This is a genomic window from Xanthomonas sp. 3058 (assembly GCF_014199765.1).
Taxonomy (GTDB): domain Bacteria; phylum Pseudomonadota; class Gammaproteobacteria; order Xanthomonadales; family Xanthomonadaceae; genus Xanthomonas; species Xanthomonas campestris_B.
The window spans coordinates 57,672-114,317 of sequence record NZ_JACHOF010000013.1; the positions used below are offsets into that span (position 1 = coordinate 57,672).

Here is a 56,646-nt window from a genome sequence, read left to right on the forward strand (position 1 = left end):
CACTTCGCGCAACTTGTCGGCACGCACGCGCGCCATCGCCTGCTCGTTGGCCGCTTCGTCGTGATTGATCGGAATCTGCGCGGCCATGCCGCCCATCGCATGTGCACCACGCCGATGGCAGGTCTTGATCAGCAGCTCCGAATACGCCTTCAAGAACGGCTGGGTCATGGTGACCTGGCCGCGTTCGGGAAGAACGCGGTCGCGGTGCGCACGGAAGGTTTTCAGATACGAAAAGATGTAGTCCCAGCGCCCGCAATTGAGCCCCACGATACGGTCACGCAGCGCGTGCAGGATCTCGTCCATCTCGAACACCGCCGGCAGCGTTTCGATCAGCACGGTGACCTTGATCTGGCCATGCGGCAAACCGAGCATCGCCTCGATATGCGCCAGCGCGGTCTCCCACAGCGCGGCCTCTTCCATGCTCTGCAGCTTGGGCAGGTACAGATACGGGCCGCGGTCCCTGGCCAACAGCGCGCGTCCGTTGTGGAAGGCGAACAGCGCCGCGTCAAACAGCCCACCGGCCAGCGGCTGGCCATCGATGCGCACGTGCTTCTCATCCAGATGCCAACCGCGCGGGCGCACGATCAACACGGCGCGCTCGTCTTCGGGGCGCAGCGCGTAGTGCTTGCCGTTGGGCGCATCGAATGTCAGATCGCCGCGCACGGCGGCGGCCAGGGTGCGCTGACCGGCCAGCAGATTGCGCCAGGTCGGCGCGGTGGAATCCTCGAAGTCGGCCATGAACACCTTGGCGCCGGAGTTCAGCGCGTTGATGACCATCTTCGGATCGGTGGGGCCGGTGATCTCGACGCGACGGTCCTGCAGCGCCGACGGCAGCGCGGCCACGCGCCAGTCGCCCTCGCGGATGGCGCGGGTGTCGGGGCGGAAGTCCGGCAACTGGCCGGCATCGAAGTCGGCCTGACGGATTTGCCGCTGCGCCAGGCAGCGTTGGCGGCCGGGTTCGATCGCACGGTGCAGCGACACCAGTAAGGCCAGCGCTGCCGCCGGCAGCAGTTCTGCCTGGCCAGACACCTGGGTGGTCAGCGCCAGCCCGGGGGTGGCGTGTTCGTTGGAGCGGGGAGCCAAAGCGGTGGCAGACATGGTGGAAGTCCTAGTGCGTCCGGAACCCCACCGTGCGCCGACGGCAGTTATTTGACAAAACAGTTTTATCAATGCAGTAAATAAGCTGGACTTATATTTATCCGGATTTAACCGCAGCCATGGCGCCAACCCCTCGATTTTCCTACAAATCCGACCGTCTCAAGCCGCTGCGTGCGTTTTGCCAGACCGTCCGATTGGGCTCGGTCTCACGGGCAGCTGAGGCGCTGTACGTCAGCCAGCCGGCGGTGACCCTGCAGTTGCAGGCGCTGGAACGCGACCTCGGCGTCGCCTTGTTCGAGCGCTCCGGGCGGCGGCTGGCACCCAGCCGCGAGGGCCAGCTGCTGTACGACATGGCGCTGCCGCTGGTGGAAAGCCTGGACGGGTTGGAGGCGAGCTTCCGCGAGAAGATCCGCGGGCTGGATGCCGGTGAACTCACTATCGCCGCCAACAGTTCCACCATCCTGTACCTGCTGCCGCGCATCGTGGAAAACTTCCGCGCACGTCACCCGGAGGTGCGCCTGACCCTGCACAACGCGATCAGCGCCGATGGCACCGACCTGCTGCGCGAGGACGCGGTGGATCTGGCGATCGGCTCGATGCTGGACGTCCCGGCCGACCTCAACTACGCGCCGGTGTATCGTTTCGAGCAATTGCTGATCACCCCACCCGATCACCCACTGGCCAGCAAAGCCAGCGTCTCGCTGCAAGACCTGTCACCGTATCCGTTGATCCTGCCGCCGCGCCGGCAGGTGACCTATCGCCTGGTCGATCTCATCTTTCAGCAAGCGCGGGTGCCCTACACCGTGGCGCTGGAGGTGGGCGGCTGGGAAGTGATCAAGCAATACGTGGCGATGGGCATGGGTATCTCCATCGTCACCGCGATCTGCGTCACCGATGCCGACCGCGACAAGCTCGCCACGCGCTCACTCAAGGATTATTTCCCGACCCGCAGCTATGGCGTGGTGGTGCGCAAGGGCAAGTATCTGTCGCCACAGGCACGCGCGTTTATCGAACTGATCCAACCGGACCTGTTTACACCCCGTGGTTATGACGAGGGCGGGGATTCGGAGCGGTAAACGTGCGTGTGACCATTGAGCGAACGCTTGGAGACAAGCACGTTCAACACCTGCAAATTGCGGTTTTCTTTTCACTGCGGTTGCTCAGAAAATTGCAGATCCGCCCTTGGTCACCTTCTCCCGCATACGACAGAAGGACACGCTTGCGTGCAGGAATAAAGCGTTGCCTGCGCGCAGGATGCAAATCGCTTGCGCGGCGGTAACAGATCATCCGAATGCCTGCTTCCCTCTCCCTCCTAAGGAGAGAAGCGCCAGAAGGGAGCGCCTGCGACCGTCAAACACAGCTTCGAAGCGATCGACCGCAGCGGCAACACGCGTACCGGCGTTTCGCGCATCTTCTTCGGGCTGGCGCAGGCCGATAGCAGCGATGCACACCAGGAGATGCAGCAAAGAGTGCGCGCACAAGTTCACCGCGCATCGGCACAAGACCCATCTTGTTCCCAAGCTGTTCGTCCGCGTCAAAATCCTCCATGACAAGCACGACTACACTGCGCAGCGTCATCATTCCCCGTCGCCCTCCCACGTCTCGGTCGTCCCTGCCATGGCTTCTTCCCGCCTTCCCCCTTATGCCGATTCGCCGCAATTTCGTGGCGGACGGTTTCGCAATGTGCAGCCGTTACCGACCGTCAGGCTGAGCCTGCGCGAGCGGATCGGCTTGCTATGGGCGTTCGCCTTCAACAAGCCCAGCGGCACGGTGCCATCCACGCCGTTGCCGGTGCAGCCGCTGACGCGCGCGCAGTTGCTCGCCGCACCGGACCGCAGCCTGTACCGGCTGGGCCATTCCACCGTGTTGATGAAGCTGGCCGGCGGGCTGTGGCTGACCGACCCGGTCTTCTCCAAGCGCGCCTCGCCGGTACCGTTTTTCGGGCCCAAGCGCTTTCATGCGCCGCCGATTGCGCTGGACGATCTGCCAGCGCTGGCCGGGGTGATCCTCTCGCACAACCATTACGACCATCTCGATCGCGCCACCATCCTGGCGGTGGCCGATCGCGTTGGCGTGTTTGTCGCACCGCTGGGTGTGGGCGACCTGCTGGTGCGCTGGGGCGTGGACCCGGCCAAGGTGCGGCAGCTCGATTGGTGGGACACGATCACGCTCGATGGCCTGCAGCTGACCGCCACCCCGTCGCAACATTTCTCCGGGCGCGGACTGTTCGACAGCGGGCAGACCCTGTGGTGTTCCTGGGTGATCCAGGACGGCGACCTGCGCCTGTTTTTCAGTGGCGACGGCGGGTATGGCCCGCACTTCAAGACCATCGGCGAGCAGCTCGGCCCGTTCGATGTAGCGCTGATCGAAAACGGCGCGTACGACCATAAATGGCCGCACGTGCACATGCAGCCGGAGCAGAGCCTGCAGGCGTTTCTGGATATCGGCGGCCAGACGCTGCTGCCGATCCACAACGGCACGTTCGATCTGGCGATGCATGCATGGCAGGAGCCACTGGACCGGATCGTGGCGCTGGCCGATAGCGCCGACATTGCACTGGTCACGCCACGCATGGGCGAGCGCGTTGATGTGAATGCACCCGGCAATCGCCTGCATTGGTGGCGGCAGGATGAAACCGCGATCGCTTCGGATGCACCGGTGGCAATGCGGTAAGCGTTGCATGGTGGGGCTGGCACGTACCTGTGGTGTGTGTGCCAGTGTCTCTCCGTCGGCAACGCGCACTGTCGATCGATGCAGGATCCTTGCGCTACCGCGCAGGGGCGCAACTGACTAACGCGTGGCAATGTTGCACGGTTTTGGAGTCGGCGCAGGACGCCATCGTGGGTGACGCGGCATCACGCATTTACCAGCACCTTCATGGGCTCAGTGGCTGTTGGATGTCTTTTCCGCTTGGTGCGGTTTGCCCAATGGCGTAGCGCGATCGCCTTGACGCGCATGCTGACGCGGAAGCCAACAGCGTCCATTACAGGCGCTGCCACTGCAGCCCTTCGCCATGCCGGTAATACACCGCAACCGCCTTGCCATAGACGGCCGAGGCATCGACCAATCCGAAGTAACGTCCATCCAGGCTGTTGCCACGGTGGTCGCCCAGCATCAGCAACTTGCCTGGCGGTACCGTCAGCCCTGCGATATTGGGACCGCCGCCATTGCCGAGATTCAATTGCGCCAGATGCGCACCGAAACGTTCGGCACTGCGACCTTCCCGTGCAAGCGGCACGTCGTTGATCTGCAGATGCCCGTCGGTCAAGTTGACCCGGTCGCCCGCCACTGCCACCACACGCTTGATCAAACGCGTGCCATCGCGCGGCGAATCGAACACCACCACCTCACCACGCTGCGGTCGATCGCCATCAACGACGATGCGGTTGCTCAGCGGCAGATGCCAGCCGTAGGCATGCATGTCCACCACCACACGGTCGCCCGGCTCCAAGGGTGGGCTGCATCGAGCCGCTCGGCACCTGGTAGTGGTTGGCGAACGAGGAACGCGCGGCCGTCATCAGCACCAGTAACACCAACAACGGCAGCAATTCCTTGCGTGACCAGTGTGCAGCGCGTTGCAGACGGGAGGCGGTGGGATTGGGTTGCTTCATGGGGCACCTGTTGGTCTGAATTGATGGCCGGCGATGGCCTATCGAAGATGCGCTTGCGCCCCGGGCGGGCGGAAGTGACGAAAGGCATGGCACGGCCCACGTTGCTGTTGTCTGGTTGTTACTTTGGTTGTTGCCTGGTTGTTGCCCTGGTTTTGGCATTGGCTGTTGTTGTGCTCTGGCTATCGCTTCCGAGGCCCCATACCGAACAGCAAAAGCAAGCAAGAGCACAGCGACAGCATGACTTGCTGAACCCCATACACAAAAAAAAACGGGATGGCGCATGGCCATCCCGTCTTGATTGCTAACTCCAATGGCTACACGTGCATGCGCCAACGACGCGCACGCATCGCTCCGTCACTCACTCCGTCAAACCACGATTCTCCAGCAGCGCCTTGACGCTGGGATCCTTGCCGCGGAAATCCCGGTACAACGTGGCCAAGTCCACCGTATTGCCACGCGAAAGGATCTTGGCGCGGAAGATATCGCCGTTCTTGCGGTTCAAGCCGCCGTTCTCCTTGAACCATTCGAACGCGTCGTCGTCGAGCACTTCCGACCAGAAATAGGCGTAATACCCGGCAGAATAGCCACCGCCCCAGATGTGGTCGAAATAACTGCTGCGATAGCGCGGCGGCACTTCGGCCAGGTCCACCTTGAAGCGCTTCAACGCGTCGGCTTCGAACTTGCTCACGTCCTGCAACGGCGCGTCGGCCGGCTGGGTATGCCAGGCCAGGTCGAGCAGCGCCGCCGACAGGTATTCGGTGGTGGCGTAACCGCTGTTGAAGGTCTTGGCCTTCTTGATCTTCTCGACCAGTTCGGCCGGCATCGGCGCACCGGTCTGGTAGTGCTTGGCGTAGTTGGCGAAGACCTTGGGGTCGGAGGCCCAGTGCTCGTTGAACTGCGAGGGGAACTCGACGAAATCGCGCGAGGTGCTGGTGCCAGCGATCGAGGGGTATTTCACCTTGGAGAACATGCCGTGCAGCGCGTGGCCGAACTCATGGAACAAGGTGGTGACGTCATCGAAACTCAGCAACGCCGGCTGGCCGGCGGCCGGCTTGGTGAAGTTGCAGACGTTGTAGACCACCGGCTTGGCACCGGTGAGGCCGTCCTGCTCGACGAATACGTCCATCCAGGCGCCGCCGGACTTGCTGTCGCGCTTGAAGTAGTCGGTATAGAACAGCGCCATCGAGGTGCCGTCCGCATCGAACACTTCATACACCTTCATGTCGGCGTGATAGGTGGGGATATCGGTGCGCTGCTTGAAAGTGATGCCGTACAGCTGCGTGGCCGCATAGAAAACGCCGTTCTGCAGCACGTTATCCAGTTCGAAATACGGCTTGATCTGGGATTCGTCCAGGTCGTACTTGGCCTTGCGCACCTGCTCGGCATAGAAGTCCCAATCGGAGGCGGCGAGTTTGAAACCACCCTTCTGCGCATCGATGACCTTCTGTATCTCGCCCACTTCGCGGCGCGCCTTGGCGGTGGCCGCCGGCACGGTATCGGTCAGCAGCTTGAGCGCGGCCGCCGGGGTCTTGGCCATCTGGTCGCCCAGGCTGTAGGCGGCGTAATTGTCGAAGCCGAGCAACTTGGCCTTTTGCGCACGCAGCTGGGCCAGGCGCTGGATGGTCTGGCGGGTGTCGTTGGCGTCGCCCTTTTCTGCACGCGTTTCCGAGGCCTTGAGCACGTCGGCGCGCAGCTGGCGGTCCTTCAGCGAGGCCAGCACCGGTTGCTGGGTGGTGTTCTGCAGCGCCAGCAGATACTTGCCATCGAGCTTGCGCGCCTTGGCCGCATCGGCGGCGGCGGCGATGTCGCCCTCGCTCAGGCCATCGAGTCTGGCCTTGTCGTCCACCACCACCGCACCAGCGGCCGAGGCGGCGACCAGACGGGTGTGGAACTGGGTAGAGAGCGTGGTCTCTTCGATGTTGAGCTTGCGCAGGCCGGCCTTGTCGGCATCGGACAGCTGCGCACCGGCGCGCACCAGTTCTTCGTAGTCGCGTTCGAGCACGCGCTTCTGCTCCGGCTCCAGGCTCAGCGTGTCGCGCTGGTCGTAGAGGGTTTTGACGCGTGCGAAGAGTTTCGGGTCGAGATTGATCTCGTCCTGGTGTGCGGCCAGCTTGGGCGCGATCTCTTCCTGGATCTTCTGGCGGGCATCGCTGGTATCGGCCTGCACCAACCCGAAGAAGATGCGCGACACGCGCGTGAGCGTTTCGCCGCTGCGCTCCATCGCGTCGATGGTGTTGTCGAAGCTGGCCGGCTCGGGGTTGTCGGCGATCTTGCGAATGTCGGCCAGGTGCAGGCGCATGCCTTCTTCGAAGGCCGGCAGGTAGTCGGCATCCTTGATCTTGTCGAACGGCGGCGCCTGGAACGGCAGCGTGCTGGCGGTCAGCAGCGGGTTCGGCGCGGCATCGGCGGCCGGGGCGGTGGCGGTCTTTTCGGGCACGGTGGTGGACTCCTTACCGGACGGCTCTTTTCCAGAACAAGCAGCCAGCGCCAGGGTGATGGCTGCGGCTAGAACGACGGTACGCGACATGGCGTGTGATTCCTGAGTGGGCGGGCGAAGCATCCGGCAACGCTAGCGGGTTTGGCGGCCGCTGGCATGTGCCGTTGGATTGGGTGCTGGGGCGGTGTTGGCGATGGGGAGGGTTGGTTGCGGCTGCTGCGCCCTCATCTGCCCTTCGGGCATCTTCTCCCGCACGCGGGAGTAAGGACGTGCTTGCGTGCGGGAGTGAGGAGTCGCCTGCGCGCAAGGCGACGTGCTTGCGCGAAGGACGACGGACTCACCCGGATTAGCTTGCCTTCTCCTCTGCTTGGAGAAGGTGCCCGACGGGCGGATGAGGGCGGCTCCGACCACACGCGAGGTCAGATCGCCCGTCAGAGCGTCTCGTCCTTGAAAATCGACACATGCGCAGTGCCGTCGGCGCCGATCCAGCCGCGATACATGCCTTCGGTGTTGAACGGGAACGCGATGTTGCCTTGCGCATCAAGCGCGATGGCCCCGCCGTCGCCGCCGGCCTTGGGGATTTCCTGGTCGATCACCGTCTCGGCCGCCTGCTGCAACGATTGGCCGGCGTATTTCATGCGCGCGCAGATGTCGTAGGCCGCCACCGCACGGATATAAAACTCGCCCCAGCCGGTGCCGGACACTGCGCACTGGCCGTTGGCATAAGTGCCGGCGCCGATGATCGGGGCATCGCCGACGCGGCCGTAGCGTTTGTTGGTCATGCCGCCGGTGGAGGTGCCCGCGGCGAGATGCCCATCGCGGTCCAGCGCCAACGCGCCGACGGTGCCGAAGTGCTTGGCGGTTTCCAGGTCGAGTGCGGCCTGCGCCTGGCGGTCGCCAGCTTCGGCCTTGAGCGCTTTCTGTAGCTGCTGCCAGCGCTTGTCGGTGCGGAAATAGCTCGGGTCGACCAAGGTGATGCCCTGCGCACGCGCGAACTGTTCGGCGCCGTCGCCGACCAGCATCACGTGCTTGGAGCGGTCCATGACGCTGCGCGCCAGCAGGATCGGGTTCTTGACCGTATGCACGCCGGCGATCGCACCGGCCTTGCCGCTGGCGCCATCCATGATGGCCGCATCCAGTTCGTTCTTGCCGTCATGGGTGAACACCGCACCGCGCCCGGCGTTGAACTGCGGGGCATCCTCCAGCACGGTGATGGTGGCGGCCACCGCATCCACCGCGCTGCCGCCGCGCGTCAACACCGCATGGCCGGCACGCAGCGCGCGTTGCATCGCTTCGCGTGCCTGCGCTTGTTCGTCAGGGGAGAGGCTGGATTTTTCCACGCCTGCGCCGCCGTGGATCACCAGCATCGGGGTGGCGGCCAGTGCCGGGCCGGCACATAGCAGCAAGGAAAGGCACAACGCACGGGCGGATGAAGTAATCATGGTGTTTCCTCAGACTTTCATGGCAGCAAATGGCGACATTCGCACTGCGGGAGGTGCCACTGGCAAGACAGTCTCGTCTTATGCACGCTTCCCTGATCTATCGAATACACCCTGGGTAAGGCAGCACTGCGACACGGTGTCGGCTTGAATGAAGCATTAGCTGCGTTACTCATAACCGCGCCCAGCCCATAGAAATAGAGCGAACGCCTGCCAAGGATTGCCTGGCTTGGGTCCAGGCAGCTCGCCGAAAGATGAGGTAGTCGCCCACGCGCATGCTGCCTCAAGAAAGTCGGCGATTGACTGATTCGCCCATTCCCCCTGAAACCCATCGAGAGTAACCGCAAGAGAATCTGCTGAACGACGATCAGCAGCTAGGAGCTCAGCAAAGCCCACGAACGATGCCTCATCCTGCACGGCTTCTAGAACTTCGAACAGTCTGTCTCCCATTGCGCGTTGAACCCTCGGCCTTTTGTCTGGGTAGATAGCGCCCTTGAGTCACGAAGGAAGAACTACCTCATGCAAGAGCCCTAACTTGCCCGCTGCTCTCGTGTCTGGTCCAGCATCTGTGGGCAAGGCACATCGGCACCCTGCACGCTATGGCACCTACAACGTATCGCGATGCTTGCCGCGCCACGGCCGGTACCAGGTGCGGATGGCAGCGATATCGGCGGCCATGTCGGTGCCGGTCCAGAACGGCTCGCCGATGCCCACGGTCTTGCTGGGGTAGTCGAAATACACCGGCAGGATCGGCACCTTGGCGTCGGAGGCGATCTTCCAGAAACCGGCCTTCCAGTGCTCCACGCGCTTGCGGGTGCCTTCGGGGGTGATCACGTACCACATCTGCTCGGAGTTGCGGATCAGCCGCACCGCCTGGCCGATGGTGCCCTGCGGCGAGCTGCGGTCCAGCGGGATGGCGCCGAGTTTGCGCAGCAGCGGGCCCAGCGGCCACCAGAACAGTTGCGCCTTGCCCAGCACGCGCACATCGAAGCCCAGCGCGAACTTGGCCGCAAAGCCGACAAAGCCGTCCCAGTTGGACGAATGCGGGGCGACGATCATCACCAGCTTGGGCTCGTCGGGTAGGCGCCCGAGCAGGCGCCAGCCGGTCAGGCGCAGTGCCGTGCGCCCCAGCCAGCGGCCGAAGCGGCCGTGTGCGCGAGGCATTCTGGGTGGAGAGGGCTGCAGCAGGATGTTGGCCTGTGTTACCGGTGGCAACGACGGGTCGGTGTGACTCACGCTTACTCCCAGTGGGACGCAGAGCGTCCACGCTTGATATGGCTGCGCTCACGCTTGGCATCCAGCCGCCGCAGCTTGGCACCATGACTCGGTTTGGTGGCGACCCGGCGCTTGGGCACCGACAGGCACGCACTGATGATCTCGACCAGCCGCTCGCGCGCATCGTCGCGGTTGCGGTCCTGGGTGCGGAAGCGCTGCGCGTCGATCACCAGCACGCCCTCGGCGGTCATGCGGCGATCGCGCCGCGACAGCAGACGCGCGCGCAGGGGTTCGGGGAGCGAGGGCGACCCGGCCACGTCGAAACGCAGTTCCACCGCAGTGGAGACCTTGTTGACGTTTTGCCCGCCCGCGCCGCTGGCGCGCACGAAGCGTTCGACGAGTTCGCTGGGCGGAATCGTCAGGCTGGGGGTGATCTGGATCGGGTCGCTGGCCATGTGCGCCGATTGTATCGGCACCGGCAGGGACGCGCGCGCGAACGCCGGCTTCCCGTATGCTGCGGCCGGTTCCCAGATTGCAGGATGCTCCGATGACACCCCTCCGTTCCGTTGCCGCCGCCCGCGCCTTCGCGCGCCGTCTGATCGTGCTGGCCGCGCTGGCGATTGCCTCGCCCGCCGCGTTTGCGCAGGCGCCCAGCGATGCCGACATCAACCGTCTGCTGGCCGCTTCACGTGCACAGACCATGCTGGACACCATGCTGCCGCAGATCGAAGCGATGCAGCAGCAGCAGTTCGCCCAGCTCACCGCGCAGCGCCAGCTCGATCCCAGCCAGCAGGCGCAGCTGCAACGCATCCAGGAGCGTACCCGCCAGACCGTACGCAAGGCGCTGTCGTGGTCGGAGTTGCGGCCGATGTATGTGGACATCTACAAGCGCTCCTTCTCGCGCGAGGACGTGCTGGCGATGGCCGAGTTCTACGAGAGCTCGGCCGGCCAGAGCCTGCTGGACAAGACCCCGGCACTGACCCAGAACCTGATGGGCGCGATCCAGCAGAAGATGCTGCCGCTGTTTGCCGATCTGCAGAAGGATCTGGAAAAGATCGTCAATGAGCCTGCTGCGGGGCAGAAGCCCTGAGCGGCGGGGATTGGAGAATCGAGATTGGGGATCGGGAACCGCGTGATCGCTGCGATGGGTGCGGGTGCGGGGTTGGATTGCGTTGTTGGTGACGGCGGTGCGTTACCTTTCCGGTGACGGAAGAGAACAGTGCATCCTTCTCCCGCCGGGAGAGCGCCTGTTACAAGCATGCCCCCATCCGCCCTTCGGGCACCTTCCCCCGCAGGCGAGGGAAGGAAGCAGATCGGAAGGCGAGCAGGGAAGGAAGCAACTCGGAAGGCAAGCAGGGAAGGCGGCAACGCGGGGACGGCGAGCATTGAGCGTGGCGCTTGAGCCCCTCTCCCGCCTGCGGGAGAGGGGTTGGGGTGAGGGAACGCCTGCGTAGATTTCTTGCAGGCCGAGTGGACGTCTCGATCTCTGAACCAGGCGCGCCGCATCACGCCGTCTGCATGACTCCCAACCCCGCCATCTCCCACCCGAACAACGCACAGGCCTTGGCGAACTCCACATCCAGCGGCGCAGTGACGCTGATGCGCCTGCCATCGGCCGGATGCGGGAACCCCAGGCGTTCGGCGTGCAGCAGCATGCGGTGAATACCGAGCATGCGGAAGCTGCGGTTGTGGCGGCCGTCGCCATGGCTGGTGTCGCCGATCATGTGATGCGACAGATGCTTCATATGCCGGCGAATCTGCCGGAAGCGCCCGGTCTGCGGCTGGCAACGCAGCAACGCATAGCGCGAGGTGGCAAAGCCGGTGGACGGGATCTCCAGCTCGCCGGTGGCCAGGCGCTGAAAATGCGTCACCGCCGGCTTCTTGACCGGCTTGCCGGGCCCGCCGTCCAGATCGTGGTCGACGATGAAGCGCTCCTCGGCCGGCCAGCCGCGACAGACCGTCAGATAGTCCTTCTCCAATTCGCCGGCCATCAAGGCCTTGCCCAGCGCGCTGGCGGCGTCGCGATCGAAGGCCAGCAGCAGGCAACCGCTGGTGGCGCGGTCGAGCCGGTGGACCAGGAAGATCGGCCGACCCAGCTGCTCGCGCAGGCGGTCGGCCAGAAAGTCGTCCTCTCCCCGCGCCAGCTTGCTGTCGTGGACCATCAGGCCCGCGGGTTTGTCGACGACGGCCAGGGCATCGTCCTGGTAGAGAATCTGCAGATGCTTGGGGGATGTGCTCACCGGCGAATTATCCGCGTCGCCGACAGCGTATGCCACCGCGGCGCTGTGCCGACCAGCCCCGTTGAACGGACCGACAAGCCGTGGCCGAGCCTGCGGATCGCTCACCACAAGCGCTCTCAGTACGGCGTGCCGTCCTTGTGCCGGTACGCCCACTGCCCGTCTTCGGCGGTGACCAGCATCAGATCGTCGTCCGGGTAGGTGATGCAATCGCCGGCGCTGCGGTCGCCCACTTCCAGATACGTCACCGCCGCCTGACTACGGTTGATCAGGCAATGCGCATCGCCGTCTCCGGCGCGGAAACCGGCGCACATGCCCGGCTGCAGCAGTTGCTCGCCTGCGTTGGTCATCAGGCTCGGCGTGCCGCTGACGATGTAGACGAATTCATCCTGCAGCGAATGCCCGTGCCGCAACGCCGAGCGTGCACCCGGCGCAAGCGTGGTCAGGTTGACGCCGACGTTGCGCAGCCCGAACACGGCACCCAGTGTGCGTTTCTAGCGACCATCCATCTGCGCGGCGAACACCGGCGGATAACTGGAATTCTGCGTGCGCGGCGGCACATCGAGCGCGGCAATCGGCGCAGCGGGTGGGGTTGCGTCGAATGCATCGGTTGCGTCATCGGGCATGGCAGTCCCCTACCGCCGTAGCCAGGCGATCAGCAACGCCACCGAACCGGCCGCGCCGCTGATCCAGCTCCAAACCGGCACCGTGCCCAGATACCAGCCATTCGGATGCAGGCCGTACAGCACCGCAGCGACCACCAGCAGGCCGCTACCGGTGATGGCGGTGACCACGCGCGTCTGCAGCTTGCGCAGGCTCACATCCAGCGCGCGCAACTCGGCCGAGCGGATATCGAGTTGATGGCGGCCTTCCACCTGTTGCTTCAACCAGCTGTGCACCAGCCGCGGCATGTCCGGCGCGTGGGTCATGATCTCCGGCAGCCGCTTGCGCAACTCGCCGAGCACGCGGCGCGGGCTGTAACGCTCGCGCAGGATGCGTTCGAGCACCGGTCGCGCCACCGCCCAGATATCCAGCTTGGGGTCGAGCTGGCGGCCCACGCCTTCGATGTTGAGCAAGGTCTTCTGCAACAGGATCAATTGCGGCTGCAAGGTCAGCTCGTAGCGCTGCGCCACGCGGAACAACTTGATCAGCACCTGCGCCAGCGAAATTTCCGACAGCGGCCGGGTGAAGTACGGCTCGCACACCGAGCGCGCGGCGGCTTCCAGTTCGTCGATGCGCACGTTGGACGGCATCCAGCCCGCCTCCACGTGCAGCTCGGCCATGCGGCGGTAATCCTTGTGGAAGATCGCCATGAAGTTCTCGGCCAGGTAGTACTGATCCTCCTGCGAGAGCTGGCCCATGATGCCGAAATCCAGCGCGATGAAGCGCGGATTGAGGCGGCGCTCCGGGTCCGAGTCGACCCAGATGTTGCCGGCGTGCGCGTCGGCATGAAAGAAATTGTCGCGGAACACCTGCGTGTAGAACACGCGCACGCCCTTGGCCGCCAGCGCCTTGCGGTCGATGCCGGCGGCATCGAGCTTGGCGATGTCGTCGGAGGGAATGCCGTACACGCGCTCCAGCGTGAGCGCGCGCTCGGCGGTGTGCGACCAGATCACTTCCGGCACGTACAGATCGTCCGAGCCTTCCCAGAACCGGCGCAGCACGCTGGCATTGGCGCCTTCGCGCTGCAGATCGAGTTCGGCCGACAGCGTGCCTTCGATCTCGGCCACCACTTCGCGCGGGCGGATCTTGTCCGCACGCGGGTGGGTGCGCTCGACCAGGGTGGCCAGCGAATGCAGCAACGCGATGTCGGCATCGATCTGGCGCTCGATGTCCGGGCGCAGCACCTTGACCACCACTTCGCGGCGCACGCCGTTGGCGTCCGGCGGCAACGTGGCCGCATGCACCTGCGCGATCGAGGCCGAGGCCAGCGGCACGGTGTCGAACGCGGCGAACGCCACGCTCACCGGCAGGCCGAGCGCACGCTCCACGATCAGCCGCGCGGCCTCACCGTCGAACGGTTTGACCCGGTCCTGCAGCAAGGTGAGTTCTTCGGCCACGTCGGCGGGGATCAGATCGCGCCGGGTCGACAGGATCTGGCCGAACTTGACGAAGATCGGCCCCAGCTCCTGCAACGCCAGACGCAGCCGCGCACCGCGCGATTGCGCGGCGATCTCGGCGCTGGCACGCGGCACGAACGGCTTGGCCACCCGCAGCCAGCGCTCGGCCGCGCTGCCTTGCAGCAGATCGTCCAACCGATAGCGCAGGATCACCCGCCCGATGCGGCTGGCGCGCAGCAGCGCCTTCATGGCGTGCCTCCGGTGGTGCGCAGGCGGCTCACGCGCGCAGCCATCCGTTCCACGTCGTCGCGCAGCTCGTCCACATCGTCGTGGAAGGCCTCGAGTTCGGCGCGCGGCACCACATCGCGCGATTCTTCGGTGACGAATTCGGCCGCGCTGTGCGCCAGATCCACCGCGCTGCGGCGCGCCTGCTGCAGCGCTGCACGCACCGCATTGGCAAGTTGCACGCCCAGGATCTCGCCGAACACCGCCACGAACGGCAATTGCCAATCCGGATCGAAGCGGCCGGCCAGTTGCTGCAGCTGGCGCGCCAGCTCGGCGTCGCCGGAAACCTTGAGCCGGCCGGCGGGTGCGCCGCTGCGGCGGGCGTTGGCCAGAAACGGCAGCTGGCCGAGCAAACCGGCCAGGCTGCTGCGCACGGCCAGATCCGGCTCCTGGGCCTGGTCCACCGGGCCAACCAGCAGCCGGCGCTCGTGCACGCGAATCTGCAGGGCCAGCGCCGGGGCTTCCAGGGTCAGCGCGATGCGTTGCCCCTCCAGTGGCAGCAGGGCGTCGCGGGTATCCGGGTCCAGCGCCAGCGCGCGGTTGAGCGCAGCTTGCAAAGCCTGGCCGGCGAGCGGCTTGAGTGAGTTGAACAGTGATCCGGGCATATGCACATTCTACCGTCCCTGCATGCCGCTACTGACTGAGCACGAAAGCGCGGGTGCATGTCCGGAGGCCGGCGCGGCGATCCTGGTCATGGCACGGACGCCGTGGCCGCAGGGCGGATCGACGCGCCCGCTTGCTGGATAGCCTGCAGGCCAACGGCGGTGCAGCAGTTACCGACCCGTTGCACCTCCTCCCCGCCGGGCGCTCACTGCGCGCGACACCGCAGGTGCCATGCGAGCACTGCAACCTCCAACCTCAAGCGCGGCGGGCGCGCAGGACCGCGAGCTGCGCGCGCTGTGCGGCGGGTCATCGCCCCTGGGTTGCAGGCTTTCGTCGACCTGCGCGCCACGGCATGCTGACGACCTCATCACACAGGTGGCAGGAGCAGGCAATGCGCAAGATCCGGGTCGGTCTCATCTTCGGCGGCAAGTCGGCCGAACACGAGGTCTCGCTGCAATCGGCACGCAACATCCTGGAGGCGCTCGATCCGCAGCGTTTCGAGCCGGTGCTGATCGGTATCGACAAGCACGGCCAGTGGCACGTCAACGACCCCGACAGCTTCCTGCTGCATGCCGACGATCCGGCGCGGATCGCGCTGCATCGCAGCGGGCGTGGCGTGGTCCTGCTGCCGGGCGCCCACCAGCAACAACTGCGGCCGACACAGCCGGACCAGGCGCTGGCGCAGATCGATGTGGTGTTTCCGATCGTGCACGGAACCCTGGGCGAAGACGGCTCGTTGCAAGGGCTGCTGCGCCTGGCCAATCTGCCGTTCGTCGGCTCCGGCGTGCTCGGCTCGGCAGTGGCGATGGACAAGGACCTGACCAAACGCGTGCTGCGCGATGCCGGCCTTGCGGTGGCGCCGTTCGCCTGCTTCAACCGCCACACCGCCGTACACGCCGATGTCGATGCGTTGATCGCGCAGTTCGGTTTGCCGCTGTTCGTCAAACCGGCCAACCAGGGTTCGTCGGTTGGCGTCAGCCAGGTGCGCAGCGCGGAGGCGTTTGCCGGCGCGCTGGCATTGGCGCTGGCATACGACCACAAGGTGCTGGTGGAGGCGGCGATTGCCGGACGCGAGATCGAATGTGCGGTCCTGGGCAATGCGACGCCGCAGGCCAGCGTCTGCGGCGAGGTGGTGGTGCACGATGCGTTTTATTCCTATGAAACCAAATACATCCGCGAACACGGCGCCGATCTGGTGATACCGGCCGACATCGATACGCAGACGCAGCAGCGCATCCAGCAAATCGCGGTGCAGGCCTACCAGGCGCTTGAGTGCGCCGGCATGGCGCGTGTGGATGTGTTTCTGTGCGCCGATGGCCGCATCGTCATCAACGAGGTCAACACCTTGCCGGGTTTCACCCGGATCAGCATGTATCCCAAACTGTGGCAGGCAAGCGGGCTGGACTATCGGGATTTGATCACGCAGTTGATCGAGCTGGCATTGCAGCGGCACGCCGACGATCAACTGCTGCGCAGCGCAGTGGACACGCCTGCGTGAGTCCGCCGCAGATCCGCGCGGTACAGCCGCATGATCATGCCGCATTGCTTGCACCCAACAATGCGTACGCCACCGCGTTGTCGTTGCTGGATGCCGATGGATTGGCCACGTTGCTCCAGCTGGCATGGTACGCACGCGTTGTCACGCCGGCGGACGGTCTGTTGATCGCGCTGGATCACACTGCCGATTACGCCAAACCGAACTTCGCATGGATGGCACAGCGCTTTGCGCGCTTCGTGTATGTCGATCGCATTGTGGTCGCCGCACACGCACAGGGGCGCAATCTTGCAACGCAGCTCTACGACGAACTCATCCGCAGCGCGCGTGCAGCGGCGCAGCCGCGGCTGGTGTGCGAGGTCAATCTGATTCCAGCCAATCCAGCCTCGCTGGCACTGCACCCTCAGCTGGGATTTGTACCGAGCGGCGATGCCCTGCTGACCAACGGCAAGCACGTGCACTACCTGGAGAAACTGCTGTGAAATCCACACGCAATTGTGGAACACGCCAAGACGCACATGGCCCGCCTCCTTTCGGAAGCGGGCCATGTGGGCGTCAACCAGCAGCGCCGCTGCGATGACTCATCGCAATCAGGCGTTATACCTTGCCGCGGCGGAACATCGAGATCACTGCCAGGATCAGGAACACCACGAACAGGATCCAGGCAATGTTGGTTGCTGCACCGGCAATACCACTGAAGCCCAGCACGGCAGCGATGATGGCGATGACGAAGAAGATGATGGCGTAATGCAGCATGGCAAGGATTCCAGAAGTTGTCGTGCCGAATCGGCGCAGACGTATCCTGAAGAAGTGGCGGTCTTTACCGGGTGATGGCAATGTCGTTGGAAGATGAGGATCGCAGCCGTTGCAGGCCTTCTTCGATGCTGATGTGCGGCACATAGCCGAAGTCACGACGTGCCGGTTCCATGCTGTACCAATGTGGCGTGCATAGCTGTTCGACCAGAAAACGCGTCAACGGCACTTCGCCAGGCAGACGCAACAGTGGCCACATGGTCTCGCACACCGCACCGATCCTGTATGCGGTCTTGAACGACAGCGAACGCGTCACGGCCGGTGCATCCACCGCCGCCAGCAGGCGGTTGAGCAACTCGCGCATCGGCAAGGGCTCGCCATTGGAGATGAAGTAGGCCTTGCCCGCACACGCAGCGTCCCGCGCGAGATGCGCGAACGCATCGAAATGCGCCAGCGCGGCGTTGTCGATGTAGGTGCTGTCCACCAGGTTGCTGCCATCGCCGACCATGCGCAGCCGCCCGGCGCGCGCGCGCGCGGCAAGACGCGGCAACAGGTGATTGTCGCCCGGCCCCCAGATCAGACGCGGACGCAAGGCCACCGTCGCCAGTTGCGCATCGTTGGCCGCCAGCACCGCGCGCTCGGCGATCGCCTTGGTCGCCGCATACGCCGCGCGCAGATCGTCGCCATACGGCACTTCATCGGCGCCCAAACCTTCGACCGGGTTGGTGGCGCGATGGGTCACGCTGGGCGTGGAGGTATAGATCAGGCGCGACACACCGTTGGCCCGGCATGCATCGAGCACGTTCTGCGTGCCCACCACATTGGCCTGGTGATAGCTGTCGTAGCTGCCCCATGCACCGGCCTTGGCAGCGTTGTGGAAGACCGCATCGATACCGGCGAAGGCATGCCGCACCGCTTGCGGGTCGGCCAGGTCGCCACGGATCTGGCCGACCCCCAACGTCTGCAGGACCGGGTAATCGCCGCGCTGGAAACTCACTACCTCGTGCCCGCGCGCGCGCAAACCGCGGCACAACGCCTGGCCGAGAAAGCCACCACCACCGGTCACCAGCACCTTCATTGCATCGCATCCATCGTTTCTGCAGGTCGCACACAATAGCCGGACCGGACCGTCATCGCGATGCGGCGCACCCGGGCGCGCACCTTTGGCATACGCAACCCATTGATCGCAAAGACCTTCATAAATCTTCATCGAGACATCAGGCAGTTCATTCGCCTTGCTGGCGTCATGGCCACACGTTCGATCGTTGGAGTCGCCATGAACCGTCTGCCACTGCTGTTGTCCTTCCTGTTCGCCGTCTCTGCGCTGCATGCTGCGCCGCCCGCTGCCGCGCCAACAACCGCCAACACAACAGCCACCACGCCAGCACCTGCCGCTCCAAAGGCCCCTACGCCACCTGCGCTGGATGACGGCTGGCCAGTCGCCAGCGCTGCCGCCACTGGCTGGAATCCCGCCGTGCTCGCGCAGATGGAACAGGCGCTGGCCACCGATCTGGCACCAGCTACCACCAGCGTACTGATCGTGCACAACGGCGTGCTGGTCTACGAACACTACCTTGGCGATGCCGATCGCCAGACCTTGCACGACACCCGCTCGCTGACGAAAAGCGTCACCGGGCTGCTGGTGGGTGCGGTGATCGAGCGCAACCTGATCCCAAGCACGCAAGCCAAGGTCTACGACTACTTCAGCGACCGCCAGTGGCAACATCCCGATCCAGGCAAGCGCGACATCAGCATCGAAGATCTGCTGACGATGAGCTCGCAGCTGGAATGCAACGACGACAACGCCTTCTCTGCCGGCAACGAGGAGCGCATGTACGTGAGTGCGGACTGGACCCAGTTCGCCCTGGATCTGCCGATCCGTGGCTATGCGCCATGGATGCAGCGGCCCGCGCAAAGTCCGCACGGTCGCGCGTTTTCGTACTGCACCGCAGGCTCCTTCCTGCTCGGTGCGGTGCTGGAGAAAGCCACCGGACAGCGATTGCAGGCATTCGCAGCCCAGGTCCTCGAAAAGCCGCTCGGTATCGAACACGCGCAGTGGAACGTGTCGTCCGAGGGAGTCGGCATGGGCGGCGGCGGCACGCGTTATCGCAGCCGCGATCTGGCCAAACTCGGCCAATTGCTGCTCGCACAGGGCCGTTGGCAGGGGCGCCAGGTGATTGGCGCAGACTGGATCCGCGCAATGACCAGCGTGCATGCGCAGGCACGCGAGGATGCCGATTATGGCTACCAGATCTGGCACTTCCTGTTTCCGGTGCGCGGCGTACAACGCGACACCTGGGCGATGTCCGGCAATGGCGGTAACTACGTATTCGTCGTGCCCGAGGAGCAGTTGGTGGTCGTGCTCACGCGCAGCGCCTACAACACCCGGCAGATGCACCAGCAATCGCATCGGTTGCTGAGCGACTATGTGCTCAAGGCGCTGCCCGAGAGCAACTAATCGTCTCAGCCCCGCTCGGACGTCGCATCTGCCGGCAGCAGATTGCGAGCACGCAGCTGCGCACGCTGGGCAGCAAGCTCCGCATCGATCCGTGCCAGCAACGCTGCAAACTCCGGCAGGCTTCGCAGGGGTTTGAGTAGCGGCGAATGACGTAAATAGCCGGCATTGCGATAGCCCGCCGTTTCGGCGCGTTGCAGCGCGCGCATTGCCGCCTCGGGTGCATCCGCACACAGCAGCAGCACTGCCGCATCGATCGCATCGAACGGGTCGCCGCCACGTTCCACGCTGACCAGCAACTCCTGTGCGTGCGCATGCAGCGTTGCGGTCATCGGTACCGGCTGCGCGTGCAATGCCCACGCAACCGTCTGCGCGAAACTGCCTTGCGGACGCAACTGCAGTGCATGCAGCGCCGCGCTGTGTGCAAGCGAGGTGTCGCCACGCATCCACGCAAGCTCGGCCTGCAATACCCACAGCCCTGCATAGGCAGTGCCGCGACCCAGCGCTTCGTTCAGCGCGGTCTGCGCCTCTGCCGCACGGCCGTGTTCAAACAAGAAGGTGGGCCAGGCCAGATTGGAAAACGCATTGTCCGGATACAGCTGAAAATTGTTCCGATAGCGCGCTTCGGCCGCACTGGCATAGCCGAGCAAGCTCAAATTGCTGGCGATCTGGATCGGCAGAAAGCGTACGCGCGTGGGATCACGCACCGCCAGGTTGGCCGACAACGCCTGCACCAGCTTTCCTTGTCGCTCGTACAGATAAGCGGCCGAGCCGCGCACCGCGTCGGCGTTGGGATCCAACTGCAATGCGCGCTCGTAGGCGGTCAGCGCATCGGCATTGCGGCCCTGACAATCCAGCGCATAAGCGCGCGCGGCATGCGCTGCGGCAAGGCGCGGTTGCGCAGCCACCACGCCATCGGCCAGTTGCAAGGCCTGCAGTGCGAATCCGGTATCGGCGTCGTATTGGCACACGCGCGCACTGTAGGCGCGACTCAGACCGAGCTGTGCCTGCCGATCGTCCGGTGCATCCTGCAAGCGCTGCCGATATAAGCCGATGGCGCGTTCGTTGTCGTCGCGCTGGCCGATGCCGGCGTAGTAATCGGCGCGTTGCAACACGGCCGCTTGTGCTGGTGGCGCCTCACGCGACTGCAGCCACCAGATTGTGCCAACACCAACGCAGGCCAGCAGCGCGCAAGCGGCAAGGATCCAGCCTGCATGACGGCGTACGGCACCTGCGGGCGGCGCTTGCTCCTGCTGCACCGGCACGCACAGTTGATAGCCCTGTCCGCGCACCGAGCGCACATAGCGCGGCTGCCGCGAGTCATCGCCCAAGGCCTGCCGCAACAAGCGCACGCGCTGGGTGACGGTTTCCTCGTTGACCAGCGCCGGCGCCCATACGTTCTGGATCAACTCGTCGAAATCGACCACCCGCTGCCCCTGCTGCAGCAAATAGTGCAGCAGGTGGAAACTCAGCCCGCCAACCCCCAGCACGACGCCGTCGCGCTCCACGCGCTGACGCGCCACATCGATGCGCAGGTCATCCAGTCGATAACGCGCGCGCATTCTGGGGCTCGGCGCTACTGCTGCGCCGCCCAGACCGCCAGCGTTTCGCGGCCGATCTTGGCGTTGTGGCGGATGTCCACCGGAAACCCGGAATGGCGCAGGAAACGCGCGATGCCTGCGGTGTGCGAATGCGCTGCACCCAGCGCACGCAATGCAGCTTCCACGTCCGCAAACGCCGATGCCGCAACGCCTGGCTGCAGTTCCACGCACAGCACCGGTTGCTGCTGTCCAGGCGCGCCGATACCGACCAACGCGGTGCGCCGCACCTGCGGATGCACGTTGAAGACCGGCTCCACCTGTTCGGTATAGAGCGGCCCGGTGGCCGTTTCCACGCGGTGGGTCTTGCGCCCGCAGAACCACAAGCGTCCTTCGGTATCGAAGTAGCCCACATCGCCCATGCGATGCACGATGCGGTCGCTGCCGTCCACGTTGCGCTCGCGGATCTTGGCAATCCGCGTGGCCGCATCACGGTTGAAGTAGGTATCGGTGGTGGTGGGGCCGGCGACGGTGATCTCGCCAACCTCGCCCACCGCCAGCACGCGCACGCCGCTCCAGTCGGGAATGGCCGCATCGTCGATGGCGATGATGCGCACTTCATTGGGCGCTACCACGTGGCCCACACAGGTGCCGGCGCCGGCCTCGGTGGCGGCGCGGGTGGCGTCCAGCGTGCGGCCTTCGATCGCGGCCACCGGCAGACATTCGGTGGCGCCGTACGGCGTCCAGAATTGCGCATCTGCCGGCAGCAACGCGCGGATCCTGGCCACCACATCCGGCGGTACCGGCGCACCGGCCGAGGTGGCCAGGCGCACGTTGGGCAAAGGCTGGCCATAGTCCGCCAGCACGCGCATCAACGCCGGCGAGCCGAACAACTGGGTCACTCCGAAACGGTCGATCGCATCGTGCAACTTGCGCGGATCGGCAGTGGCCGGGCGGGTCGGATCCATATCCGGAATCACCGAGGTCAGCCCCAATGCCGGATCGAACAAGGCAAACGGCGGGAACGTCGGCAAGTCCACGCCACCGGGCTGCATGCCGAACGCATTGCGCAGCAACTCGATCTGGCCGACGAAGTGCCGGTGCCGGTACACCACGCCCTTGGGCACGCCGGTCGAGCCGCTGGTGAACAAAATGGCCGCCACATCGTCCGGCCCGGTGTCGGCCAGCTGACTGCCGGCGCCGGCGCCATCGCGCTCCACGCGCGCCAATGTCACTCCGCCCCAGCCGTAACGGCCACCGACGCTGACGATCTGTTTGGCCGAGCGCGCCCAACGCAACAGACGGCGCGCCAGCTGCGCAAGCGGAATGCCGATAAACGCCTGCGGCTGCGCTTCGTCCAGGCATTGCTTGAGCGCGCGCTTGTCGATGCCCGGATCCACCAGCACCGGCACCGCACCGGCCTTGAACAACGCGAACATCAGCAGAAAGAATTCCGGCGACGGCCGCACCATCACCACCGCGCGCACGCCGCGTCCGATGCCGTGCAGCGCCAGGCCAGCGGCGATCGCATCGCTGCGCGCGTCCAGTTCGGCATAGCTCAAGGTCACGTCGTAGGCAGCAAAGCCATTGGCGGCACGGCGGCCCGGACAACGGATGGCAATCTGCGCGGGGCGCTCGCGCGCCAGGGTCGGCAGGGTGGCGGCAATATTGCATAAAGGCGTCGTCATCGCCGCATTATCACTCATGCGCCGGCCGCACTGTCCGCTTGCGGCACGCTCAACCTCACCCGCGCGATGGCGGGCCTGTTCGTCGCACATCGGCTGTCGTCCTGATCGCGCTTCATCGGGCGACCAGGCCGCTCCGCGGGGGGGCACGCACGCAGCAATCCCATTGTGCAAGTCGCAACGCTGCGCGCCCTCGCCGACCTTGCGCAGATGAACCGCTAACCCGCACGCACCTTCGCCACTTGTATCGCGCCGTGGTTCGGTCAGAATGCCGCGCTCTCCACGTTGTTTTGCCGCGCAAGGCCCGGCACCCATGGCACATCCCTGCCTTACCTGCGGCGCTTGCTGCGCCTACTTCCGCGTCAGTTTCCACTGGAGCGAAGCCGACCCCGGGTTGGGCGGCAGGGTGCCGATCGAGCTGACCGATTCCTTGCGCACGCACGAGCGGGTGATGCGCGGCACCTCACAAACGCAACCGCGCTGCATCGCGCTGGATGCGGACATCGGCCGCTACAGCCGCTGCAGCATCCACGACCGCCGCCCTTCTTCCTGCGCCGCGGTACCGGCCTCGCTGGAATTCGGCCAGCGCAGCGCGCAATGCGACAAGTCGCGGCTGGCGCATGGTTTGCATGCGCTCAGTGAGGCCGATTGGGTCGGCGTGGACGACGCACAGCGCAATCCGCTGCCACTGCTGTAACGGCCTCGCCGCAGCGAGTGCGTGCACTTTTGTTGACAGCAGCCGACACAGCACGTGACGCGGCCGATGCTCGGCATCGGCCGCGTCACTGATGCAATCCAGTTCCTGCGCACGCTCGCGCCTATCTGCCGAGCGCGCGGTGTGCTGGTAAACGGGTTACAGCGGATTGCGCTCCAGGAATGCGCGAATCGCCGGCACCAGCACCTCGTGCTTGTCTTCCAGCACGTAATGGTTGGCATCGTCGAACGCAGTCACCTCGGCAGTCGGCAATGCCTTGCGAAAGCCGGCCAGGAAGTGTTTGTCGAAACAGATATCGCGCAGCCCCCAGGCGATGAACGCCGGGCGATCGGCAAACGACGGCAATGCCTGCGCCGAGCGCTCCAGCAACGACCAACCCTTGTCGGCCGGCGACAACGGAATATCCTGCATGAAGCGAATGGTGGAGATGCGGTTGCGCCAATTGTTGTACGGCGCAACATACGCGCGACGCACGGCGGCCGGCATTCGCCGCGATACGCCAAACCACGAAGCGCCGGACGAAAACGCATTGAACGTGCGGATAAACCACTCGCCCGGCCGCCAATGCCGGCCCATCGCAATCTGCCACGGCATCGGTTTCTCCGGCGGCAACGGGAATGCGGCTGTGTTGGTGATCACCAGCCGCTTGACCTGCGCGTGATGCGATAACGCCCAGCAGAATCCGATCAAGCCGCCCCAATCGTGCACCGCCAGCGTAATCGGGCCGGTGATGTCCAGATGCCGCAACAACGTGTCCAGATCGTCCACGCGCGACTGCAGCGTGTACTCGTAACGCGGCTGCGCGTCGGGCGCATCGTCCGGCTTGTCCGACAGCCCCATGCCGATATGGTCGGGCACGATGCAGCGATAGCGATCCGACAGCCCGCTCACCAGGTTCCGCCACAGATAGCTCCACGACGGATTGCCGTGCAGCATCACGACCACTTCGCCATCGCGCGGACCTTCGTCCAGATACGACATCGCAATACCGGGTCGCACCTCAAGGCGCTTGGGAGTGAAGGGATAGCCTGGGTAGTTCATGGATCTCTCTATTCGCTAAAGCCTGGACTGGGTATGTCTGGCAATTCGCCAGCTACATCACCGCGACGGAATCGAAAATACGCTGGATTTATCTGCATCGTCGACAGCGGACGTGCGCAAACCGATCGCTCACAGCGGCTGCGCTCCTTCGCTGAGGATGTCGAGATAAGCCTGATAGGCAAAGACGCGATGCCGCTGCTGGCCAGTGAGTTCGTTGACGATTTCCAGCTCCTGCAGGGTGCGCACCGCGGCACGGATGGTGGGCGCACTAAGTGACAGGGTAGGAGCCACTTGCGGCACCGCCAGCACCACGCGCCGCGCGAACTGCTCAAACACTAGGCCGACGTTACCTGCTCGCTGGCCCAAAGCTGCAATGCGAGCACGGTCACGTGCCAACAGTGCCAACAGACGCTGCGCCGTGTCGACGGCTTGTTGCGCGGTCTCCGCCACGCCATCCAGAAAGAAACCAAGCCATCCTTCCCAATCACCGTTGAGTCGCACCGCATTGAGGCGATCGTAGTAATCGGCACGACGGCGCTTGAAATACAGGCTCAAATACAGGCTAGGCTCTCGCAGCACGCCTTCGCTGCACAGAATCAGGGTAATCAGCAGCCGTCCCAATCGGCCATTGCCATCGCTGAAGGGATGGATTGTTTCGAACTGCACGTGGGCAAGCGCCGCCTTCACCAACGGCGGCACCGGGCCCTGCGGCGCATGCAGAAACTGTTCGAGTGCCGACAGCGCGTCGGGCAATGCATCTGGCGGTGGCGGAACAAAGTGTGCAAGTGCGGGCAAGGCCCCGCCGACCCACACCTGACTACGGCGGAATTCACCTGGCTGCTTGCCGGCACCACGGCCACCCTGCAGCAGCAACGCATGCATTTCGCGGATCAAACGCAGCGACAGCGGGAAATCGTCTTCGCGCAGGCGCCGCAAGCCATGGTTGAGGGCCGCGACATAGTTGGACACTTCTTCGACATCGTCGATAGGCACGCCCGGCGCGGCATCCATTTCAAACAGCAGCAGATCCGAAAGCGATGACTGGGTTCCTTCGATCTGGGACGACAGCAAGGCTTCCTTGCGGATGTACTGATAGAGGAACAGTTCGGGGTCCGGCAGCATCAGTGTGATGCCATCCAGTCGCCCCAATGCCTGGTCGGCGCGCTCCTTGCGCGCCACCAGTTCCGACTCTGCGAAATCCAATGCCGGCAAGGGCGGCAATGGATCAGGAACAAACGCTTGGTAACGGCTCCCGGCAAGAGCGCCAGGGACGTAATGTCCGGTGATGCGGTGGCCCATTATCTTTCCTTACAGCCCGCAATCGTTCTTGCAAGGAAATTTAGATACCACTTTTTTTCCTAATTGGCGACATTACCCAGCATAAAAACAGCCCATGCCGGGCAACATCAGCGGCTTACCAAACCACTTCCGCCATCGAGCAATTCAGCCCCGACCCGATGCCCAGCAGCGCAATCCGGTCGCCTTTCTTCAAGCGGCCCAGTTCCTTGAGCTTGCTCAGTACGATCGGCACCGATGCGGGACCGATGTTGCCGTGTTCGCCAAAGATGGTCATCACCTTGGCCGGGTCGATGCCGAACGACTTTACGAACGCAGCGGTGTGCGGGCGGCTGACCTGGTGGATGACGAACTGGTCCAGCTCGTCCACCGCCCAGCCGAGCACCTGCTTGGCGGCCACAAAGGTCTTCTGTGCCAGCTTGATGCCTTCGATCAGCAGCAGGCGGGTGTCGGTGACCATGCGGTCCAGGTTGCCCCGGCACAGCTTGTTCCACTCGGTAGCCGAGCGGGTCACGCCACCTTTGTAGCGCGGTGCGTCCGGCACCAGCTCGGTGCGTGCCATCACCATGGCCGCCGCACCGCAGCCCAGCGTCAGCGCCGCGAGTTCATTGCGGAACTCTTCTTCGGTGACGTCCGGCGAGGTCATGCGCTCCAGCGTCTTTTCGTAGACCAGGTTGGCGGTCTCGCCGTCGACGACCAGCGCGTAGTCGATCTCGCCGCGTTCCAGCATGCGGGCGGCGATGTCCATCCCGTTGATGAAGGCGAGACAGGCGTTGGCGACGTCGAAGGTGACGCAATGGTCACTGACCCCGAGATTGCCGGACACGATGGAGGCGGTGGACGGCTCCAGGTAATCACGGCTCACCGAGGTGTTGACCAACAGGCCGATCTTCTCGATGCCGATCCCGGCGTCGATCAGGGCCTTGCGTGCGGCCTGGGTGGCGGCATCCGATGCCTGGACATCCTGGTCCCACAAGCGCCGTGCATGGATACCGGCAACGTCGCCCAACACGTCGGTCTTGATTCCGAGGCGGTCGTAGGTCGGTTGCAGGCGCTCGTTGATTTCCTTGGAAGTCAGCGTGTGCGGCGCATCAATATGCGCCAGTCCCGCGATGGAGACATTCTGGAAGAGCATCGAAGTAGCGCCATGGCGTCAGGCGAGGGGGCGCTAGTCTAGCCGCTGGCTGGTTTTACCGCATCTTTACAATTGAACCGCCCTCGCCCCAGCACAACCGTTCAGCGCGGCGGGCAGCGGAAGGCGCTGAAACGCTGGCTGCCATCGGCCGGCTGGCCCTGGGCCTGGACCGTGTTGGCATTGGCTCCGGGCGCTTCGTTGCGGGCCAGGGTTTCCAGTTCTTCCTGCACCCGCAACGGGTTGCGGTTATAGAAGCCGACCTTGCTCTTGACCGACACAACCACCTCACCCTGCTGCTGACACCCCGCTGGCACAGGGCCTGCGGGCAGGACCTGCACGCCTTTACCGCTTTGTTCGATCGGCACCCAGGTACAGGCCGCGGTGGTGGCGGCAACCAGAACAGACAGCATCAGCACGCGCATAAGTCTTAGACACCGAAGGGTAAAGCCCGATTGTGCCGCAGTTGCCTGGTGGCGATCAGGTCCTGGCAAGCGGGTGCCACACCCTCATTCAGCGCAATGGCCTGGGCCTGAATCGCCCGATGCAGCCGCCCTGTTGGGCTGTCCGCCGGTCGCGTACCCGTCCAGGTGTCCGGACGCGGACACTGCGCCGCAGAATAAACCCTTTTAAAAACAACGGCCTGAACTTGGCATGCAGGTTGCTTTGCTTCAAGCAGCGCATCCGACTATTGCTCGAAAATGACTTTAAGCTGAACGAAAATAGATTCGCAGCGAAAGTTCTTGTGAATACCGAAACGGTGTACTACCTTACTACCACACCACCACTTAACAACACCAAGAGACCTCGCCATGAAGACCCAGACCCTGCGCATCGCCCTCTCCGCCGCGCTGCTCGCCGGCACCGCCCTGGCCGGTTTCGCCCAGGCCGCCAGCCTGACCACGCTGGATACCGTCCAGGTGCGCCCGTCTGCTGAGCAGATCGCGCAGCAGATGCTGGAGCGCCACAGCGACATCCGCACCCTAGCCGCCGTGCAGGTGCGTCCGTCCGCTGCACAGCGCGCTGCCCTGGCCGCCGAGCAGGCCGGCCCGCGTATCGCCACGCTTGCCGCCGTGCAGGTGCGCCCGTCGGCCGACCAGCGCGCCGAGTTGATGGTGCGCAGTGCACCCGCCGCTGCGCAGGCCAGCTCTGGTCAGGCCGCTGTCGCAATCGGCGCACTGGTCGGCCAGGTCATCGTCAACCTGCCGGTGCCGCAGCTGCAGCCCGCGCCGATCGAACTGGAAGCGCTGGTCAACGCCGCCATCAGCCTGTAAGCACGCGCGCAGCTACACTTGCGCGCATGTCAGCCCCCGTCCTCGATGTCATCCTGTTCCAGCCGGAAATTCCGCCCAATACGGGCAACGTGATTCGCTTGTGCGCCAACACCGGCGCGCGCCTGCACCTGATCGAGCCGCTCGGCTTCGACCTCAGTGACAAGCAACTCAGACGCGCCGGCCTGGACTATCACGAATACGCAAGCCTGCAGGTGCACGCCGACCTGCGCACCGCACTGGCCGCAATCGCACCCAGGCGTGTGTTTGCGTTGAGCACCCGCAGCACCGTGCGTTACGACACACCGCAATTTGCCGATGGCGATGCCTTCTTGTTTGGCCCGGAGACACGCGGCCTGCCCGCCGACGTGCTGGACTCCATCCCGCAGCAGCACCGGCTACGCCTGCCGATGCGCCCGGACAATCGCAGCCTCAATCTGTCCAACACCGTTGCGGTGATGGTGTTCGAAGCCTGGCGGCAATGGAACTTCAACGGCGGCCAGTAAGCGCGCTGATCGAGGCGGCCACACGACGGGCGTGATTGATTTCCATGATGCCCAGGCGACCACCTGATGCCCGCACGCCACCGGACCGACAGGCTGATGATCGCCCTGCGCATCATTGGCGCGCACGCGACGCTCGCTGGCGATAATGCGGCTGATGGTTCTGATGGCAGCGTCTTACTGCGCCGCTTGCACGCCGGTCGTTGCCTGCAACATGCCGCGACATCCGGCCCATAACGCCACTGCCAACAACGCGATCGCCCCCAGCGCCAGAAACGCGATGCGATACCCGAACGCATGCGCCAGCCAGCCACCGAACGCCGGGCTCAGCGATGCGCCGATGCCTTGGACCGTCATCACCGCGCCCTGGCCGACATTGATGCGTCCGGTACCCTGCAGCAACCGCGCCACCAGGGCCGGCACCACCACGCTCTGCAAGCCGGCGCCGAGTCCGTCGAGGATCTGCACCGGAAACACGCCCCAGCCGTGGATCACCGACGCGGCCACCAGCGCGCGTAACGGCAACGCCATGAAGGCGATCAACAGCACCCACCAATGCCCATGCACGCGGATCCAGCGCATCGCCAACAACGCCACCACCATCATCGTGGCCTGCGCGACCACAATCGTGGTGGCGGTCAACGCGCTCGGGTCGCCCGCATGCGCCGCGACGATCGCCATGCCGTACAGCGGCAGCATCGCCGCGTTGCCCAGGTGGAACAGCGCCAGTGTCACCGCCAACAACGCCAGCGGGCGGCAGGTCAGCAGGACACGCCAACCGCTGAGGCCATTGGCACCGTCGGCATCGCCCAGACCGCGTGCGGCGCGGTCGTCGATCGCAGCGGATGGAATCAGCAGCACCGCCGCAAGCGCAAACACGCCGAACACCGCAGTGAGCAAGAACACGGCGCCGAATCCGTAGCGCCACCCCAACCAGCCGGCCAATACCGCCGCCAGCATGTTGCCGGCATGGTTGGCGAATTGATTGCGCGCCAGTTGGTGATCGAATCCGCGCGCTTTCACCAGTCCCAGCGTGATACCGGTGAGCGCGGGGCCGATGCCGGCCGCCGCCAATGCCGAGACGACCTGCGCGGCGACCACGCCGGAGGAGGTCGGGCGCAGCCAGATCAATGCGGTCGCCAACAGGATCGCCAGGCAGCCGATGACCACCACGGTGCGTTTGCGCCGGGTGGCATCGACCAGGGCGCCGGCCGGCGTGGTGGCGAGCATGCCGGCGATACCGCCCACGCTCATCACCGTGCCGATCGCCGCCACCGACCAGCCTTTCGATTGCAGGAACACGCTGAGGAACGGCCCCAGCCCGTCCTGCACATCGGCCACGCTGAAATGCAAGGCCTCCAGCGCGCGCGTGCCACGCGGCCGGCGTGATCGGGTCATGCGCATCGGCATGCCCGGCGGCGCCATGCGATGCCGTTGCACACGCCTGCATGCAAGGCAACGGTGATCGCACGGTTTTCACTCCAACGCGGCAGCCACATCGTAAGGCTCCTAGTGCTTGGGCTTGGGCTTGTCTGCATCGGGGCCATGCGGCGGATGCGCGATCGGCTTCAAGGTGGCGGCCTTGGCGCCCAGGGCGTGTGCATGGATCAGTACACCGTGCGGCGTCGTTCTGGCATCGCCTTCGGCCACCAGCGGCTTGCCGACCACCAATTGCCTGGAAAAATCAGCGCCGGCATGTGGTGGAAACCGCACTGTCACCTCGTCATCGAGCAACACGCCATGCACCTGTCCGTGCGGGCCGTGCAACAAGCGCGCGATGGTCCCGCTGTGCTGGGTGTGCTGCGGCTTCGGCGGCTTGCCGGCGGGTGGTTTGGGCTTGGGCTTGGCATGCGGCCCGTGCGGGCCGTCATCGACAATCCGCTTGCCGCCATCCGGATCGATCGCCAGGGCCACCAGCATGTCCACATCGCGCGGCTTGAGGCCACGCACGGTCAACGCACTGCCGGGCTTGAGCGCCTTGAGCAAGGCGGCGGACAGATGCGGCGGCGTGTGCACCTCGGTGCCGTCGGTCAGCAGCAGGCCATCGATATCGGCCTTGGGATTGAGCAGAAAGCGCGCCAGCGTGCCGCGGGTTTCGGGAAGGAAATCGGGATCGACCCAATGCATGGTGTTACTCCAACAAGGTAGGACCGGCCAAACGCCGGCAAGCCGCACCCATGACCCGGTGTCCGGACATGGGCGCGCAGATATGCAACGCGATAGCGCTCTATGCGACCGGCGTGCCGCCGATCAGAGCCCTGCCGGCGGCGGCGGCGGCGGCGGCGGCACCGGACCATCGGGCTGCGGCGTGTTGAACAGCGCGCGCTGCGAGGAGCGGTCGCGGCCCAGTCGAGTCGCCTCGATCGCACGGCCGTCCGGGGTGGCCACGCCAAATCCACTTGCGCTCAACGGCGCGCCCACGCGCAACAGGTCGGCGAACATCATCGCCAGATGCGGCGGCATCCGCACCACGGTGCCATCGCTCACCAACGCGCCGTTGACATCGCCGGCCGGGCCATAGACCAGGCGGCGGATCGTGCCGTCGGACTGCAGCGGGGTCAGTTGGGCCTGGGTCGGCGGCACCGGCGGCGGCGCGCCGAAGGTGGGGGGACGATCGACCACCTCGCGGCCGCTGCGGCCGGAGCGGATCGCGTTGGCCTGCAGGACCGGCAGGTCGCCCAGGCGGAAGCCCTGCACGACCACGCTGTCGCCGGCACGTACGGCGGCCTTCAACTCGGCCGACAGATGCGGCGGGAACCCCACCTGGGTGCCGTCGCGCAGCCACAGGCCATCGGCCTCGCCATTGGGATTGAGCATGAAGCGCTCGACCGTGCCGGACACGCTCACCGGGGTGGCGGCCACCGGGCCCGGCGGGCCGCCGACCGGACCACCGGGCGCACCGGGACCAACCGGCGGGGGCGGCGGAACCTGCGCGGCGGCGGCGGCCACGGTGCAGGCCAGTGCGAAAGCAAGAGCGGTTTGACGAATCATGGACTGTCTCCAAAGCGGCAGGAGGACCGCTGGCAGGTAGAACAAAGCAGCTATCGTGCCAACTCCCAATCCATTGTTTTTAAAGTGTTTTTATGGTCTTTCCCACACATATCCCGTCCGCGTTTCATACACTCCTGTCCGCTTTGGAGACACTCGCCACGGGCATGTCGCTACAGTCCGTGCTCTTCGAGCTTGCGATACAACAGCTGGCGATGAATGCCGAGCCGGCGCGCGGCTTCGGCACGGTTACCGCCGCTCTGTGCCAATGCGTCCCGGATCATCTGCTTCTCCAGTCGCGCCACCGCTTCGGGCAAGGTGCCTTCCACCGCCGCCATCGTCATGGGCTGCTCGGCACTTTCGCCCAGTGCCTCGTCCAGATCCTCGGCGGCGATGCTGTGGCCGCGCACCAGCAGCTGGCTGCGTTGCATGACGTTACGCAGTTCGCGCACGTTGCCGGGCCACGGATAGGCCAGCAGCCGCGCTTGCGCATCCGCCGACAACACCCGTGCTGCAGCGTCGCCAGTGCGCAGGAAGTGCTGCGCCAGCAGCACGATATCCTGGCCGCGTTCGCGCAGCGGTGGCAGTTCGATCGGCACCACGTTCAAGCGATAGCGCAGGTCGCTACGAAATTTCCCGTCCGCGACCCAGGCCGCCAGATCACGGTGAGTGGCCGCCAACACGCGCACGTCCACTTTCTGCGCACCGCGCCCGCCCAGCGGCGTCACCTCGCCTTCCTGCAGAAAGCGCAGCAACTTGCCCTGCATCGGCAACGGCATGTCGCCGATTTCATCCAGGAACAAGGTGCCGCCATCGGCTTCGCGGATCAGGCCGATGCGATCACCGGTCGCACCGGAGAACGCCCCCTTGCGGTGGCCGAACAATTCGCTCTCCATCAACTCCAATGGAATGGCCGCGCAATTGACCGCGACAAACGCTGCATCGGCGCGCGCGCTGGCACGATGCAAGGCACGCGCAGCCAATTCCTTGCCGGTGCCGGTCTCGCCGGTGATCAACACCGGCAAATCGGAGGCTGCCGCCAGCCCGATGCGTTTGTGCACGGTGCGCATCGCCGGGCTGTGGCCGACCAGGGCATCGTCCTCCTCGGCCGGCGCGTCAGCCGCAGCGTCCGCGGCCGCGTCATCGACGCGGCTCAGCAAGGCGCGCTGCACCACCTCGACGATATCGGCACGCCCCACGGGCTTGACCAGATGATCGAAGGCGCCGAGCGTCATCGCTTCGATGGTGTTACCGCTGGATGCGTATGCGGTCAGCATGACCAGGGGCACCTGTCGTGCGCGTGCATCGTCAGCGCGCGCACGCAGCACGTCGATGCCATCCATCCCGGGCATGCGGAAGTCCACGAACGCCAACGCGATACCGCCCTCGTTCAAGCGCGCCAATCCGTCCGCACCGTTGTCCACCGCAATGACCGTATGCCCGAGCGAACGCAGCGTTGCCTGCAAGGTGCCGAGAAACGCGGCGTCGTCATCGATGATCAGGATGCGCGCCATGGCAACTCCACAATGAAATGGGTCACGCCATCGGCGTGCGTGTAGTGCGCCTGCCCGCCATGCGCGCGCGCGATCTCGCGTACCAGCGCAAGCCCGAGACCGTTGCCGTCGCTGCGACCGCTGACGAATGGCTCGAACAACTGCGCGGCGATCGGCTCGGCGATGGCCGCGCCATGGTTGGACACCCGCAGTTGCAACAGACTGTCGCTGGCACTCGCGTCCACGACCACCGCGCTGCCTGCATCGGCATGTTGTAGCGCATTGCGCACCAGGTTGTGAACGGCGCGCCCGAGCTGTTGCGGGTCCAGTGTCCACGGCAACGGCGTGGCGGGCGCGCGCAACTGTGGCGGCGGTGCGCCGGGCGGTAGCAGGGCCGGCTCCAGCAGCGCCGCCAGCCAGTCCTGCACGACGACAGTTTCCAGTTGCAGACGGATCGGCTGCACCATGCCGAGCAGGCTTTCGACCACGCCATCCAGACGTCGAATCTGCGCAAGCATCAAGGCGCCATGCGCCACATCGTCCGGCGTGCCCTGGCGAGCGGCGATCTCGTTTTCCACTGCCAGGCGCATCGTGGCGATGGGATTGCGGATTTCATGCGCGACCGTGGCCGTCAGGCGCCCGAGCGCAGCCAGACGCTCGTGACGCGACAACTCGTCGGCCAGCCGCCGTGTCTGCGCCAGCGCATGCGCGTTGCGCTGCGCGTAATCGGTGACGGCCGCGCCCAGCCGATCCAGCTCGGGCGCGCCGGTAATCGGAATCTGCGGCGTTTCGGTGTCTGCCGCCAGCGCCTGTTGAATGCGATGCAGACGTTGACTCCAGCGCCGCACCACCACGCCCAGCGCAATGGCCGACACCGCCACCAAGGTAAAGATCAGCAGCATGCCGACCACCAACGGGCGCCACGCATCCGAATTGCTGGCCGGTACGCGCGACATCGTCCACGCCGCAGTGCCGGGCGCCATCGGGCAGGCGCTGATCAGCAGCACCTCGCGGCTGCCATCGCGACGAAATTGCACGATTTTCTTGCCGACCGCACTTTGCCGCGCGGTGCTGACAATCGTGGCCCACTCGGCGGCGGGGATATCGGTCTTGTGATCGCTGCCGTCGTAGGTGGGATAGGCGTATGCAATGAAGCCCTTGTCGAGATTCCACACCCCGCCTTCAACGCCTGGGGCGTCGGCCAGCACCAGTTGCACCACCACCGCCGCCAGCCCGGCGCCATTGTCGCCGCTGCGCGCGGCCTCGCTTGCGCCGGCATAGCGCTGCACGATACGCGTGCACTGGGCGGTCAATTGCTGGCGTGCTTCATCCAGCCGCACGCCTTCGGTCTGTTGATACAGGCCGTACAACATCGTGGCCACCCCCACGCAGGCGGCCACGATCACCACCCAGATCAGCAACAGTTGGCGTAGCAGGGAACGAGGCATGCAGAACGGTCCGAAGAAGACGTGCGGTGATGGAATGCGGCGCAGGTGTCAGCGCATGTTGGTCTTGACCAGATCGATCACTTCATCGCCGCGCCCACTCATCACCGCCTTGAGCAGATACAGGCCCATGCCCTTGGCCTGCTCCAGCTTGATCGCGGGCGGCACCGCCAGTTCCTGCGTGGCGATGCGCACATCCACCAGGGCCGGACCCGAATGCGCAAACGCCTGCCGCAATGCGCGCTCCAGCTGCGACGATTCATCGACACGGATGCCCAGGATACCCATCGCGTTGCTCATCGCAGCAAAATCCGGGTTCTGCAACGCGGTGCCGGTATCCAGATAGCCGGCGGCCTTCATTTCCATCGCCACAAATCCCAGCGACGCGTTATTGAACACCACGATCTTCACCGGCAGACGCAGCTGCGCCAGCGAGATGAAGTCGCCCATCAACATCGCAAAGCCGCCATCGCCAGACAGCGAGATCACCTGACGCCCCGGAAACGCCGCCTGCGCGCCCAGGGCCTGCGGCATCGCATTGGCCATCGAACCGTGGTTGAACGAACCCAGCAATCGGCGTCGTCCGTTCATGCGTAGATAGCGCGCCGCCCACACCGTCGGCGTGCCGACATCGCAGGTGAATACCGCATCGGGGTCGGCAATCTGGCTGATCATCCGCGCGACGAATTGCGGATGCAGCGGCGCGCCAGGGTCTGCCGGCACCGCCAGATCGTCCAGCCCTTCGCGTGCCTTGCGGTAATGCGCAAGCGACTTGTCCAGGAAGTCGCGCTTCTCGCGCCGCTGCAGGTGCGGCAGCAAGGCGGCGATGGTTTCGCCCACATCCGCTGCGATACCCAGCTGCAACGGCGTGCGCCGTCCCAGCGCACTGGGATCGCGATCCACCTGCACGATGGTCGCGTCCTTCGGATAGAACTGCCGATACGGAAAATCCGTGCCCAGCATGACCAAGGTGTCGCAGTTGAGCATGGCGTGGTAGCCCGAGCTGAAGCCGATCAGGCCGGTCATGCCGACATCGAACGGGTTTTCCCACTCCACGTATTCCTTGCCACGCAGCGCATGCACGACCGGCGCACCCAGGATGTCGGCCAGTGCCACCACCGCATCGTGCGCGCCGGCGCAGCCGCTACCGCACAACAGCGTGACCGCCTCGCTCTGCTGCAACAGCTCGGCCAGTTGCCGCACATCCTCGGCAGCCGGCAACACGCGCGGCTGGCGCAGTTGCGGCCAGGCCGTCGAGGCGTGCCTGTCGATGTCCAGCAGCGCGATATCGCCCGGGATTACGACCACGGCAACGCCCTGCTGCAGGATCGCCGCACGCATCGCCCGATGCAGCACCTCCGGCAACTGCGCTGGGTTGGTGACCAATTCCACGAAGTGACTGCACTCGCGGAACAGCTGCTGCGGATGCGTCTCCTGAAAATAATTCAGCCCGATCTCGGACGAAGGAATATGTGCGGCGATCGCCAGCACCGGCTGGCGACTGCGATGGCAGTCGAACAGCCCGTTGATCAGGTGCAGGTTGCCCGGACCGCAGCTGCCCGCACACACGGCTAGCTGGCCGGTCACCGCCGCTTCGGCACCGGCAGCGAATGCGGCCACTTCTTCGTGGCGCACATGCATCCACTCGATCGTCTGCATCTCGCGCAAGGCGTCGGTCAAGCCATTGAGGCTGTCGCCGGTGACACCCCAGATCCGCTCCACACCCGCGCTCTGCAGCGTCTCGGCCAGGAACCGCGCCAACGTCTTCTTCTTCGCCACGATGCAGCTCCACGCATGTTCAACAAGCCTGGCATGCTCCCAGCGACAGCGTCAGAGCAATGTGCTGGGATCCCTGTGCCTGCCAAAGAATTCGCTGGGAAACAGGCAGGTGTACACGCGCGCCTCATATCCAGCACGTGTAAGCGCCAACCCATCACACTTTGTGCGTGATTACGCGTGTTGCAGCTTGATGACAAGAAAGCGCAGCTGAACTGGGTGCGATGATTCACGCACCGGTCAGTTCAAAATTCAGGCCGCGTTCCATCGAATAACGGAGAATTTACATCTCGGCAGCGAACGGCATCCGCCTCAGCGCCGGCCCAAACCATAAGTACAGGTATCGACCATGAAGACTTCACTGCTGGCCCTCGGCCTTCTCGCAGCCCTGCCGTTTGCGGCCTCCGCTGCTGAAAACCTCTCCTACAACTTCGTCGAAGGCGACTACGTGCGCACTCCGACCGAAGGCCGCGACGCTGATGGTTGGGGCGTGAAGGCGTCTTACGCCGTCGCTCCCAACTTCCACGTGTTCGGCGACTACAGCAAGCAGAACGCTGACGACGACGACAACGTGTTCGAAAGCTCCAACTCCGATTTCCAGCAATGGGGCGTCGGCGTGGGCTACAACCACGAAATCGCCACGAGCACCGACTTCGTTGCCCGCGTTGCCTACCGCAAGCTGGACCTGGACACCCCGAACATCAGCTTCGACGGCTACAGCGTTGAAGCCGGTCTGCGTAACGCCTTCGGCGAGCACTTCGAAGTCTACGCGCTGGCTGGTTACGAAGATTTCTCCAAGAAGCGTGGCGTCGATATCGGTGACAACTTCTACGGCCGCCTCGGCGCCCAGGTCAAGTTGAACCAGAACTGGGGCATCAACGGCGACATCCGTATGGATGGCGACGGCAACAAGGAATGGTCGGTCGGCCCGCGCTTCAGCTGGTAAGCCGCACGTTTGACGGCAACGCGACTCTCTCTCCCGCGTTGCATTGGAAGCCCGGTCCCACGACCGGGCTTCTTTCTTTTGGGCGATTGGTTGGCCGTGACGCACGCGTCCATGGCCCCCGCGCAGCGTCCACATGCTGCACGCCTGCGCAATTACGCCACGCAGCGACAGATGTGAGCCGATGCACGCGAGCAACAAAAAAGCCCGGCGATGCCGGGCTTTTTTGTTGGTTCTGCGCAGCGCAATCGCCGCGACACCGCGCTCAGGTGAACAAGGTCTGCGGATACTCGGGCTTGCGCTCGCGTGCCAGCAATTCCTTCAATCCCGCTTCCGGGGTGATCTCGCCATGCAGGACCGCACGCACGGCGTTGGAGATCGGCAACTCGATGCCGTGCTGTTCGGCCTGACGCATGACTTCATCGGCCGTCTGCACCGATTCAACCACCTGGCCGATCTCGCGGATCGCATCGCTCAGGCTCTGACCGCGTCCCAACGCCAACCCCAGCCGGCGGTTACGCGACAGATCGCCGGTCGCAGTCAGCACCAGATCGCCCAGACCGGCCAATCCCATCAGCGTCTCCGGGCGCGCACCGATCACTGCGGCCAGGCGCAGCATCTCGTTCAGGCCACGGGTGATCAACCCGGCGCGTGCATTGAGGCCCAGTTGCATGCCATCGGCCACGCCGGTCGCCACCGCCAGGACATTCTTCATCGCACCGCCCAGCTCGGCACCCACCATGTCATCGCCGGTGTAGGCGCGGAACGTGGGGCCGTGCATGGCGTCGGCGACGATTTGCGCGAACGCCGCGTCGTCGCCGTGCACGGTGACGGCAGTCGGCAGACCGAGCGTGACTTCCTTGGCGAACGACGGCCCGGTCACCACCGCGAGCGGAACGTCGCCGAGGATGTCGCGCGCCACTTCGTGCAGGAAACGCCCGGAACCGGGTTCGAATCCCTTGGTCGCCCAGGCAACGCCGACCGTGGCCGGACCCAGCGGTGCAATCAATTTGACCGTTTCGGTGAACGCATGCGACGGCACCACGACCAGAATCCAGTGTGCGTCGGCGATGGCCAGCTGCAGATCGGTGGTGGCCCGCAGGCTTTCGGGCAGCGCAATGCCGGGCAGATAGCGCAGGTTCTCGTGGCGTTGGTCGATGGCATCCACCATCGATGCATCGCGTCCCCAGAGCACGGTCGGGTGACCGTGTCTGGCAAGCAGCGCGGCCAGGGCAGTGCCCCAGGAACCGGCGCCGAGAACGGCGATCTTGTGTTTCACATCGCTCATTGGCACCACAACGCTTAGGCGTTGCCGGCCGGCTCGGAATCGGCCAGCGAGGTGCCTTCGCCCTGCGAACGCTGACGCAGGGTTTCTGCATACAGGGCTTCGAAGTTGATCGGCTGCAGGTAGAACGGCGGGAAGCCGCCAGCCTGGATCAGATCGCTGACCAGGGTGCGCACGTACGGGAACAGGATGTTCGGGCACTGGGTGCCGAGCAGCACGTCGATCGCCTGCGGTTCCAGGCCCACCAGGCCGAACACGCCGGCCTGCTGCACTTCGGCCACATAGGCGGTCTTGCCGCCGGCGGTGCAGGTCAGGGTCACGGCCAGCACCACTTCGAAGGCGCTGTCGTTGAGGCGCTGCACCTTCTGATTGAGGTTCAGCTGCAGCTCGGGCTGGTTGGCGTCATTGAAGACGGCCGGTGCGTTCGGCGATTCGAAAGAAACGTCCTTGACGTAAATCTTCTCGATGGTGAACGCGGGGCCAGCAGCGGCGTCGGACGGCGCAACTGCGCCGTTGATGATTTCGTCGGACATTCCTAACTCCAGAAACGGTTCGATGGATGCAGCGTTGAGTGATGCAGACGTGAAAGCGGCAGTATCTCACGCAAGCAATGGGGGCTTGCCTGGCGCCGCACAAGGTGGGTCAGGCGCGACCCTTGACCAGCGGCAGTTCGGCCATCTGCCAGGCGGCCACGCCGCCGTCGAGCCAGTAGACCTGCTCGAAACCGGCTTTTTTCAGCGTCTTGGCCGCACCGGCGGAGGCATTGCCATTGCGGCAGACCACCACCACGGGCGAGGACTTGGCGTTGGCCAGCAGCTTGCCGGCCGGGTCGAACTTGGCCAGCGCCACGTTGCGGCTGCCGGCGATATGGCCTTTTTCGAAGTCGGCGGTGGGCGACAGGTCGATCACCAGCGCGTTCTCGCTGTTGATCAGGCGGGTCAGCTCGGCCGGCTTGAGTGCGCGATACCCACGGAACAGGCGCGCGACCTCGGTGACGATCAAGGCGATGGTCAGGCCCACCAGGGCCAGCGACAGCATGGGGTTGCGGCCGACAAAGGCCTGCAGCTCTTCGAAATTCACGGGGTCAGGGTCAGTCGAGCGGGCGGGAATTGTCGCACAGCTGGCGCACGCGACGGCCAGCGTCGGTTGCTGCGGGCTACTGGCCCTGCCACAAGTCGGGCAGGCCGCTGGCCAGCCACCAGCGTTTGCGCTCGGCATCCCAGCGCCACAACTCGGTGCTACGTACCAGCCGCTCGGCCTGGGTGTTGCGGTTGATCACGCGCAACTCGACCTCGCGGCGCAGATCGCCATTGACGTCGTCGCCTACCCGCACCTCGCGGTAGCCGGAGATCTGCACCTGCTGGTAGCGCGAGCGTTCCAGATCGCTGAGCGGATGGGCCTGGGCGTAAGCCGGTTCGATAAAGCCCTGTGCGGCATCGAAATCGCTCCAGCGCACGGCGGCCGTGTAGGCAGCCTGGGTGGTCTGCAGCGCGCGCGCCTGGGCGCGGCTGCCGGCGTTGGCCACCCCGCTCAGGAGCGCCAGCCCCAGCAACAGCATTGCTCCGATCACTGCACGCATGCGCATTCCCCCGAGTCCAGCCCGCATCCTACCGTTTCGGAAACGCCACGAAGCGTCCGCTCAAGGTGGCCGCCGCTGCGCCGGAGCCCAGCGCGATCTGCGCACGCATGCCGATGCGCGCCTTGCCGCGCTGACGGAACGTGCCCAAAAACGCCTCCCAGCTGCCCAGTTCGGATGGCTCGGCATTGGCCACCAGGTCCTCGTACACCGGCGCCACGTAACGCAGCTGGCTGTCGGCGACGTACACATCGGCGCTGTGCCCGGCCAGTTGCAATTGCAGCGTCAACCACCCCCAACTGGCCAGCGTCATCAGCGAGGCCAGACTGCCGCCGAATGCATTGGCCTTGTCGTTGACGTTTGCCTGCAGCGGCGCACGCAGGCGCAACGCGCCGTCATGCAAGCCGTCGACGGCGATGCCCATCGACAGCACTGGCGGCATGGCGATGAACTGCTGCTGCAGTGACTGCAGGGCGGAGGCGAGCGTGCACGAAGAGGTCATCTGCGAAGGCTGAAGGACGGCGAAGGGCGGCATCATGCCGCAATGTTCCGCGAGCGTCTTGTGCACCTGGAAGACATGCGGTACCGCATGGTGAATGTGGGCAATCGCGGATCGCTGCATGCATCGGTTTTGCGGCGCGTATCAGCAGCCCGGAGACTTGGCGCGCGGTCGTTAGGCGTGACGTTGAGACTGCACCGGGCACCGGGCGTGTCCACCTGACGATGCGCGCAATCGTCGTGCTCGCCGCACTAAGGTGCAAACACGACCTTGCGATAGCCCTGCGCCACGCGCAGCAACGCGGTGGCCTTGGCCTTCCAATGCGCGCTGCGCTGTTTCTGGGCCTGGGTCAACGGCGCATCGATGGTGCTGGTGAACACGATCTGCTCCGGTGCGGCATGGAAGAACTTGTCCTGGATGCAGGCAGCCGGCGAAAGCTGGTAGGTGGACAGTTGTTGCGCCACCGGCGACTCGTTCCAACCGAACAGGAAGATATCGGCCATGGTGTGCCAACGCGCTTCGGCCGCCAGCAGCAAGCGCGCCGCATCGCGGCTGATGATCAGCGCGCCGGCGCACACCGGCCAGCAATGCTGATGGGACGATGGACGCACCAGGCGCAGCTGGCGGCCGGCGACATCGGCGACCTTGGTATCGAGCTTGATCCGGTTGTAGGACGGCTCCAGCCGCACGATGCTGTTACCGGCCGGAAGCCAGTCGGTACTGCGCAGCAGTTCCGGCAGCGCGTCGGACAGATGCATGTCGTCTTCGAAGATGGCGGTGTAGGCAGCGCTGGACTCGGCGGCGATGCGCCACGCTGCCTGATGACTCAGAAAGCAGCCAATATTGGATGCGGTCCACTTGCGCGGGCCGGTGCTGAACCCATCCCCGGAGCCTTCCAGTGGCCGCTCGCGCACGAAGTCGGCGATCTGCTCGGGCGTCAGGGTGGCGCCATCGACGGCAGGAATGCGCTCGAACGGCAGACCCAGCGACTGGAAGCGCGCCGACATGGCCTGCAGACGATCGCTGCTGCGTTGCATATTGATGAGGTAGGGGGTAATCACGGCGCCAATCCGGCTTGGTTGTCGGCGGATCGTGGTCTGATTTACATATTTTTCAAGAAGTTACAAATTTATTTCCTGGCGCTTAAAAAGATCCATGGCGCACGCATGCACCCATTGGTACGCCCCTGGACCCCTTACCGGACTGCCCGAACGTCACCGCGCCTGCCAGCCACTGCCGCGCTCTCGCATAATCGCCGGATGATCCGACCTGCTCCAACCGACGCCTGGACCCTGATCTCGCTGCGACCCAGTGGCGAGCATGCAGCGCTGCGGCAGGCCGCTGCGCTGCATGGCGGGCGCGTGCTGGCGCTATCGCCGTGGCGGTTGCAGACCAACGCCACCGCGCAGGCACGCGAGACGTTGCGGTTGGCATTGGACGCACCGATCGTGGTGTTCACCAGCCCGGCAGCGGTCCGTGCGGCGCAGCGTCTTTCGCCATTGCGGCGGCCGGCGCAGGCGCACTGGGTCAGCGTGGGCGATGGCACCGCGCGCGCATTGCGGGCCTGCGGGATCGATGCAGTCGTGCGCCCTGCGCGCATGGACAGCGAGGGGCTGCTTGCGCTGGAGTTGTTTCAGCCGCCACTGCAGGCGGTCGGCCTGATCACCGCGCCAGGCGGACGCGGCATGCTGGCTCCGGCGCTGGAACAGCGCGGCGCGCGCATCCTGCGTGCCGACGTCTACCAACGCATCGCGCTGCGCTTGCGTGCATCGGCCGTGCATGCCCTGGCCGATGCGTTACCGCGCAGCGTGCTGGCGCTGAGCAGCGTCGAAGCACTGTCGCTGGTGCTGCAGCAGTTGCCTGAACAATTGGTGCAGGCATGGCGGCAGCGCCCGGTGGTGGCCTCCAGCGATCGCGTCCTGCAGGCCGCACAGCTCGCCGGTTTCGCCCATGTGGTGCGCGCCGCCGGTCCACTGCCTGCACAACTGGCCGCTACCGCTGCAACGATCGTGACACTGCCGCGACCTTGCTGAACTGCGAACTCAAGTACGGCTTGCGGGGGTCTGCCGCTGCACGCCATGCTGTGGCGGATGACTGTGGCGACCGCGCCTGTCGTGCCCGCCCGAGGATGCCCGAATGACCGACATGCCCGCTTCCCCGCGACGCTTTCCCCTGGCATGGCTGCTGCTGGTCGTCGCCGTGGCCGCCATGGGCGTGGCGCTGTTTCTCGGCTGGCGTGCATGGCAGAGCTATCAAGGCGCGCAGTTGCAGGCCGCCGAGGCACAGCAACAGCGCTGGGACGGCACCCAGCAGATGTTGGACACGCTGCGCCGCGATCAACGCCTGGCCAACGAGCGCCTGGCCGATGCGGCCGCGACCAACCGCGTGTTGCGCGATGAAATGCTTGGCCTGAGCCAACGCAGCGCCCTGCTCGAAGACAGCGTCCAAAAACTGGCCGACCCCACGCGTCATGGCGCCCAGGCGCTGCGCCTGGATGAAGTGGAATTGCTGCTGCGACTCGGCCAGCAACGGCTGAGCATTGCCGGCGACACCGACGGCGCGCGGCGCGCCTACGCGCTGGCCAATGGCGTGCTCAACGGCATCGACGACCCGGGTTATCTCAATCTGCGTCAGTCACTGGTGCAGGAACGCGATGCGCTCGATCGCCTCGGTGCCGGCCCGCAGGCGCAGGTAGCGCAGACGCTGGACCACCTGGCCACCGAGCTGCAGCGATTGCCCGAGCAGACCGCAGAACAAGGCCAGGCGGCACACCCGTGGTGGCAGAAAGTGTTGTCCCCGTTGGTGGACATTCGCCCCAGCCGTGGCGATGCGTTGTTGCTCGGTGGCGATCGCAACGCCGCGCGCGATGCCTTGCAGATCGAAATCAGCCTGGCCCGCGCGGCCGCAGAACGCGGCGATGCCGACGGGTTCGCACAGTCGCTGCGCCGCGTGGATAGCTGGACCACACGACTGTGGCCGGATTCGCCACAACGCCGCCAGGTGCGTACGCGCCTGCGTAGCCTGCAACAAGCACCACTGCGTCCTCGCCTGCCGGAACTGGGCACCACCCTGCTGCAACTGCAGGCCATGCGTGAAGGGAGATCCACCCAATGAAAGTATTGCGTACTGTCTTGATCCTGTTGGTTGCCGTGGCGCTGGGCGTGCTCGGTGCGCAGTGGCTTTCGCACCAGAACAGCTATGACCTGGGCAATGTGGTGGTCAGCGTCGGCGGCAACGACTACCACGCGGCGATGCCGCAGGCGGTGCTGATTCTGGTCATCGCGCTGCTGGTGCTCTGGCTGGTGTGGACGCTGATCAGCCTGCCGTTCCGGGTGTGGGGCAAATACCGCAGCAGGAAGGGACGTGCACGCCTGATCGAAGGCCTGCGCGCTGCCGACCATGGTCAGTGGCAGCGCGCCGAGCGCCTGCTGGTCAACGCCAGCGAAGACGAGGAGGTCAGCGGCATCGCACTGGCAAGCGCGGTGCGGGTGGCAGATGCGCGCGGCGACGACGTCGCGGCCAATGCATTGGTCCAGCAATTGTCCGAGCGCGACCCCACCGCACACGCGTTGTTGCAAGGCGAACGGCATCTGGCCCGGCAACGTCCGGTCGAGGCGATCAACGCACTGGATATCGCCAGCGCCCAGCCGCTGCCGGCACGCGGCTTGCTGCTGCGCACGCACGCACTGGCGCAGATCGGTCGCGCCGACGAGGCCTACGGCCAGCTCGGCGCATTGCGTCAGCAGGCGGTGCTGGCACCGGAGGCTTACAGCGCACTGGAAGCGACACTTGCCGAACAGACGCTGTTGCAGGCCGACGACGCCAATGCGCTGGCACAACGTTGGGAAGCGCTGCCCAAGTCGCTGCGCACCTCTCCCGCCATCGTTGCCGCCTATGCCCAGCGCGCGGCAGTGCTGCATTGGGACGATGCGGCGGTGCATAGCCTGGAGCAGGCGCTCGATACCCAGTGGGACGAATCGCTGGTGCGTCTGTACGGCGTGCTGCCATTGGAAAAATACGATTCGCGTCGTGCCAGCGCCCAGCGCTGGCTGACCCAGTACCCGGACAGCCCGGGCCTATTGCTGACGCTGGCGCGCCTGGCACGCCATCAACAACAGGAGTCGCAGGCCGAGGAATTCCTGCATCGCGCGGTGGCCGCCGGTGCCGGCAGCGACGCATGGGAAGAGCTGGGACATGGCTTTGCGGCAGCTGGCGACCTGCTCTCGGCGCAGCATTGCTACGCCAACGCCCTGCGCGCCGCACGCGGCGAGCCGGTACGCGAGGGCTTGCAGCCACAGCAGTCGCATGGGCCCACCGTGTCGGCTTACCAAACGCCGCCGACCGATCCGCTAACGCCGGACGATCGCATTCCATAAACCGGATGTCTGGAGGGCGGGATTCGCAAACGCATGTTGTTGCGTTTACCAATTGCGGGTGCGCAACCCGCCGCTGCGGGATTCGTGCGTTCGGGGTTCGCAGCAGAACAGCACGCTTGTGCTTTTGCCAATCCCCAATTCCGAATGCCCAATCCCGCTGCGCAGCAGCCTAGCGCTCGACGATCGCCACCACGCCCATGCCACCGGCGGTGCAGATCGAAATCAATGCACGGCCGCCGCCGCGTTCTTCCAGCTGTTTGGCGGCGGTCGCCACCACGCGCGCACCGGTGGCGGCGAACGGATGGCCGGTGGCCAGCGACGAGCCCAGCGGATTGATCTTGTCCGGGTCGATACGGCCCAGCGGCGCATCCAGGCCCAGCCGCGTGCGGCAGTAATCCTCGCTCTCCCAGGCGCGTAGCGTGCACAACACCTGCGCGGCAAAGGCCTCGTGGATTTCGTAGATATCGAAATCCTGCAGGGTCAGGCCCTGGCGCGCCAGCATCTGCGGCACGGCAATGGTCGGCGCCATCAACAGGCCTTCGCCATGCACGAAGTCCACTGCCGCCACCTGCGCATCGCGCAGATAGGCCATCGGTGTATGGCCGTGTGCCAGCGCCCAGGCTTCGCTGGACAGCAGCACCGCAGCGGCGCCGTCGGTCAGCGGGGTGGAATTGGCGGCGGTCAGCGTGCCGCGGCCGGAAACCTTGTCGAACGCCGGGCGCAGCGTGGCGAGTTTTTCCAGCGAGGTATCCGCGCGCAAAATGTTGTCGCGCGACACGCCACGGAACGGGGCGATCAGCGAATCGAAGAACCCGCGCTCATAGGCGGCGGCCAATTTGTGATGCGAGGACACCGCCCATTCGTCCTGCGAATCGCGCGAGATGTTCCATTGCTTGGCCATGTCCTCGCAATGGTCGCCCATGCTCTTGCCGGTGCGCGGCTCGGCCACGCCGGGAAACTCCGGCTTGAGTTCGCCGAACTTGAAACCGCGCAGCAGGGTCTTGAGCTTGTCGCCGGTCGCCTTGGCGCGGTTGGCGGCCATCAGCCGCGCACGCAACTTCTTGCCGTAGACAATCGGCACTTCCGAAGTGGTGTCCGAACCGCCGCCGATGCCCGAGTCGATCTGCCCCAACGCAATCTTGTTGGCGATGGTGATCACCGAATCCAGGCTGGTGCCGCAGGCGCGCTGCAGGGTGATGCCCGGCGTCAGCGGCGACAGGCCCGACGACAGCGCCGCTTCGCGGGCCAGGTTCCAGTCCGAGGAGTGCTTGATGACCGCGCCCATCGCCACTTCGCCCAGCTGCTGCCCATGCAGGCCGAAGCGCTCGACCAATGCGCCCAGCGTGCGCACCGACATGCCCAGGTTGCCCACATCCGCGTACGCGGTGTTCTGACGACAGAACGGGATACGAACGCCACCGAGAATGGCGACGGGACGAGCTGCGGGCATCGGTTGACCTGGCATGGAGGACTCGGGGACATGGCCTGCACAGGGCTGGCAGGCATAATGGCCGCAGTGTAGCTTCGACCCCGTGATGGGCCAACCGCGAATCATGAGCAAGACCGAACACCGCGTGACCGCCATGGGTGTGATGGCGCTGGAATTGACGGGCGGCACCGCCCCCGAGCGTGGCGCCCTGGCGCCCGAGCAGGCCGGGATGCTGGCCGAACGTATCGGCCGCGACCTGGCGCAGTGGATCCCCGAGGTGCGGGCGCTGGAGCTGAGCGTGGCGATGGCGCATTTCGATCCGGCCGAAGTGCTGCGACCGGGCTGGCCGTTGCATCGTCGGCTGGAAGAACTGCATGCACGCGCCCCCGGACGCGATCAGGGCCCGCGCGTGCTGGCCTTCGGCGCCGATGCGCAGGGCGAGATTCCGCTTCCCTTCCAGGCCGATACCCAGCTGACCGGCGGCGGCCTGCGCGTGCTGCCGTTCCTGCTGACCGGCGATCCGCAGATCGTGGCGACCGTGGCCGATGCGATGGAAGACATCCTGCTGGCCCAGGGCATGGCCCAGGCCGACACCGCGTTGCTGGCGCAGGAAAGCTTTGGCGCACGTATCGAGCATGCGCGCTATCTCACCGCACACGATCTGGCGGCGATGGTGTCGATGCAGTACGACAATCAGGGCCTGGCGCCGCTGTGGCCGGTGATCGAGGCCGCGCTGCTCGCTCCGGATACCGAAGAGTGGCTGCAGCAGTCGCCCGAACCGGTGCTGCGCTACACCAATGGCGAAGTGCGCATCGCGCTGTTCGACCCGGCCGGCTGGTGCGATCACTACGCGCACGACCGCGAGAACTGCGATCGCTTGCGCGGTGTGTACGAGCAATATCTGGCGCGTCAGCGGCAGATGGCCGCAGTGCTGGAAGCGCACGGGCTACCGGTGCTGTACGTGCATGTGGAGCCGGGCCAGGATCCGCAGCACGCATTGGCGGCATGAGCAGCGCGCCGGGTTCCACGCCTCCTGCACTGCAGGGCGTGCTGGAAACCGGCGTGTATGTCGCGGACCTGGACCGTGCGTGTGCGTTCTATGCGCGCGTGCTGGGACTGCAGCCCATGCACCGAGATGAGCGCATGGCCGCCTACGCGATCGTACCCGGACAGGTTTTGCTGCTGTTCGTGCAAGGCAGCACATCGATAACGGCCACGCTGCCCGGCGGCACCATTCCTCCACACGATGGCAGCGGACGGACGCATTACGCGCTGGCCATTGCCACCGATGCATTGCCCGGCTGGGAAGCCCATCTGCAGACCTGCGGCGTGGCCATCGAAGGCCGCACGCAATGGCCCGGCGGTGGGCAGAGCATTTACTTCCGCGATCCCGATGCGCATTTGCTGGAACTGGCAACGCCGGGATTGTGGGCGAATTACTAGGCAAGGCTGACACGCCACATCGCCACCACCAGTGTCGCCAATCCCGATGCAGCCCTGCTGAGGTCAGGCACTCCGCGCCATCCATACCCGCCTGACCACGACGCGTTGCATTGTTCGCCGCAGTCATTGCGCGACTACCTGCGCACCGAACGCGCAGCCTCGCTGCTTAGCGGGCCAGTGATTACGCAACGCAACGACAGCAAGGAATGCAGTGCCGCGCATCACACACCAACGCCCGCAGTGATCGATCATTTCCGATAACGGATCGCTACGTGTTTGTCAGCGGCATTGAGTTGCCTCGATGCCAAACGCAGCATCCTCATTGCCCACTGAGCTGATGGATTGCGCACGCAACGATCAAACTAGTTTGGCTATGCGCGTTGAAACTCACGCCGCAGGCATCGATCGCTGCTGACAACGAATCGCTACCTGTCTGTCAGCAGCATCACGTGGTGCGGTGCCTGGGTGCCGAATGCACCAGCCTGCTTGTCCAGTGAGCAGGTGCAATGCGCACGTAACCAACAACCCGCCATTGCACATCACACCAAGGACGCCACAGCGATCGATCACTGCGGCGTTTCTTCAATGCTTACTTGGTCGCTGCCTGCGCATTGTCGGTGGTGATCACGCCGCACGCCAGACGACCGCCGGCGTTGCCGGTGGGCTGGGTTTTATAGTCGTCGGCATCGGCGTGCACGATGACTGCGTGACCGGCGATATCGAACTGATCGGCCTTGCCGAGATTGACGTTGTTCGAGACCGGACCGTCGATGCTGGCATTGCCCTGCGCGTCGGCCTTGATGTTGGGCATGTCGCCGCCGTGATGCGGATCGCTGCTGACCATCCCGTGATCGGTTTGCGCCGGATTGAAGTGGCCGCCCGCGCTGCTGCCGTCCGGGGCGCTGCAATCGCCCTTCTCATGGATATGGAAGCCGTGCTCGGTGTTGGGCTTCAAGCCGCTGAGTTGGCCGGTGACGCGCAGCGCACCGTCGACGGTCTTGAAGCTGACCGTGCCCTTGACCTCGTTGCCCTTGGTCGGCTTGAGCTCGGCGGTGGCGGTGGTGGTGGCGGCCGCTTCGGTAACCATGGACGCGGCATGCTCGCCGCCGTGGGCCGCTTCGGCCGGGGCGCCGGCCTGCGGTGCGGGTGCGGGGTCGGCCGGGGCAGGTTCCTCGCGCTTGCACGCAGTCAATGCCAAAGCGGTGGCCAGGAACAGGGTCGTCGGAAGAATGCGCATGGAAAATCTCCGGTAAAAGGACCGCAGCTGCGGTCATTGATGCCCCAATTCAGGGCTGCGTAGGGGGTGTGCGCCACTGGGTGACGCGAATGACGCCGCATGCCAGACGTGCGCCTGCGTTGCCGCTGGGCTGGCTGCGGTAGTCGTCCGGATCGGCGTGCACGACCAGCGACTTGCCGACCACATCGGTAGGCGCAGCGTCGCCCAGGGTGATGCCGGCCACGATCATGTCCAGATGCGCAACGCCCTCGGCGTCGGCGCGCAGGTTGTCCATGTCGCCGGCGTGATGGGGATTGCTGCCGGCGCGTCCGTGCGGCGTACCGGTGGGGTTGAAATGCGCACCGGCAGTGCTGGCATCGGCAGCGCTGCAATCGCCTCGCTCATGCACATGGAAGCCGGCCACGCCGCCTGGCCGCAGCCCCCCGACGGTGCCGGTGATGCGGATACCCTGCAGGGCAGGCACCAACACCACGCGACCGCTGACCAGGCTGCCCGACGCCGAGGCGAGCGCTGCTTCGGCCTGCTGCACCGGACGGACCGGCACCACGCGCGCCGCCGGTGGAGGTGGCGGCGGCGGCGCCGGGGGCGTCGTACTGCAGGCGGCAAGCGCCAGCGCGGTAAGGGCAACGACCGTGGACGACCGGTAACGCATCGAGCTGTTCTCCTTGATCAGGCTGAAAACCTATGCGGGCGCATGTTCACGTGCCATGAAATGCGCCGGGCAGTCCAGGAGTTTACGGGGTTGGTGTCGCGGGCCGGGATGTGGGCACGGGGCGCCCTCACCCCAACCCCTCTCCCGCAGGCAGGAGAGGGGCTCAAACGCGATGATCGATGCTTGCCTTCTCCCGCATTGCTTGCCTTGCCCGCATGGCTTGCCTTCTTTCGCGTGGCTTGCCTTGCCCGCGTGGCTTTCCTTCTCCCGCCTGCGGGGGAAGGTGCCCGAAGGGCGGATGGGGGCGTCGTTCGCCGCCGGGCAATCGAGACAGGGGCACGTGCGTGCGAGAAAACGGCGAGCTCATGCACGCTCGCCATCGTGATGCTTATCAATCTCGTGGTTCGCTGCTCGGCTCGAACACCACGCGTGCAGCACGGTTTTTCATCGACGCAGGCGTCCCTCACCCCACCCCCCCGCAGGCGGGAGAGGGGCTTATCAGCGGCGTTTGCGGCCTGGGCCGAGTTTGCGGGTGACGGTGTTGCGGCCCAGGCCCAGGCGTGCGGCGGCTTCGGCGCGGCGGCCCTGGGTGAGTTGCAGCGCCGCTTCGAGCAGGGTCTTGTCCAGGCGATCGCGCGCTTCGGCGTGCAGGCCCTGGGCGCCTTCGCTGAGGCGTTGCGCGGCCCAGCTGGAGAGCATCTCGTCCCATTGCCCATCGCTGCGACCGGCGCGTTGGCGGCGGCCGCCACGGGCCAGGGCAGCCTCTACGTCGATCACGTCGATGATGTCGGCGGTGGCCAATGCGGCCAGGCGCCAGCACACGTTTTCCAGCTCGCGGACGTTGCCGGGCCAGTCGTACTGGCGCAGCCCTTCCAGCGCTGCGGGCGACAGCCGCTTGGACACCATGTCGAGCTTGCGGCCGGCCATGACCAGGAAGTTTTCGGCCAGTTGTGCGATGTCGCCACGGCGCTCGCGCAACGGAGGCAATTGCAAACGCACCACGTCCAGACGATGCAGCAGGTCGGCACGAAAACGGCCTTGTTCGACCAACGCCTCCAGATCCTGGTGGGTGGCGGCGATCACGCGCACATCCACGCGGATCAACTCGCGCCCACCGACGCGGAAGAATTCGTTCTCTGCCAACACGCGCAGCAAACGCGTCTGCAGCGGCAGCGGCATGTCGCCGATTTCGTCCAGGAACAGCGTGCCGCCATCGGCCTGTTCGAAGCGGCCGATATGGCGTTTGGTGGCGCCGGTAAAGGCGCCGGTTTCATGGCCGAACAACTCGCTTTCCAGCAGTTCTGCCGGGATCGCGGCGGTGTTGAGTGCGACAAAGGGTTTGCGCGACCGTGGCGATTCGTTGTGCAGCGCGCGTGCGACCAGTTCCTTGCCGGTGCCGGTTTCGCCGTTGATCAGCACCGACAGCGGCGCCTGCGCCAGGCGTCCGATCGCGCGGAACAAGGCCTGCATCGCCGGGGTGTCGCCGATCAACGATGCCGGCCCTTCCGCCAGCGGCGTGCCGACGATGGTGTCGACCGTTGCATCGGCATCGGGCAGCGCGCGCGCGGCCAAGGCCACCGCATCGTCCAGATCGAACGGCTTGGACAGGAACTCGTGCGCGCCGCCGCGAAACGCGCCAGCGGTGCTGGCGACATCGGTATAGGCCGACATCACGATGACCGGCAATTGCGGGTGCTTGGACTTGAGCTTGTCGAGCAGGGTCAGGCCATCCTCGCCAGGCATGCGTACGTCGGTGAACAGCAGATCGGGGGTGGGTCGCATCGCCAGCGCCTGCAACGCGGCAGCGGCGCTGTCGAAACCATCGACGGCATAGCCGGCATCGCGCAAGGCCGTTGACAGTACAAAGCGAACCGAACGGTCGTCGTCGACCACCCAGATATGGTGGGATGCGGCGGCGGCCTCAGCCATGCAGATGCTCCTTGTCGTGATCGCCGGCCAACTCGGGCAGCAGCAGGGTGAAAACGGTATGCCCCGGGCGCGAGCGGTAGGTCAGGGTACCGTGGTGTTCGCGCGAGACCTGCTGGGCCAGCGCCAAGCCAAGCCCACTGCCCTCGGCGCGGCCGCTCACCAGCGGCAGGAACAGGTGCTCGGCCAGTTCTTCCGGCACGCCGCCGCCGTCGTCGATGATTTCCAGCCGCAGCGACATCGCATGCACGCGGTCGCGGATGCGCTGGCCGTGCTCGACGCGGGTGCGCAGGGTCACCCGCGTGGCGCCGGCCTGGAAGGCGTTGCGCACCAAATTCCAGACCGCCTGGGTCAGGCGGTCGCCATCGCCGAGGATGTCCGGGATGCTCGGGTCGTAGTCGCGTTGCACCTGCACCGACCAGCCGCCCTCGGCCTCGGCCAGGCGCAGCACGCGCTCGAGCACGACGTGGATGTTGAGGCGGTCATGCGGGCGCAGCGGGCTGGGCGAGAGCAGGCGTTCGAGCAAGGTATTGAGGCGCTCGATCTCGGTGCCGATCAACTCGATCAGCTCGCGCTCGTCTTCATCGCGCCCGCCCGAGCGCCGCGCCAGCAGTTGCGCAGCGCCCTTGAGCCCGGCCAGCGGATTGCGCAGCTCGTGGGCCAGGCCCTTGAGCGCAGCGCTCAAGGCATTGGGCAATGCATGGGTGGGATCCAGCGCCGGGAATTCATCGACCGGATGGGTTTCCAGCAGCCAGCCGCCATCGTCCAGCCGCGATAGCCAGCCTTCGGCAAAGCGCGGCGCGTCGTTGGGCAGCCCCAGCGCCAGCCGGTGCAGGCGCAGGATGTCGCGTTCGTCGTTAAGCAGGAAACGCGCGAGCGCATCGCCCTGCACTTCCAGCGCGGCCAGCGGTTGATCGACCAGGCGCCGCGCACTGACCCCGAGCCAGCGTGCGAACGCCGGGTTGACCCCCAGCACGCGGCCTTCGCGGTCGGCCCAGGCCACCGGGGTGCCCAGGCTATCCAGCGATGGCATGGAAGACGACATCAGTCCCGCACCAAGTTGGTGCAGGCAGGATCGGCCTGCGCGGATGGCGCGCAAAACGAAGCATGGCTAAAAAGAATGTCCGCCGGCCGGTCGCAGGTCGCACCGATCCAGCGCGCATCCGCGCCGACGGTCACGGGCGTGGGGCTGGTCATGCAGGCACCTCGGCAATTGATCCGCCGGTGAGGTCGGCGAAGAGAACGGACCCGGCGGGCTCTACCGGCCGGGTCGTGGCGCCACCTGCAGCAGCGTGGCCGCAGGTGTGCATGGTCAAGACTCGTATGCGGCTTCGCCGTGCGAGGTGATATCCAGGCCCTCGCGTTCGGCTTCTTCGGTCACGCGCAGGCCGAACACCAGCTTGGCGACCAGGAAACCCACCACCGACACCACGCCGATCCACACCAGGGTGATGCCCACGCCCAGCGCCTGGATGCCGACCTGATGCACGATGTCGTAGTCGCCGCCTTTCTGGCCGCCCAGCGAGGCTGCCGAGAACACACCGGTCAGGATCGCGCCGATGATGCCGCCCAGGCCATGCACGCCGAACACGTCCAGGCTATCGTCGGCGCCGAGCAGGCGCTTGAGACCGGTGACGCCCCACACGCACAGCACGCCGGCTGCCAGGCCGATGACGATGGCGCCGAACGGCCCGACCGTGCCGCAGGCCGGGGTGATGCCGACCAGGCCGGCCACCATGCCCGAGGCCACACCCAGGGCGGAGGACTTGCCCTTGATGAACTTCTCGGTCAGCGACCAGCCCAGCACGGCGGCGGCAGTGGCCAGCAAGGTGTTGAGGAAGGCCAGCGCCGCACCGGCGTTGGCTTCCAGGTTGGAGCCGGCATTGAAGCCGAACCAGCCCACCCACAGCAATGAAGCGCCGACGAAGGTCAGGGTCACGTTGTGCGGCTTGATCGCCTCACGCCCCAGCCCGGCGCGCTTGCCGACGAAGTAGGCGCCCACCAGACCGGCGATACCGGCGTTGATGTGCACCACGGTGCCGCCGGCAAAATCCAGCGCGCCCAGCCCGAACAAGTAGCCGCCGGTGGCCCAGACCATATGCGCCAGCGGCAGATAGCCGAAGGTGAACCAGATCACCGAGAACAGCAGCACCGCAGCGAACTTGGCGCGTTCGGCGAAGGCGCCGACGATCAGCGCGCCGGTGATGCCGGCAAAGGTCGCCTGGAACCCGATAAACACGTATTCCGGCAGGCTCACGCCCTTGGTGAAGGTAGCCGACAGGCTCTCGATGGTCACGCCCTTGAGCAGCGCTTTATCCAGGTTGCCGATCCACGGGCCTTCGCCGGAAAACGCCAGGCTGTAGCCGTATAGCACCCACAGGATGGTCAGCAGCGAGAACACCGTTGCGACCTGGATCAGCACCGACAACACGTTCTTGGCGCGCACCATGCCGCCGTAGAACAACGCCAGACCCGGCACCACCATCAGCAGCACCAGCAGCGTGGACGTCAGCATCCAGGCGACGTCGCCCTTGTCGACCACTGGCGCGGCTTCGGCAGCAGCGACCGGCGCGGCGGCCGGCTGCGCGGACGGCAGCGGTTCGGTGGTGACCGGCTCGGTCGGTAACGGGGTGACCTGCGGTGTGGACTGCGCTTGCGCGCTGCCCATGCCGCCCACCACCAGCGCGCTGAACAGCATCAGCATGCACACGCTATAGAACCGGGCTTTCCACCCGGCAAACAGAACTGTCTTCATACGACCTCCGGAGGTGGGGGACTCAGAGCGCATCGGCGCCGATTTCGCCGGTGCGGATCCGCACCACTTGCTCGATCGCAGTCACAAAGATCTTGCCGTCGCCGATCTTGCCGGTGCCGGCGGCGTTCTGGATCGCCTCGACCACTGCGTCCAGCCGGTCGTCGGTCACCACCGTTTCGATCTTGATCTTGGGCAGGAAGTCCACGACGTACTCGGCACCGCGGTACAGCTCGGTGTGGCCTTTCTGACGCCCGAAGCCCTTGACCTCGGTGACGGTGATGCCCGACACGCCAGCGGCGGACAAGGCCTCGCGGACCTCGTCGAGCTTGAACGGCCGGATGATGGCGGTGATCAATTTCATGCGCATACCCCGAATGGTGGAAAGAACCGGCCGGCATTGCGCCGCCCGGCGGTGTCATTCACCTGGATGCCAACCCCGGCATCCGATCGTTCGCGATTGCGCAGACCCCAGCGGCTGCGATGCATCCGCCTCGTGGGAGAGGTCAGGCCCGCGCGTCGCGAACTGCGTGCTCTCTCGATACCCCGTCGATCCACGGCCGATGCCGTGGACCGATCAAACATGTGCGGCGATGGCGGAGGTGGGAGGGGGGGCCTCCGCCATCACCGCGGTGGAACTCAGTTGCCGTAGTACAGCTGGTACTCCAGCGGGTGCGTTGCAGCACGGAACTTGGTGACTTCCTGCATCTTCAGCGCGATGTAGCCGTCGATGAAGTCGTCGCTCATCACGCCGCCGGCCTTGAGGAACTCGCGGTCCTTGTCCAGCGCTTCCAGTGCCTGGTCCAGGCTGGAACACACCTGCGGGATCAGCTTCTCTTCTTCCGGCGGCAGGTCGTACAGATCCTTGTCGCTCGGTGCGCCCGGGTCGATCTGGTTCTTGATGCCGTCCAGGCCGGCCATCATCAGCGCGGTGAAGGTCAGGTAGCCGGACTGCAACGGATCGGGGAAGCGCATTTCGATGCGGCGCGCCTTCGGGTTGGTGACCCACGGAATGCGGCACGAGGCCGAGCGGTTACGCGCCGAGTAGGCCAGCATCACCGGCGCCTCGAAGCCCGGGACCAGGCGCTTGTAGCTGTTGGTGCCGGAGTTGGCGAAGGCGTTGATCGCGCGGGCGTGCTTGAAGATGCCGCCGATGTACCACAGCGCCATCTGCGACAGGCCGCCGTAGCCGTCGCCGGAGAACAGGTTGACCCCGCCCTTGGCCAGCGACTGATGCACGTGCATGCCACTGCCGTTGTCGCCGACGATCGGCTTGGGCATGAAGGTGGCGGTCTTGCCGTTGCGGTAGGCGACGTTCTTGATGATGTACTTCATCGTCAGCAGTTCGTCGGCCTTCTGCACCAGCGAGCTGAACTTGGTGCCGATCTCGCACTGGCCGGCAGTGGCCACTTCGTGGTGGTGCACTTCGGTCTCGATGCCGACCTGTTCCAGCGTCTTGATCATTTCCGCGCGCAGGTCGTGCAGGGTGTCGGTCGGCGGAACCGGGAAGTAGCCACCCTTCACGCCCGGACGGTAGCCGCTGTTGCCGCCGTCGTACTTGGCGCCGGTGTTCCAGGCCGCTTCTTCGGAACCCACCTGGAAGAAGGTGTGGCCCATCTCGTTGGCAAAGCGGACCGAATCGAAGATGAAGAATTCCGGTTCCGGGCCGAAGAACGCCTGGTCGGCGGTGCCGGAGGATTTGAGATAGGCCTCGGCGCGCTTGGCGATGCCGCGCGGGTCGCGCTCATAGCTCTGCATGGTGGCCGGATCGAGGATGTCACAGGTCAGCACGATGGTCGGATCGGCGAAGAACGGATCCAGGTACGCGGTGCCGGCGTCCGGGAGCAACACCATGTCCGACTCGTTGATGCCCTTCCAACCCGCGATGGAGCTGCCATCGAACATCTTGCCTTCTTCGAACAACGCCGGCTCGATGATGTTGGCCGGGAAGGTGATG

At 65.3% G+C, this 56,646-nt stretch carries 52 protein-coding genes and 2 pseudogenes (2 of these 54 running past the window's edge); 15 read left to right on the forward strand and 39 right to left on the reverse strand.

The annotated features are described in order from the left end of the window. Positions 1-1,098, reverse strand: partial view of a malate synthase A gene (gene aceB, locus GGR61_RS15215; RefSeq protein ID WP_184622411.1) — the 5' portion only. It extends 519 nt beyond the left edge of the window; only the first 1,098 of its 1,617 coding nucleotides appear in the window; the start codon lies at positions 1,096-1,098; its stop codon lies off the left edge, out of view. A 119-nt stretch (positions 1,099-1,217) separates the two neighbouring features. On the opposite strand from aceB, the gene GGR61_RS15220 reads away from it, so the two are divergent. Beyond that, the gene (locus tag GGR61_RS15220; RefSeq protein WP_184622413.1) at positions 1,218-2,174 is read left to right on the forward strand and encodes a LysR family transcriptional regulator; all 957 of its coding nucleotides are present in this window, start codon (positions 1,218-1,220) and stop codon (positions 2,172-2,174) included. A gap of 541 nt (positions 2,175-2,715) precedes the next feature. After that, the gene (locus GGR61_RS15225; protein WP_184409297.1) at positions 2,716-3,771 is read left to right on the forward strand and encodes an MBL fold metallo-hydrolase; all 1,056 of its coding nucleotides are present in this window, start codon (positions 2,716-2,718) and stop codon (positions 3,769-3,771) included. Between the two features lie 310 nt (positions 3,772-4,081). On the opposite strand, the pseudogene lepB reads toward GGR61_RS15225, so the two are convergent. From lepB to arfB, 5 genes and pseudogenes are all read right to left on the reverse strand, one after another. Further along, positions 4,082-4,709 (reverse strand): annotated as a pseudogene (gene lepB / locus GGR61_RS15230) (signal peptidase I). Positions 4,710-5,067: 358 nt separating this feature from the next. Further along, positions 5,068-7,236: a peptidyl-dipeptidase Dcp gene (gene dcp / locus GGR61_RS15235; RefSeq protein ID WP_184622415.1), complete on the reverse strand. Its 2,169-nt coding sequence runs from the start codon at positions 7,234-7,236 to the stop codon at positions 5,068-5,070. Between the two features lie 341 nt (positions 7,237-7,577). Then, the gene (locus GGR61_RS15240; protein ID WP_184622416.1) at positions 7,578-8,588 is read right to left on the reverse strand and encodes an isoaspartyl peptidase/L-asparaginase; all 1,011 of its coding nucleotides are present in this window, start codon (positions 8,586-8,588) and stop codon (positions 7,578-7,580) included. A 603-nt stretch (positions 8,589-9,191) separates the two neighbouring features. Further along, complete coding sequence (locus GGR61_RS15245) at positions 9,192-9,821, reverse strand: lysophosphatidylcholine acyltransferase (protein WP_184409293.1); 630 nt, start codon at positions 9,819-9,821, stop codon at positions 9,192-9,194. A gap of 2 nt (positions 9,822-9,823) precedes the next feature. Continuing rightward, positions 9,824-10,255, reverse strand: coding sequence for an alternative ribosome rescue aminoacyl-tRNA hydrolase ArfB (gene arfB, locus GGR61_RS15250; protein ID WP_024743182.1), 432 nt, complete (start codon positions 10,253-10,255; stop codon positions 9,824-9,826). Between the two features lie 56 nt (positions 10,256-10,311). On the opposite strand from arfB, the gene GGR61_RS15255 reads away from it, so the two are divergent. Continuing rightward, positions 10,312-10,890 (forward strand): DUF2059 domain-containing protein, encoded by a 579-nt coding sequence (locus GGR61_RS15255; protein ID WP_184622417.1) that lies wholly within the window; start codon positions 10,312-10,314, stop codon positions 10,888-10,890. Between the two features lie 415 nt (positions 10,891-11,305). On the opposite strand, the gene GGR61_RS15260 is transcribed toward GGR61_RS15255, so the two are convergent. From GGR61_RS15260 to GGR61_RS15275, 4 genes and pseudogenes are all read right to left on the reverse strand, one after another. Further along, positions 11,306-12,076: a pseudouridine synthase gene (locus tag GGR61_RS15260; RefSeq protein ID WP_184622418.1), complete on the reverse strand. Its 771-nt coding sequence runs from the start codon at positions 12,074-12,076 to the stop codon at positions 11,306-11,308. A gap of 80 nt (positions 12,077-12,156) precedes the next feature. Beyond that, a pseudogene (locus GGR61_RS15265) lies at positions 12,157-12,663 on the reverse strand (cupin domain-containing protein). 9 nt (positions 12,664-12,672) lie between these two features. Then, positions 12,673-14,346: a ubiquinone biosynthesis regulatory protein kinase UbiB gene (ubiB, locus tag GGR61_RS15270; protein ID WP_184622419.1), complete on the reverse strand. Its 1,674-nt coding sequence runs from the start codon at positions 14,344-14,346 to the stop codon at positions 12,673-12,675. Further along, positions 14,343-14,987, reverse strand: a complete 645-nt coding sequence (locus GGR61_RS15275; protein ID WP_184409290.1) for an SCP2 sterol-binding domain-containing protein — start codon at positions 14,985-14,987, stop codon at positions 14,343-14,345. Before GGR61_RS15275 ends, ubiB begins: the two co-directional genes overlap by 4 nt. Before the next feature lie 389 nt (positions 14,988-15,376). Here GGR61_RS15275 and ddlA point away from each other — a divergent pair, with 389 nt between their 5' ends. Further along, positions 15,377-16,483, forward strand: a complete 1,107-nt coding sequence (gene ddlA / locus GGR61_RS15280) for a D-alanine--D-alanine ligase (RefSeq protein WP_184622420.1) — start codon at positions 15,377-15,379, stop codon at positions 16,481-16,483. Further along, positions 16,480-16,962 carry a GNAT family N-acetyltransferase gene (locus GGR61_RS15285; RefSeq protein WP_184622421.1) on the forward strand — a complete coding sequence of 161 codons (483 nt, stop codon included), beginning with the start codon at positions 16,480-16,482 and terminating at the stop codon, positions 16,960-16,962. Before ddlA ends, GGR61_RS15285 begins: the two co-directional genes overlap by 4 nt. A 115-nt stretch (positions 16,963-17,077) precedes the next feature. On the opposite strand, the gene GGR61_RS15290 is transcribed toward GGR61_RS15285, so the two are convergent. Further along, positions 17,078-17,236: a DUF1328 domain-containing protein gene (locus GGR61_RS15290; protein WP_003468167.1), complete on the reverse strand. Its 159-nt coding sequence runs from the start codon at positions 17,234-17,236 to the stop codon at positions 17,078-17,080. 64 nt (positions 17,237-17,300) lie between these two features. Further along, a complete protein-coding gene (oleD, locus tag GGR61_RS15295) occupies positions 17,301-18,311 on the reverse strand; it encodes a 2-alkyl-3-oxoalkanoate reductase (RefSeq protein ID WP_184622422.1) in 1,011 nt (336 codons plus the stop codon). A 198-nt stretch (positions 18,312-18,509) separates the two neighbouring features. On the opposite strand from oleD, the gene GGR61_RS15300 reads away from it, so the two are divergent. Continuing rightward, positions 18,510-19,691 carry a serine hydrolase gene (locus GGR61_RS15300; protein WP_260288028.1) on the forward strand — a complete coding sequence of 394 codons (1,182 nt, stop codon included), beginning with the start codon at positions 18,510-18,512 and terminating at the stop codon, positions 19,689-19,691. Between the two features lie 5 nt (positions 19,692-19,696). Here GGR61_RS15300 and GGR61_RS15305 read toward each other — a convergent pair whose 3' ends face one another. Both GGR61_RS15305 and oleC read right to left on the reverse strand, forming a co-directional pair. Then, positions 19,697-21,250, reverse strand: coding sequence for a winged helix-turn-helix transcriptional regulator (locus GGR61_RS15305; protein WP_184622423.1), 1,554 nt, complete (start codon positions 21,248-21,250; stop codon positions 19,697-19,699). 14 nt (positions 21,251-21,264) lie between these two features. Continuing rightward, the gene (gene oleC, locus GGR61_RS15310; protein ID WP_184622475.1) at positions 21,265-22,914 is read right to left on the reverse strand and encodes an olefin beta-lactone synthetase; all 1,650 of its coding nucleotides are present in this window, start codon (positions 22,912-22,914) and stop codon (positions 21,265-21,267) included. A gap of 310 nt (positions 22,915-23,224) precedes the next feature. Here oleC and GGR61_RS15315 point away from each other — a divergent pair, with 310 nt between their 5' ends. Continuing rightward, complete coding sequence (locus GGR61_RS15315; protein WP_184622424.1) at positions 23,225-23,608, forward strand: YkgJ family cysteine cluster protein; 384 nt, start codon at positions 23,225-23,227, stop codon at positions 23,606-23,608. Between the two features lie 156 nt (positions 23,609-23,764). On the opposite strand, the gene GGR61_RS15320 is transcribed toward GGR61_RS15315, so the two are convergent. From GGR61_RS15320 to GGR61_RS15335, 4 genes are all read right to left on the reverse strand, one after another. Then, complete coding sequence (locus GGR61_RS15320; RefSeq protein ID WP_184622425.1) at positions 23,765-24,667, reverse strand: alpha/beta fold hydrolase; 903 nt, start codon at positions 24,665-24,667, stop codon at positions 23,765-23,767. Between the two features lie 129 nt (positions 24,668-24,796). Then, positions 24,797-25,966, reverse strand: coding sequence for a Fic family protein (locus GGR61_RS15325; RefSeq protein WP_184622427.1), 1,170 nt, complete (start codon positions 25,964-25,966; stop codon positions 24,797-24,799). Between the two features lie 115 nt (positions 25,967-26,081). Further along, positions 26,082-27,098, reverse strand: a complete 1,017-nt coding sequence (locus GGR61_RS15330) for a 3-oxoacyl-ACP synthase III (protein ID WP_184409282.1) — start codon at positions 27,096-27,098, stop codon at positions 26,082-26,084. A gap of 101 nt (positions 27,099-27,199) precedes the next feature. Beyond that, entirely contained in the window at positions 27,200-27,520 is a 321-nt protein-coding gene (locus tag GGR61_RS15335; RefSeq protein ID WP_184622429.1) for a DUF4156 domain-containing protein, read from the reverse strand. Between the two features lie 387 nt (positions 27,521-27,907). Here GGR61_RS15335 and GGR61_RS15340 point away from each other — a divergent pair, with 387 nt between their 5' ends. Beyond that, positions 27,908-28,369, forward strand: a complete 462-nt coding sequence (locus GGR61_RS15340; protein ID WP_184409281.1) for a hypothetical protein — start codon at positions 27,908-27,910, stop codon at positions 28,367-28,369. 26 nt (positions 28,370-28,395) lie between these two features. Next, on the forward strand, positions 28,396-28,872 hold the full coding sequence (locus tag GGR61_RS15345; RefSeq protein ID WP_184622431.1) for a tRNA (cytidine(34)-2'-O)-methyltransferase: 477 nt from the start codon (positions 28,396-28,398) through the stop codon (positions 28,870-28,872). A gap of 174 nt (positions 28,873-29,046) precedes the next feature. Here the strand turns inward: GGR61_RS15345 and GGR61_RS15350 are convergent, their stop codons facing one another. From GGR61_RS15350 to poxB, 6 genes are all read right to left on the reverse strand, one after another. After that, positions 29,047-30,273: an MFS transporter gene (locus GGR61_RS15350; RefSeq protein WP_184622477.1), complete on the reverse strand. Its 1,227-nt coding sequence runs from the start codon at positions 30,271-30,273 to the stop codon at positions 29,047-29,049. A 105-nt stretch (positions 30,274-30,378) separates the two neighbouring features. Beyond that, positions 30,379-30,996 (reverse strand): hypothetical protein, encoded by a 618-nt coding sequence (locus GGR61_RS15355; RefSeq protein WP_184622433.1) that lies wholly within the window; start codon positions 30,994-30,996, stop codon positions 30,379-30,381. A gap of 123 nt (positions 30,997-31,119) precedes the next feature. Further along, a complete protein-coding gene (locus tag GGR61_RS15360; RefSeq protein WP_184622435.1) occupies positions 31,120-31,860 on the reverse strand; it encodes a hypothetical protein in 741 nt (246 codons plus the stop codon). Positions 31,861-32,030: 170 nt separating this feature from the next. Further along, positions 32,031-33,371 (reverse strand): sigma-54 dependent transcriptional regulator, encoded by a 1,341-nt coding sequence (locus tag GGR61_RS15365; RefSeq protein WP_184409277.1) that lies wholly within the window; start codon positions 33,369-33,371, stop codon positions 32,031-32,033. Then, positions 33,356-34,798 (reverse strand): HAMP domain-containing sensor histidine kinase, encoded by a 1,443-nt coding sequence (locus GGR61_RS15370; protein WP_184622437.1) that lies wholly within the window; start codon positions 34,796-34,798, stop codon positions 33,356-33,358. Before GGR61_RS15370 ends, GGR61_RS15365 begins: the two co-directional genes overlap by 16 nt. Before the next feature lie 48 nt (positions 34,799-34,846). Beyond that, on the reverse strand, positions 34,847-36,556 hold the full coding sequence (poxB, locus tag GGR61_RS15375) for a ubiquinone-dependent pyruvate dehydrogenase (RefSeq protein WP_184622479.1): 1,710 nt from the start codon (positions 36,554-36,556) through the stop codon (positions 34,847-34,849). Between the two features lie 364 nt (positions 36,557-36,920). Here poxB and GGR61_RS15380 point away from each other — a divergent pair, with 364 nt between their 5' ends. Then, entirely contained in the window at positions 36,921-37,517 is a 597-nt protein-coding gene (locus GGR61_RS15380) for a diffusible signal factor-reguated Ax21 faimly virulence factor (protein ID WP_184409275.1), read from the forward strand. 262 nt (positions 37,518-37,779) lie between these two features. Here the strand turns inward: GGR61_RS15380 and GGR61_RS15385 are convergent, their stop codons facing one another. The 6 genes from GGR61_RS15385 to GGR61_RS15410 all read right to left on the reverse strand — a co-directional run bounded on the left by GGR61_RS15385 (position 37,780) and on the right by GGR61_RS15410 (position 41,935). Further along, entirely contained in the window at positions 37,780-38,802 is a 1,023-nt protein-coding gene (locus tag GGR61_RS15385; RefSeq protein ID WP_184622439.1) for an NAD(P)H-dependent glycerol-3-phosphate dehydrogenase, read from the reverse strand. Positions 38,803-38,816: 14 nt separating this feature from the next. Then, complete coding sequence (gene secB / locus GGR61_RS15390; protein WP_184622441.1) at positions 38,817-39,332, reverse strand: protein-export chaperone SecB; 516 nt, start codon at positions 39,330-39,332, stop codon at positions 38,817-38,819. Positions 39,333-39,441: 109 nt separating this feature from the next. Then, positions 39,442-39,879, reverse strand: coding sequence for a rhodanese-like domain-containing protein (locus GGR61_RS15395; protein WP_016903395.1), 438 nt, complete (start codon positions 39,877-39,879; stop codon positions 39,442-39,444). 76 nt (positions 39,880-39,955) lie between these two features. Then, a complete protein-coding gene (locus GGR61_RS15400) occupies positions 39,956-40,378 on the reverse strand; it encodes a hypothetical protein (protein WP_184622443.1) in 423 nt (140 codons plus the stop codon). A 28-nt stretch (positions 40,379-40,406) separates the two neighbouring features. Beyond that, positions 40,407-40,877 carry a YiiD C-terminal domain-containing protein gene (locus GGR61_RS15405; protein ID WP_184409271.1) on the reverse strand — a complete coding sequence of 157 codons (471 nt, stop codon included), beginning with the start codon at positions 40,875-40,877 and terminating at the stop codon, positions 40,407-40,409. A 248-nt stretch (positions 40,878-41,125) separates the two neighbouring features. Further along, entirely contained in the window at positions 41,126-41,935 is an 810-nt protein-coding gene (locus GGR61_RS15410; protein WP_184622445.1) for a glycosyltransferase family 25 protein, read from the reverse strand. A 162-nt stretch (positions 41,936-42,097) separates the two neighbouring features. Here GGR61_RS15410 and GGR61_RS15415 point away from each other — a divergent pair, with 162 nt between their 5' ends. The 3 genes from GGR61_RS15415 (at position 42,098) to GGR61_RS15425 (ending at position 45,250) form a co-directional block, all read left to right on the forward strand. Next, positions 42,098-42,907, forward strand: coding sequence for a uroporphyrinogen-III synthase (locus GGR61_RS15415; protein ID WP_260288050.1), 810 nt, complete (start codon positions 42,098-42,100; stop codon positions 42,905-42,907). Positions 42,908-43,010: 103 nt separating this feature from the next. Next, the gene (locus GGR61_RS15420) at positions 43,011-43,988 is read left to right on the forward strand and encodes a uroporphyrinogen-III C-methyltransferase (protein WP_184409268.1); all 978 of its coding nucleotides are present in this window, start codon (positions 43,011-43,013) and stop codon (positions 43,986-43,988) included. Continuing rightward, entirely contained in the window at positions 43,985-45,250 is a 1,266-nt protein-coding gene (locus tag GGR61_RS15425) for a heme biosynthesis HemY N-terminal domain-containing protein (RefSeq protein WP_184622449.1), read from the forward strand. Before GGR61_RS15420 ends, GGR61_RS15425 begins: the two co-directional genes overlap by 4 nt. 169 nt (positions 45,251-45,419) lie before the next feature. On the opposite strand, the gene GGR61_RS15430 is transcribed toward GGR61_RS15425, so the two are convergent. Then, positions 45,420-46,715, reverse strand: coding sequence for an acetyl-CoA C-acetyltransferase (locus tag GGR61_RS15430; RefSeq protein WP_184409266.1), 1,296 nt, complete (start codon positions 46,713-46,715; stop codon positions 45,420-45,422). Between the two features lie 88 nt (positions 46,716-46,803). Between GGR61_RS15430 and GGR61_RS15435 the strand changes: the two genes are divergently transcribed. Continuing rightward, positions 46,804-47,688: a hypothetical protein gene (locus GGR61_RS15435; RefSeq protein ID WP_184409265.1), complete on the forward strand. Its 885-nt coding sequence runs from the start codon at positions 46,804-46,806 to the stop codon at positions 47,686-47,688. Continuing rightward, on the forward strand, positions 47,685-48,122 hold the full coding sequence (locus GGR61_RS15440; RefSeq protein WP_184622451.1) for a VOC family protein: 438 nt from the start codon (positions 47,685-47,687) through the stop codon (positions 48,120-48,122). The genes GGR61_RS15435 and GGR61_RS15440 overlap by 4 nt, the downstream gene beginning before the upstream one ends. Positions 48,123-48,711: 589 nt before the next feature. Here the strand turns inward: GGR61_RS15440 and GGR61_RS15445 are convergent. The 8 genes from GGR61_RS15445 to glnA all read right to left on the reverse strand — a co-directional run. After that, entirely contained in the window at positions 48,712-49,359 is a 648-nt protein-coding gene (locus tag GGR61_RS15445) for a superoxide dismutase family protein (protein WP_184409263.1), read from the reverse strand. Positions 49,360-49,408: 49 nt separating this feature from the next. Beyond that, a complete protein-coding gene (locus GGR61_RS15450) occupies positions 49,409-50,011 on the reverse strand; it encodes a superoxide dismutase family protein (protein WP_184409262.1) in 603 nt (200 codons plus the stop codon). A 498-nt stretch (positions 50,012-50,509) separates the two neighbouring features. After that, the gene (gene ntrC / locus GGR61_RS15455; protein ID WP_184622453.1) at positions 50,510-51,940 is read right to left on the reverse strand and encodes a nitrogen regulation protein NR(I); all 1,431 of its coding nucleotides are present in this window, start codon (positions 51,938-51,940) and stop codon (positions 50,510-50,512) included. Beyond that, positions 51,933-52,982, reverse strand: a complete 1,050-nt coding sequence (locus tag GGR61_RS15460; protein WP_184409260.1) for an ATP-binding protein — start codon at positions 52,980-52,982, stop codon at positions 51,933-51,935. The genes ntrC and GGR61_RS15460 overlap by 8 nt, the downstream gene beginning before the upstream one ends. Continuing rightward, positions 52,982-53,134, reverse strand: a complete 153-nt coding sequence (locus tag GGR61_RS15465) for a hypothetical protein (RefSeq protein WP_184622455.1) — start codon at positions 53,132-53,134, stop codon at positions 52,982-52,984. Before GGR61_RS15465 ends, GGR61_RS15460 begins: the two co-directional genes overlap by 1 nt. Before the next feature lie 115 nt (positions 53,135-53,249). Further along, the gene (locus GGR61_RS15470; RefSeq protein WP_184622457.1) at positions 53,250-54,692 is read right to left on the reverse strand and encodes an ammonium transporter; all 1,443 of its coding nucleotides are present in this window, start codon (positions 54,690-54,692) and stop codon (positions 53,250-53,252) included. Between the two features lie 22 nt (positions 54,693-54,714). Further along, on the reverse strand, positions 54,715-55,053 hold the full coding sequence (locus GGR61_RS15475; protein WP_002808480.1) for a P-II family nitrogen regulator: 339 nt from the start codon (positions 55,051-55,053) through the stop codon (positions 54,715-54,717). A 275-nt stretch (positions 55,054-55,328) separates the two neighbouring features. Further along, a protein-coding gene (gene glnA / locus GGR61_RS15480) for a type I glutamate--ammonia ligase (protein WP_184409257.1) crosses the window boundary here: on the reverse strand, positions 55,329-56,646 show its 3' portion. 92 nt of this gene lie beyond the right edge of the window; the window shows 1,318 of its 1,410 coding nt (coding positions 93-1,410); the start codon falls outside the window, past its right edge — the gene reads right to left on this strand; the stop codon is at positions 55,329-55,331.

What these genes read in the sequence shown, in the direction of transcription:
- GGR61_RS15220 (WP_184622413.1), top strand. Translation starts at nt 1,218, where the DNA reads ATGGCGCCAACCCCTCGATTTTCCTACAAATCCGACCGTCTCAAGCCG.
- GGR61_RS15340 (WP_184409281.1), top strand. Translation starts at nt 27,908, where the DNA reads ATGAAGACCCAGACCCTGCGCATCGCCCTCTCCGCCGCGCTGCTCGCC.
- ntrC (WP_184622453.1), bottom strand. Translation starts at nt 51,940, where the DNA reads ATGGCTGAGGCCGCCGCCGCATCCCACCATATCTGGGTGGTCGACGAC.
- GGR61_RS15445 (WP_184409263.1), bottom strand. Translation starts at nt 49,359, where the DNA reads ATGCGCATTCTTCCGACGACCCTGTTCCTGGCCACCGCTTTGGCATTG.
- GGR61_RS15430 (WP_184409266.1), bottom strand. Translation starts at nt 46,715, where the DNA reads ATGCCAGGTCAACCGATGCCCGCAGCTCGTCCCGTCGCCATTCTCGGT.
- GGR61_RS15380 (WP_184409275.1), top strand. Translation starts at nt 36,921, where the DNA reads ATGAAGACTTCACTGCTGGCCCTCGGCCTTCTCGCAGCCCTGCCGTTT.
- GGR61_RS15345 (WP_184622431.1), top strand. Translation starts at nt 28,396, where the DNA reads ATGTCAGCCCCCGTCCTCGATGTCATCCTGTTCCAGCCGGAAATTCCG.
- GGR61_RS15460 (WP_184409260.1), bottom strand. Translation starts at nt 52,982, where the DNA reads ATGTCGTCTTCCATGCCATCGCTGGATAGCCTGGGCACCCCGGTGGCC.
- GGR61_RS15290 (WP_003468167.1), bottom strand. Translation starts at nt 17,236, where the DNA reads ATGCTGCATTACGCCATCATCTTCTTCGTCATCGCCATCATCGCTGCC.
- GGR61_RS15305 (WP_184622423.1), bottom strand. Translation starts at nt 21,250, where the DNA reads ATGCGCGCGCGTTATCGACTGGATGACCTGCGCATCGATGTGGCGCGT.
- GGR61_RS15240 (WP_184622416.1), bottom strand. Translation starts at nt 8,588, where the DNA reads ATGATTACTTCATCCGCCCGTGCGTTGTGCCTTTCCTTGCTGCTATGT.
- GGR61_RS15370 (WP_184622437.1), bottom strand. Translation starts at nt 34,798, where the DNA reads ATGCCTCGTTCCCTGCTACGCCAACTGTTGCTGATCTGGGTGGTGATC.
- GGR61_RS15470 (WP_184622457.1), bottom strand. Translation starts at nt 54,692, where the DNA reads ATGAAGACAGTTCTGTTTGCCGGGTGGAAAGCCCGGTTCTATAGCGTG.
- GGR61_RS15330 (WP_184409282.1), bottom strand. Translation starts at nt 27,098, where the DNA reads ATGCTCTTCCAGAATGTCTCCATCGCGGGACTGGCGCATATTGATGCG.
- secB (WP_184622441.1), bottom strand. Translation starts at nt 39,332, where the DNA reads ATGTCCGACGAAATCATCAACGGCGCAGTTGCGCCGTCCGACGCCGCT.
- GGR61_RS15325 (WP_184622427.1), bottom strand. Translation starts at nt 25,966, where the DNA reads ATGGGCCACCGCATCACCGGACATTACGTCCCTGGCGCTCTTGCCGGG.
- dcp (WP_184622415.1), bottom strand. Translation starts at nt 7,236, where the DNA reads ATGTCGCGTACCGTCGTTCTAGCCGCAGCCATCACCCTGGCGCTGGCT.
- GGR61_RS15255 (WP_184622417.1), top strand. Translation starts at nt 10,312, where the DNA reads ATGCTGCGGCCGGTTCCCAGATTGCAGGATGCTCCGATGACACCCCTC.
- GGR61_RS15360 (WP_184622435.1), bottom strand. Translation starts at nt 31,860, where the DNA reads ATGATTCGTCAAACCGCTCTTGCTTTCGCACTGGCCTGCACCGTGGCC.
- GGR61_RS15335 (WP_184622429.1), bottom strand. Translation starts at nt 27,520, where the DNA reads ATGCGCGTGCTGATGCTGTCTGTTCTGGTTGCCGCCACCACCGCGGCC.
- arfB (WP_024743182.1), bottom strand. Translation starts at nt 10,255, where the DNA reads ATGGCCAGCGACCCGATCCAGATCACCCCCAGCCTGACGATTCCGCCC.
- GGR61_RS15420 (WP_184409268.1), top strand. Translation starts at nt 43,011, where the DNA reads ATGACCGACATGCCCGCTTCCCCGCGACGCTTTCCCCTGGCATGGCTG.
- ubiB (WP_184622419.1), bottom strand. Translation starts at nt 14,346, where the DNA reads ATGAAGGCGCTGCTGCGCGCCAGCCGCATCGGGCGGGTGATCCTGCGC.
- GGR61_RS15425 (WP_184622449.1), top strand. Translation starts at nt 43,985, where the DNA reads ATGAAAGTATTGCGTACTGTCTTGATCCTGTTGGTTGCCGTGGCGCTG.
- ddlA (WP_184622420.1), top strand. Translation starts at nt 15,377, where the DNA reads ATGCGCAAGATCCGGGTCGGTCTCATCTTCGGCGGCAAGTCGGCCGAA.
- GGR61_RS15225 (WP_184409297.1), top strand. Translation starts at nt 2,716, where the DNA reads ATGGCTTCTTCCCGCCTTCCCCCTTATGCCGATTCGCCGCAATTTCGT.
- GGR61_RS15450 (WP_184409262.1), bottom strand. Translation starts at nt 50,011, where the DNA reads ATGCGTTACCGGTCGTCCACGGTCGTTGCCCTTACCGCGCTGGCGCTT.
- GGR61_RS15405 (WP_184409271.1), bottom strand. Translation starts at nt 40,877, where the DNA reads ATGACCTCTTCGTGCACGCTCGCCTCCGCCCTGCAGTCACTGCAGCAG.
- oleD (WP_184622422.1), bottom strand. Translation starts at nt 18,311, where the DNA reads ATGAAGGTGCTGGTGACCGGTGGTGGTGGCTTTCTCGGCCAGGCGTTG.
- GGR61_RS15385 (WP_184622439.1), bottom strand. Translation starts at nt 38,802, where the DNA reads ATGAGCGATGTGAAACACAAGATCGCCGTTCTCGGCGCCGGTTCCTGG.
- GGR61_RS15475 (WP_002808480.1), bottom strand. Translation starts at nt 55,053, where the DNA reads ATGAAATTGATCACCGCCATCATCCGGCCGTTCAAGCTCGACGAGGTC.
- GGR61_RS15355 (WP_184622433.1), bottom strand. Translation starts at nt 30,996, where the DNA reads ATGCATTGGGTCGATCCCGATTTCCTTCCCGAAACCCGCGGCACGCTG.
- oleC (WP_184622475.1), bottom strand. Translation starts at nt 22,914, where the DNA reads ATGACGACGCCTTTATGCAATATTGCCGCCACCCTGCCGACCCTGGCG.
- GGR61_RS15435 (WP_184409265.1), top strand. Translation starts at nt 46,804, where the DNA reads ATGAGCAAGACCGAACACCGCGTGACCGCCATGGGTGTGATGGCGCTG.
- GGR61_RS15365 (WP_184409277.1), bottom strand. Translation starts at nt 33,371, where the DNA reads ATGGCGCGCATCCTGATCATCGATGACGACGCCGCGTTTCTCGGCACC.
- GGR61_RS15465 (WP_184622455.1), bottom strand. Translation starts at nt 53,134, where the DNA reads ATGACCAGCCCCACGCCCGTGACCGTCGGCGCGGATGCGCGCTGGATC.
- GGR61_RS15275 (WP_184409290.1), bottom strand. Translation starts at nt 14,987, where the DNA reads ATGCCCGGATCACTGTTCAACTCACTCAAGCCGCTCGCCGGCCAGGCT.
- GGR61_RS15400 (WP_184622443.1), bottom strand. Translation starts at nt 40,378, where the DNA reads ATGCGTGCAGTGATCGGAGCAATGCTGTTGCTGGGGCTGGCGCTCCTG.
- GGR61_RS15440 (WP_184622451.1), top strand. Translation starts at nt 47,685, where the DNA reads ATGAGCAGCGCGCCGGGTTCCACGCCTCCTGCACTGCAGGGCGTGCTG.
- GGR61_RS15300 (WP_260288028.1), top strand. Translation starts at nt 18,510, where the DNA reads ATGAACCGTCTGCCACTGCTGTTGTCCTTCCTGTTCGCCGTCTCTGCG.
- GGR61_RS15320 (WP_184622425.1), bottom strand. Translation starts at nt 24,667, where the DNA reads ATGAACTACCCAGGCTATCCCTTCACTCCCAAGCGCCTTGAGGTGCGA.
- GGR61_RS15350 (WP_184622477.1), bottom strand. Translation starts at nt 30,273, where the DNA reads ATGCGCATGACCCGATCACGCCGGCCGCGTGGCACGCGCGCGCTGGAG.
- GGR61_RS15315 (WP_184622424.1), top strand. Translation starts at nt 23,225, where the DNA reads ATGGCACATCCCTGCCTTACCTGCGGCGCTTGCTGCGCCTACTTCCGC.